Origin of the sequence: Flavobacterium muglaense (assembly GCF_014305155.1) — a bacterium.
Classification (GTDB): domain Bacteria; phylum Bacteroidota; class Bacteroidia; order Flavobacteriales; family Flavobacteriaceae; genus Flavobacterium; species Flavobacterium muglaense.
The window spans coordinates 1-47,922 of the sequence record NZ_JACRUK010000029.1 but is presented as its reverse complement, the minus strand read 5'-3'; the positions used below and the strand labels follow the sequence as shown (position 1 = coordinate 47,922).

Sequence of the window (47,922 nt, the reverse complement as noted above, 5' to 3'; positions counted from 1 at the left end):
TTCTTTGCATTTAAACAAGAAAAAGTAGCTCTAAATACCTCTGTTTTATTGGATTTGCAATTTTTCAGCAAGCCCTATTTAACCCTCCTTAACTAAAAAAAAACCGCAACTACAACTGATCCCTTCAAGACCAGTACTGCAATTGCGGTTTTAATTCTTAACAAACAATGTTTTATTACTCGATCACTATCGTTTTATTATCAACTCCCAAGCCTATTATCTTTAATGATTTCCACTGTCTTGGCAATAATCCTTTATTGTACTTCAAACCCTGATCTGTTTGTTCTACACCACCAAATCCATAAATTACCGCTTGTAACATTGCTCCTGCCCCAGTTGCAAAATAAGGATTGTTACTATTAGCCGACTCAGAGAATACGCCAAAAGGAGGACGACTATTCGGCATATATGATTTCACAAAATAACTATACGCTTTTTCCCTATCGCCCAATCGAGCATACAAAACAGATAAAACACCAGATGCCATCGCTGGACCATCTTTTGGATCAATCTTAGCGGCATAATATTCCAAATCTTTTTCAATTTGTTTTTTATTTGTAATTACGTGCAATGGGTAAGCTAATAAATTCACATCAGCTTGTTTGATCATTTGCCCGTTATATCCCCTATAATTTTGAGTTATTCCATTTTTAGAATGAATTACTAAATGTTCTGAAACATCAATCCATCTTGCATCAACAGGTTCTCCAAGAATTGTAGCGGCTTTAACTGTATTCTTTAAAGACTCAATTGCAGATGCATTGGTAAAAGCATTATCGTCTATATGTTGCGCATATTCATCCGCCCCAACAACATTTAGAATCGAATAACTACCGTCTTGATTTTTAATCACTCTGCTAACCCAGAAATCTGCTGTCTCTTTCAATACATTCCATTCTTTCTTTAACCAAGTTTTATCTTGCGTATAGGTATAGTAATTCCAAAATGCTATCGACACATCAGCTGTAATATGTTGTTCGAAAATACCTGTCAATGCCCATGTTGTGGTTGCTTCTTCTCCCGTGTCATCTGACTCCCAAGGAAACATCGCTCCTTTATATCCATAAACAGTTGCTTTTTGTTTTGCTTTCTGCAAACGATCAGATCGATAATCCAAGCATGATTTGGCCATATCTGGCTGTAAAGCTAAAAGTGTTGGATACATCCAAAGTTCAGCATCCCAAAAAATATGCCCATTATAACCCTGAGAAGTCAATCCCATCGGAGCAACGCTTTGCCTGGTTTCTGGACGAATAAATGAATACAAGTTGTACAAAGCAAAACGCACTCTTTGTTGTGCATCGAGATCTCCTTCAATTTGTATATCTCCTGTTTTCCACAATTCGGCCCAAGCGTTCTTATGTTTGTCTACTAATTTATCAATTCCTTCTTGCAAAGCATATATTGGTTGTCTTTCGGATTCATTTAAAGGATCGGTAAAATCCTTTGAAGTACAAATTCCACCTGCAATTGCAAAACGATATTTTTTTCCTTTTAAAAGTTTTTTCGAAAAACCTACTTCATTCCCCGTTTGCTTTAACGTTTCATTTTGTCCGTCGAACAAAAATGTAGTTGATGCGGATACAATATATTTACCAAATAAGGTTTTCGCAGTTGTACCAAAAACTGGCATCAAATATTGATTGTCTTTTAACACTCGAAACTGACTCTTGGCTTCTTTTAATTCATCAGGCACAACCATATAATTATTCGCTATTATTTCTACATCCTTTTTAGGAGTAATTTCTACAATAGCCATCGCTGAATATGGAATTGCTCTATTGGCCAAAATGGTATAATCAACAGAAACCAAATCTTTAAATGCAAACGAAGTAGTGCTCGTCCCTTCTTTCATTGAAACAACCTGACTCCAATTATCGATATTATCTGATTTTATTTCTTGGTTATTAACCGACAAATGAAGATTTAAAAATTCGATTCCCCTAACTATCCTACTGATACCATTTTCAGGACTACCTTCATAAACTCCATTTAAAATAATTTCTTTTGTTTTCAAGGGAGTGTCATCAGTAACAATCCCTATTTGACCATTGGCCATAGCCACGCCATAATAGTTTGCTCTTGAATTGGCATACAAATGCCATTCATCCGACTTGGTTTGTCCAAAAACAATTGGACTTACTAAAAGCAGTATTAAAAAAACCTTCTTATATAAAATCATGATATTTCATTTTAATATTCTCTCAAACTTAGATAATTAATTAGATATAATCTCAAAAGAGCTTACCGATAACGTTTTCGGGATTTCGAAAACGTTATCGATTTATAACAAAGTATTTAATTCAGTAAAAATCTTAATTTTATCCTAAATAAAGTAAAATCAACAAAAAAATGAATACAAAAATATATAAAATATTATTTTTTAGCATATTATTAATAGTATTAACATTCTATTCTTGCAGCAAAAAAACAGAAAATAACACTATAACTGTAGATTCTAATGTTAAAATAGCAGTAGACTCTACAAAAACCAACAAAGAACCGTACCGTCCACAATTTCATTTTACTCCAGAAAAAAAATGGATGAACGACCCTAATGGATTGGTTTATTACAAGGGACTTTACCATTTATTTTATCAATACTATCCAGATGATATTGTTTGGGGACCGATGCATTGGGGACATGCTACGAGTAAAGATTTAATTCATTGGGAACATCAAAAAATTGCTCTATTCCCTGATAAATTGGGACTCATTTTCTCAGGAAGTGCAGTAGTCGATATAAAAAACACTTCCGGTTTAGGCACAGCCGAAAATCCTCCTATGATTGCCATTTTTACTTACCATAATATGGACGGCGAAAAAGCAGGTCGAAAAGATTATCAAACACAAGGTCTAGCTTATAGTCTAGATGAAGGTGATACTTGGCTGAAGTACACAGGGAATCCAATTATAAAAAACAGTACTCAAAAAGATTTTAGAGACCCGAAAGCATTTTGGAACTCAGAAACTAATCTTTGGAACCTTGTTTTAGTAGCTGGGGATCATGCACAATTTTACACCTCTAAAAATTTAATAAACTGGGAATATCAAAGTGAATTTGGTAAAAACGTAGGAGCTCACGGAGGCGTATGGGAATGCCCTGATATCTTCAAATTAAAAGTTGGTAATTCTAATGAAGAAAAATGGGTATTACTAATTAGCATCAATCCTGGTGCGCCAAACGGTGGTTCAGGAACACAATATTTTGTAGGCGATTATGATGGCAAACGTTTTACAACCGATCAAAAAGACATTAAATGGATTGATAACGGCTCTGATAACTATGCTGGAGTGACCTACAACAATACTCCTGATGACAAACGAGTTTTTATAGGCTGGATGAGCAACTGGAGTTACGCAAGAGATACGCCAACTAAAAATTGGAGAAGCGCCATGACTTTACCAAGAGAACTCTCTCTTGACAAAGTAAACAACGATTATGTACTAAAAAACAAACCTGTACTACAGCTAGAAAAACAATTAAAGAATGAATATTCGAATGAATCAATGACTTTGACCGCAAATAAAAAAGCAGTTATTAATTATGATAATTTTAATCAATCTCAAGTACAATTAGCATCAGAAAATAAAGATTTAAAAATGGTTTTTTCAAATGATGCAAAAGACTCATTAATCATTGAGTACAATGCCAAACAAAAAGTATTTGCAATAGACCGCCGTCATTCTGGACTTGTAAACTTCGAACAAAGCTTTGGAAAAGAAATTCATAAAACCGCAGTCCCAAATATCGTTTCAAATACAGTTGACTTCCAAATCATCCTAGATTGGTCATCCATTGAAATCTTCCTAAACGGCGGTGTATACAGCTTTACAGAGCAAATATTCCCTAATAAACCCTATACCAAACTAACCATTTTATCTACTGAAGATCAAGAATTAAAAAACATCTCCATTCAATATATAAATGGAATTTGGAATGCACCTTAAAACAAGTAAATTTACTAATTCCTTAATCAATGGTTAAAAAACACCCTTTTTATTGCCGAAAAAGAAGGGGCGAACCCAAAAATTTCAAATGCACAAGTAAATAAGTTTATGAATCCAGTTTAAATGGGAAAAGGTCTCAAAACCTCACTAGTTATTACACCAATATTTATGAATTCTTATCGAAAAGAAAGAGATATTGCCTGATATTTTGAAAATACCAGTAATAGCAAACATATACTTGGTTTTGGTCTGACTAAGAATACAAAAATGTTTTAGGAGCTACTCCTTTGAATCTAGGAGCAACGGATAACTCCCTCTTTTTTTTGACACACAAAATATGTTATCTAAATCTGGTTTTATATCCTGCAAAACATAAAACAACTTCAAATTATCACTCCCATTTCGCCCCATTATCATGTAACTAAATTAATTTCAACAAAAAAACATCCCTAAACACTAAAACTGAGCAACTGTTAATTTTCAACTAACTGTTTGTTTGAAAACTCATTTACGATAAATAAATTGTAGATTTGTTTTCAAACAGACAGTTTTTTTTATCCTAAATAATCCTGAAATCCATTCATGAAAGAAGCTACTCTCAAACAAATTGCTACACAATTAGGCGTGTCTATAACGACTGTTTCTAAAGCATTGAAGGATTACCCAGATGTAAGTGAAAAAACTAAAAAAGCAATTGTAGACCTTGCAATTAAACTAAACTATACTCCAAATAGTTTTGCAGTAAACTTACGAACAAAAGAGTCCAGAATCATTGGTGTTATTGTCCCTACAGTTGATTACAACTTTTTTTCTAAGGTTTTCAAAGGTGTTTTAGCGGAAGCGGAAAAAAGAAAATACCAAGTTATTATTTTGCGTTCTAATGAAAAATTAGAGATAGAAAAAAAGCAAATCGAACTATTATTAAACAAACGAGTTGACGGAATAATAATGTCTCTTTCAAATGAAACAGGAGATTTCAATCACATAAAAAACATCATTTCAAACAATACACCTTTAGTTTTATTTGATAAAATTGCCAAACTGGTTGATTGCTCAAAAGTAGCTATTAATGATCGAAAAGCAGCTTATGATGCTGTGACCTTCTTAATCAAGAAAGGACATAAAAAAATTGCGCATTTTAGAGGATCCTATATGCCACAAAATGCCATCGATCGTTTTTTAGGATACAAAAAAGCACTTGAAGACCATCATATTATTTACGATCCTGCCTTAGTTTATTTGTGTGACAACAACACCGACTTTGAAGACGGATACTCAAATGCCAAAAAAGCAGTTCTAGACCACCCAGACCTTGATGCAATCTTTGCAGTGACTGATCTTGTTGCAGTAGGTGTTATTAAGTACCTCAATGACCAAAATATAAAAATGCCCGATACGATTGCTGTTTTTGGATTTTGTAATTCGTTTATGTCTGAGATCACAACGCCAAAACTGACAACAATAGATCAACCAGGATTTGGAATCGGAAATCGCGCTGCTGCTATTTTATTTGATGAAATCGATCTAAAAAAGAAAAACAAACCAGTAACCTTTCAATCCATTGAATTAGAAACTACCATAATAGAAAGAGATTCTGCATAATAGTTAATAAAAAAAGCCAATCTCTTCTGTTTTTATAGAAAAGGACAAGAATAATTCCACTTATCCAATAAATAAAAAGACTGTAGGCTACGGCGATACGTTTCAGCAAAAAAATGAATACCTTGGCTTAATCTAACACATAGATTCACTGCTACAAACCAGCAAAAAAACCAACATACTACCAGAAACCATGTCCATGAAAGACGTCACTCTTAAAGAAATTGCGAAAAAACTGGGGATATCAATAACTACAGTATCTAAAGCTTTGAAAAACTATCCTGATGTTAGTGAAAAAACAAAGGCAGCCGTCAATGAACTTTGCCAAAAGCTACACTACACTCCCAATAGTTTTGCTGTCAACTTAAGAACCAAGGAATCAAAAACCATCGGTTTGATCATTCCCGAAGTTATGCATCACTTTTTTTCGAATATTATTAATGCCATTATAGATGAAGCCGAAAAAAAAGGGTACCTCGTTATCATTTTACAATCAAATGAATCTTTAGAGTTAGAAAAAAATCAAATTGAATTACTGATCAATAAAAGAGTTGACGGCATACTATTATCGCTTTCAAAAGAATCAAACAATGATGCACACATTCAGGAAGTGATCAACCGAAAAATTCCCTTAGTAATGTTTGATCGAATAGCCAAACTTTCTAATTGTTCTAAAGTGATTATTGATGATCAAAAAGCAGCATTTGATGCTGTTCAACATCTAATAGACAAAGGCTGCAAAAAAATAGCTCATTTTAGAGGTCCTCTAAACCCCCAAATTTCTATTGATCGCTACATTGGCTATAAAAAAGCATTAGAAAAAAACAACATCACTTTTGACTCAAAATTAATTTATACCTGCGAAGACATTACCTTTCAAGAAGGCATCGATTATGCGAGACTAATGATCGAAGAACATCCAGATGTAGACGGAATATTTGCCATTACTGATCTTGTTGCCGTAGGTGCAATGTCTTATTTTAATGAGGTAAAGATTAAAGTCCCCGAACAAATAAAAATAATAGGTTTTAGTAATTGGTTTATGTCTCAGGTTGTAACCCCAAAACTCAGCACAGTAGAACAACCTAGCACGGAGATGGGACTCGCAGCATTTGCCCTTTTACTAGAAGAGATGAATTGCCATAGAGATAATCTTCCTTTCACACCAAGAACTGTAGTTTTACCCACAGAATTACTTGTAAGAGAATCTACTTAAAAGAGTATATTCCTTCCTGTCCCAATCCCATTAATAAATTCCGATTGCACGGTTATAAGCGAATACAAAAACACTAATTCTTTGAGTAAAAAACTAGCTAAACTAGAATATCTATCAAAAAAAAAGGCATGATTTCTGCCATGTTTTTAATGAAAAAAGACCTTTATTACCGTTATTAAATAATTAGTTAAACATCAAAAACAGGACGCTATTAAAATAAAAATCAATATCTTGGTAAATAAAATTTTTAGTTTTATTAACTCAAAGCAAGCCAACGATTAGATTACTCAACGTTAATCTTGACAAATTACATTGTTATTACACCCCAAAACCATTAGATCAGAAGTTCATGAAAGACATAACACTAAAAGAAATCGCTACAAAATTAGGAATATCGATTACCACGGTGTCTAAAGCCTTGAAGGATTACCCCGATGTGAGTGAAAAAACCAAAAAAGCGGTTACAGCGCTCGCTCAGGAGCTACATTACACACCAAATAGCTTTGCTGTAAACCTAAGAACTAAAGAGTCCAAAACGATAGGACTAATTATTCCTGAAGTGATGCACCATTTTTTTTCGAATGTGATTAATGCTATCATAGACGAAGCCGAAAAAAATGGTTACCTTGTTATCATATTACAATCTAATGAATCATTGTCTTTAGAGAAAAAACAAGTAGAACTACTGATTAACAAAAGAGTAGATGTTATCTTAATTTCTCTTTCGAATGAATCCAATAATGATGAACATATTCAAGAAATAATCAACAGAAACATACCGTTTGTTATGTTTGATAAAATTTCTAAATTATCAAAATGTTCCAAAGTTGTTATTGACGATCAAAAAGCAGCATTTAATGCGGTACAACATTTGATCGATAATGGATGTCGAAAAATTGCACATCTTCGTGGACCTTTGAACCCGCAAAACTCCATTGATCGCTACATTGGGTACAAAAAAGCATTAGAAAAAAACAACATTCCCTATGACTCAAAACTTGTCTATACTTGTGAAAACGTAACCTTTCAAGAAGGAATTGATTATGCGAAGCAAGTCATGGAGGAGCATCCAGATGTTGATGGAATATTTGCCATTACAGATCTAGTAGCCGTAGGGGTTTTATCTTATTTCAACGATCATCAAATCAAAGTGCCAGAACAGGTTAAAATAATAGGTTTTAGCAACTGGTTTATGTCACAAGTGCTTACTCCAAAACTAAGCACTGTAGATCAACCTAGTAATGAAATGGGAATTACCTCATTTAACTTATTGTTGGAAGAAATGAATTGCCATAAAAATGAAACGGAATTTACGCCTAGAACAGTAGAATTACAAACTAAGGTCATCATAAGAGAATCATCGATTAAAAAAGAATAAAATAATTATTGCTTTAAAAAATCAATATTGCGCTTTATACCAGCCAACTTACTTCTTTTAAGAGGCGAATCTTTAAACACTTTCCTAAAAGTTTCCTCGGTGATCTCCTCCCAATCTTTTTTAGAAAAAGAGAGCAGTTCAGGATTAGCTTGAAATAAAGGTTCTTTATGGGGCTTTGAAAATTTATTCCACGGGCATACGTCTTGACATATATCACAACCAAAAGCCCAATCACTAAAACTACCTTTCATTTCTTCAGGAATATTTTCTTTTAGTTCGATTGTAAAATAAGAGATACACTTGCTACCATCAACAATATAAGGCGCAACTATTGCTTCAGTAGGACAAGCGTCTAAACATGCAGTGCAACTCCCACAATGATCCGTTGTGGCATTGTCATACTCTAAATCTAAATCAATAATTAATTCGGCTATAAAGTAAAACGAACCTACTTTTTGAGTGAGTAGATTACTGTTTTTTCCGATCCATCCCAAGCCACTTTTGGCCGCCCAAGCTTTATCAAGAACAGGAGCCGAATCCACAAATGCCCTACCAGACACTTCGCCAATACTAGCTTGTATCGAATAAAGTAACTCCTTTAGTTTTTCTTTAATTACAAAATGATAGTCGGTTCCATAAGCATACTTAGAAACCTTATATGACTCTTGATTTTGCAACTCTTGCGGATAATAATTGAGCAATAAAGAAACAACGCTTTTAGCATCATCAACAAGCAAAGTAGGATTTAAACGTTTATCATAATTGTTTTCCATGTAGGACATTTGTCCATTATGGTTTTTATTGAGCCAAGACTCTAATCTAGGAGCTTCATGCTCAAGAAATCCGGCCTTGGATATACCGCATGATAGGAAACCCAAGCGCTTGGCTTCGGACTTGATAAAATTGGTATGTTGGCTTTTAGTACTGATAGTTTCTTATAACAACAAATCGTCTAGCCCTGATGGCAGCGACATCCTTTCCTTGCTTTCTTTAAGCAAGGAAAGATATAGCGTACAGCAGGAATAGCTTCATCAATTAAAACAATCCCCCTTGAATATTGGTTTTGATTTTACCCAAATGTTTGTAAGCTTTATCAGTAACCTCACGACCACGAGGGGTACGCATGATGAAACCTTCTTGAATTAAAAAGGGCTCATATACTTCCTCGACAGTTTCACTACTCTCGGATACAGCTGTAGCCAAAGTAGATAATCCTACCGGACCACCTTTGAATTTATCAATGATCGTATTCAAGATTTTATTATCCATTTCATCTAAACCGTGAGCGTCTACATTTAGGGCTTTTAGCGCATAACGAGCGATTTCCACATCGATTGTACCGTTTCCTTTTATTTGAGCAAAATCACGAACTCTACGCAACAAAGCGTTAGCAATACGAGGTGTTCCCCTGCTCCTTCCTGCAATTTCAATTGCAGCATCGAGTGAAATAGGCATTTTTAAAATAGACGAACTACGTTCAACAATAGTTGTCAAAAGTTCTTTAGTATAATATTGTAAGCGAGACGATATTCCAAATCGAGCTCTCATGGGTGCAGTTAGTAAACCAGAACGCGTTGTTGCACCAATTAAGGTAAATGGATTCAAATTAATCTGAACTGTACGCGCATTTGGACCGGATTCAATCATGATATCAATCTTAAAATCCTCCATAGCAGAGTATAAATACTCTTCTACAATGGGACTCAGTCTATGGATCTCATCAATAAATAATACATCTCTCTCCTCTAGATTAGTCAATAAACCGGCTAAATCACCTGGTTTGTCCAAAACCGGACCCGATGTGATTTTAATACCCACTTCTAGCTCATTGGCCAAAATATTAGCCAAAGTAGTCTTACCTAATCCCGGAGGACCGTGGAAAAGTGTATGATCTAAAGCTTCATTTCTTTGGTTAGCAGCTTGTACAAAAACCTTAAGATTTTCAAGCACCTGATCTTGTCCAGCAAAATCATCAAAAGACAGCGGCCTTAGTTTTTTCTCAAGATCAAATTCTTCCGAATTGTATCCGTTTGTTGTTGGATCTAGATTTTCATTCATAAAACAAAGATAAGACAAAGTATGAAGTAAAAAAAAATGCCTTTCAATTTAGAAAGGCATTTTTTATATAATATATTCTAGTGATGTAATACTTCTTCACCTGGTTTCATTGGAACCGTTTGTGGAACAAAATCTTCCTCATGACCTGGATTGCTATAATCGTAAGGCCATCTATGAACTTCTGGAATCTCTCCAGGCCAGTTACCATGAATGTGCTCTACAGGAGTAGTCCATTCTAAAGTATTAGATTTCCATGGGTTTTGAACTGCTTTCTTACCGTAGAAAATACTACTAAAGAAGTTGTAAAGGAAAACCAATTGAAAAGCTCCACCAATTAATGCAAATGTAGTTATAAGTACATTTACATTTTGTAAATCGTCAAACAATGGGAAATTCGTATTTGTATAATAACGTCTTGGCAAACCAGCTAATCCAATAAAGTGCATTGGAAAGAAAACACCGTAAGCACAAACTGCAGTTACCCAAAAGTGAACATATCCTAAATTTTTATTTAACATTCTACCGAACATTTTAGGGAACCAGTGATAGATACCAGCAAACATTCCGTAAAGTGCAGAAATACCCATTACTAAGTGAAAGTGAGCTACAACAAAGTACGTATCGTGAACATTAATATCTAATGTACTATCTCCTAAAATAATACCAGTCAAACCACCAGTAATAAAAGTAGAAACTAAACCAATTGAGAACAACATAGCTGGATTCAACTGTAAGTTACCTTTCCATAATGTTGTAATATAATTAAATGCTTTTACGGCAGATGGAATTGCAATCAACAAAGTTGTAAATGTAAACACAGAACCTAAGAATGGATTCATTCCCGAGATAAACATGTGGTGACCCCATACAATCGTTGATAAAAATGCAATTGCAATTATGGACATAATCATCGCTCTGTAACCAAAAATTGGTTTACGAGAGTTCGTAGCAATAATCTCAGATGTAATACCTAACGCAGGTAAAATTACAATATATACTTCAGGATGTCCTAAGAACCAGAATAAGTGCTCAAACAATACTGGTGAACCACCTTGATAATGTAAAACTTCTCCAGCGATATAAATATCTGACAAGAAGAAAGAAGTACCAAAACTTCTATCGAAAATCAATAACAAAGCTGCAGATAACAAAACAGGGAAAGAAACTACTCCAATAATAGCAGTCACAAAGAAAGCCCAAATTGTAAGAGGAAGTCTAGTCATAGACATCCCTTTTGTTCTAAGGTTAATTACAGTTACAATATAATTTAACGACCCCATTAAAGAAGAAGCAATAAATATAGCCATCGATGACAACCATAATGTCATTCCTAATCCTGAACCTGAAATTGCTTGTGGCAATGCACTTAATGGCGGATAAATTGTCCATCCAGAGTTAGCAGGACCTGACTCTACAAATAAAGAACAAATCATGATTACACTAGAAAGAAAGAACAACCAGTATGAAATCATATTCATAAAACCAGATGCCATATCTCGAGCTCCAATTTGGAGTGGAATTAATAAGTTACTAAAAGTTCCACTTAAAGCTGCGGTTAATACAAAGAAAACCATGATAGTACCATGTATTGTAACCAAAGACAAATAAATATCATTTGTCATAACTCCGTTTGGTGCCCATTTGTCTCCTAAAAGAATATTAAAGATCTTAAAAGATTCCTCTGGCCAAGCCAATTGCATTCTAAAAAGCATAGACATCCCTACACCAATAATTCCCATTACAATACCAGTAAGAAGGTATTGTTTAGCAATCATTTTGTGATCAATACTAAAAATATATTTAGTAATGAAAGTGTCTTTATGATGATGTTCGTGTTCGTGATCGTGTCCGTGATCGTGACCTTCTGCTGACATATAAGTTTACTTTAAATTTTCTTAATAATTATTTCATCGCTATTTTAACAACAGCTGCTGTATCTTTCGATTTTAAAGAATCTTTGTTCGTTCCACCTTCAACTGGTGCTGGAGCGTTCGCTTCTTTAACTTGTTGTACTAACAAGGCTTGTTCTGATAACCATTTTTTATAATCTTCTGGTGTATCAACAACAATCTTCATTTGCATATTATAATGTGATGAACCACAAATCTTATTACAAAGAAGTAAGTAATCGAATGAGTAAGGATCAAGAGCAGTTTCTCCTTTTGCCACTAACTCTACACTTTTCTTAGATCTTAAAGCATTGATATTCGCTACTTTTTCGATCATATAAGGCAACTCTCGATATTCCGCAGTAGTATAAATTGGCTCGAAAGCAAATTCAGTAACCATTCCAGGAACACAGTTCATTTGCGCTCTAAAATAAGGCATGTAAGCAGAGTGCAACACATCTTGAGATCTCATCTTGAAGTGAATCTTTTTTCCTTTTGGAATATGCAATTCAGATACAACAATATCATCTTGAGCATAAGGATCAGCAAGATCCACACCTAAAGTATTGATACCTTCAATATATCTAACATTAGCTTTACCCAATACATTATCCTCACCTGCTACTCTAGCAGTCCACTTAAATTGTTGAGCATACAACTCCACAACTACAGTATCCTCCTCGTCATCAATAAACATAATATTTGTCCAAGCATACAATCCATAAAGGATCAATCCAGCTAAAACAATTGCAGGAATAACACTCCAAATAGCTTCTAATTTATTGTTATCCGCAAAATACAATGCTTTTTGGTCTTTTTTACCTCTATATTTAAAAGCAAAATAGTGTAATAAAACCTGTGTTACGGCTTGAACAATAAAGATCAAAACCCATGTAATATTCATTAAGTTATCCACTTGAGCTCCATGTGCAGAAGCTGGTGTATGAAGCACTAAAGAACCCCATTTAAACAATCCATAAATAGAAAAAATATAAATGAATGCTAAAAAACCGAACATTAAATAACCCTGAACATTATTATCATCATCAGTAGCTACTTGCGAGCTATCTGAATTAGAACCTACTTGAGTAAGATCGAATATTTTAGTCAATTGCCATAAAGCAACAGCTAATAAAACTAAAACTATAATTACCAACAAACTTGTCATCTGTTTCTTTATTTAAATATTAATAATGAAAATGTTTACTCTCTTCGATGTAAGGATTTCTTTTTGGTAATAAAGGGGCTTTTGTTAATGCTGTAAAGACAACATAAATAAACAACCCTAAGAAGAAAAGAACAGAAGCAATTTCTGAAATTCCAATAAACCATTTATCTCCTACTGTACCTGGCATAATCATATTAAAAAAGTCAATATAATGTCCAGTTAAAATCACTACACCTGCCATAACAAGTACCCATGTAATTCTTTTGAAATCCGTATTTATTAAAATCAATAAAGGGAAAACAAAATTCATAACAACCGCACCAAAGAAAGGTAGGTTATACAATTGGATTCTTGTAATGAAATAAGTAATCTCTTCCGGAATATTTGCGTACCAAATCAACATAAACTGAGAGAACCAAAGGTAGGTCCAGAAAACACTGATACCAAACATAAATTTAGCTAAATCATGAATATGACTTGTATTTACATATTCCAAGTATCCTCTTGATTTTAAGTATAACGTAACCATTGCAATCATAGTAATACCACTTACAAAGAAACTAGCAAACACATACCAGCCAAATAAAGTACTTGACCAGTGCGGATCAATAGACATAATCCAATCCCATGACATGATTGACTCAGTAACTATAAAGAATACTAAAAATCCAGCAGTAATATTGAAATTCTTTTTGTAAAATGAATCATCTGTTGACTCATCTTGAGCCAAACAATTCTTTCTAGAATAGAATCTATAAACATTCCATCCTCCTAAAAATATAGCAGCTCTAACAATCCAAAAAGGAAAATTTAAGTATCCTGCTTTACCAGCTATTATTTTATCAAAATTAGGACTATTAGGATCTGTAACACCTTCAACTAACCAAGCAAAAAGATGATTAAAATGCAATCCACATAGAACTAGGATAATGAAGAAAATAACAGAACCAACAGGTAAATAAGCTGTAATCCCCTGCATTACTCTAAATAATACTGGTGACCAACCCGCTAATGCAACTTGTTGAATTGCATAGAAAGCTAAAACTCCCATTGAAAGTAACATGAAGAAAATACATGCAACGTATAAAGCTGCCCAAGGCTTGTTTTGCAACTGATGCAAAACATGAGTCAAGTGTTCTTCATGTTCTTTAACTTCGTTTGTTTCTTTAACTTCAGCATGAGAAGCACTTGCCGCATGAGCCTCATCAGCTGCTTCATGCTTAACTTCACCATGACCTCCATGTCCTTCAGCAGCGAGAATTTGCTCTACTTCCTGAATATCTTTAGGTGCATTTAAAAAACCATATCCAATTCCTAAAAGGCCAATAGCCATAAGAACGATAGAAAAAGTTTTTAATTTACTTGAAAATGTATACATATCTATTACGATCAGTTTGTTCAACAATTATAATTGGCTTTTTAGTTTTAAAACATAGTCTGCAACTAACCAACGCTCATGAGCACTTAATTGATTAGCATGCGAACCCATTGAATTTAAACCATAAGTTACAACATGAAAAATACTTCCTTCTGTGATAACTCTGTCAGCATAACTAGGTACCCCAAGAAATTTCTCTCTCTCCACTAATTTCCCTTTACCATTACCAGATGCACCATGACAACTAATACAATAAATTTCAAAAAGCTCTTTACCTTTATCAGAGTTTCTATCAAGTGAATCCAAAGGTGATTTTAAATTAGCTTTTGCTAACTCATAACCAGCTGTCGAATTCTCATATTCATAAGGTTCAAAACCTCTATTAATACTTCCATCTACTGGAAGCTGACCTTCTTTTCCATTTTTAAATGCTGCAGACTCTGAATATGTTTCATATCCTACAGATTCATACATATTTGGAAAATACTGGTAGTTTGGTGCGGAATTATTATGACAAGACGTTACTAGTAAAGTGATGCCAAATAATAGTGTTATTTTATATATCGTTTTCATATCTAAATTAATGCTTTTCTATTACTTTAACTTCAACTGCTCCTGTATTCTTGAAAAAAGAAACCAATTCTTCTTCATTGTTATTCACTGCAACTTCCATCAAGAAATGATCATCTGTAGTTCTTACGTCCGGATTCTCTGCTTCCTTAAATGGCCATAATTTACTTCTCATATAAAAAGTAACAACCATTAAGTGAGCTGCAAAAAACACAGTCATTTCAAACATAATTGGCACGAAAGCAGGCATATTTTGTATAAAACTAAAACTTGGTTTACCTCCTATATCCTGAGGCCAATCTTGAATCATTATATAATTCATCATTGTAGTTGCCACTGTTATACCAACACAACCGTACAGAAAAGCACAAATAGCTAATCTTGTTGGAGCTAGCCCCATCGCTTTATCCAAACCGTGAACTGGGAATGGAGTAAAAACTTCTTCTATATGATGATGAGCTGCTCTGGTTTGTTTAACCGCATCCATCAATATATCATCGTCATTATAAATGGCGTATATTACTTTATTACTCATGATGTGAATCTTTATTTGCTTCTCTTTCTCTTTTGTAATTATCTCCTGTTCCTTTTAATATTGTTTTCACCTCTGCTTGAGCAATCACTGGGAATGTTCTAGAATATAATAAAAATAATACGAAGAAGAAACCAATTGTTCCAATAAAAATACCAATATCAACAAATGTAGGAGAGAACATAGTCCATGAAGATGGTAAATAATCTCTATGTAATGATGTAACAATAATTACGAATCTTTCAAACCACATACCAATGTTTACTACAATAGATATGATAAACGAAAACATAATACTTGTTCTTAATTTCTTGAACCACATGAACTGAGGCGAAAACACATTACAAGTCATCATTGACCAATAAGCCCACCAGTAAGGTCCAGTAGCTCTATTCAAGAAAGCATATTGCTCATACTCTACTCCTGAATACCATGCGATAAATAACTCTGTAATATAGGCAACACCTACAATAGATCCTGTAATCATAATTACAATATTCATCAATTCGATGTGTTGTAAAGTAATATACGCTTCAAGGTTGGATACTTTTCTCATAATGATAAGCAAAGTGTTTACCATTGCAAAACCTGAGAATACAGCTCCAGCTACGAAATATGGCGGGAAAATTGTTGTATGCCATCCTGGAATTACAGAAGTAGCAAAGTCCATTGATACAATAGTATGTACCGAAAGTACAAGTGGTGTAGCTAAACCTGCAAGTACCAAAGATACTTCTTCAAAACGTTGCCAATCTTTAGCTCTTCCACTCCATCCAAAACTTAGAATAGAATAAACTCTTTTATTGAAAGGTGTAACAGCTCTATCTCTTAGCATAGCAAAATCAGGTAACAAACCAGTCCACCAGAAAACTAATGATACAGATAGGTAAGTTGAAATCGCGAATACATCCCATAATAATGGCGAGTTAAAGTTTACCCATAACGAACCAAATTGATTTGGTATTGGTAGTACCCAGTAAGCCAACCAAGGTCGACCCATGTGAATAATAGGAAATAAACCCGCTTGAATAACGGAGAAAATTGTCATTGCTTCTGCAGAACGGTTAATCGCCATTCTCCATCTTTGACGGAATAGTAAAAGAACTGCAGAGATCAATGTTCCTGCGTGACCAATACCTACCCACCAAACGAAGTTTGTGATATCCCATGCCCATCCAACAGTTTTATTTAATCCCCATGTCCCGATACCTGTAGATACGGTGTAAATTATACAACCCAATCCCCAAAGGAAGGCTGTTAATGCGATTGTAAACACAATCCACCAATGCTTGTTAGCTTTTCCTTCAACAGGTGCAGCTATGTCTACTGTTACGTCGTGATAAGTTTTATCACCTATAACTAAGGGTTTTCTAATGGTTGCTTCGTAGTGAGACGACATAATACTTTATATTGTTTCTTAATTAATAATTTTTTGTACTAGGTATTTCTAACTTTAACGTGATAGATAACATTTGGTTTAGTTCCCACATGCTCTAATAAATGATACATTCTATCATCAGCTGCTAATTTAGCAATTTGACTTTCTTTATCATTAACATCTCCAAAAGCCATTGCTCCAGTAGAACAAGCATTTGAACACGCAGTTTGAAATTCTCCGTCCACAATAGCTCTACCTTCTCTTTTTGCATTAAGAATTGTCGCCTGCGTCATTTGAATACACATTGAACATTTCTCCATTACACCACGAGAACGAACATTTACATCAGGATTTAAAACCATACGTCCTAAATCATCATTCATATGATAATCAAATTCATTGTTTTTGTTATACAAGAACCAGTTAAAACGACGTACTTTATAAGGACAGTTGTTTGCACAGTAACGTGTACCAACACATCTGTTATAAGCCATTTGATTTTGACCTTGGCGACCGTGTGAAGTTGCAGCAACTGGACATACAGTTTCACAAGGAGCATGATTACAATGCTGACACATTACAGGCTGAAAGGATACTTGTGGGTTATCACCCGCTTTTTCCATTTCATTGAAAGTAGATAATGAGCTAGACAATCCTGCAATATTTTCTTTTCTTTCATTATCACCTGCAAAAGTACTTTCAGAAGAATAATATCTATCGATACGCAACCAGTGCATATCACGACTTCTTCTAACTTCAGCTTTACCAACTACGGGTACATTATTTTCTGCATGACAAGCTATAACACAAGCTCCACATCCAGTACACGCATTCAAATCAATAGATAAATTGAAATGTTGACCAACTGAACGATCAAATTCATCCCACAAATCTACTGTTGTTGCAGCTACTTCTTCATGGTTTAAAGACACCATAGGAACTTCATTCCAAAACTTAGCATCTTTAGTATTAAAGATCTCCAAAGTAGTTTCTTTGATGATATCTCCTCTACCCATTAAAGTTTTTTGACCTTGAACACAAGCGAACTCATGATCTCCATTAGCTTTTACTAAACTAACCGATTGTACATCATTAAAACCTTTATACAAAGCATAAGCATTTAAACCTACTTGCATTTCTTCTTTCAAAGCCGCTTTGCGACCATAACCTAAAGCTAAACCAATAGTTCCAACAGCTTGACCTGGTTGAACAATTACCGGAACATTTTCAAGTTTCAAACCATCAGCAGTTGTTATAGTAGCATAACTACCATTCAATCCACCGTTAGCAACAATCTCATTAGACAATTCTAACTGTTTTGCATCAGCATTAGAAACAGTAACATAGTTATCCCAAGATACTCTCGTTATTGGATCTGGAAACTCTTGTAACCATGGGTTATTTGCTTGTTGTCCATCACCCATCCCTGTTTTAGTATACAAAACTAATTCGAGACCAGCAGGCGCTTTAGCAGCAGCTAATGCACTAGCAGCACCAGTATAATCTACTGAGCTTCCAGACAATGCTTGAGAAACCCCTACATAAACACCATCGTGTAAAACCTTATTCCAAGATGACCCTGAAGTAAAGGAAGCAGAATATCCTTTTAGATAATCGTAATATGTACCAGACATACCATTCAAAGACATTAAAACATCTTGAAATTGCTTAGTATCAAATAAAGGACGAATTGTAGGTTGTGTTAAACTATAAGTTCCTTTAGTCAAACTTAAATCTCCCCAAGATTCTAAATAGTGCGGTACTGGTGCAGCAATAGTAGCTAAAGCAGCAGTTTCATCTTCTTTCAAAGATAAAGCAACCGACATTTTTACTTTCTTAAGACCTTCAACAAAGGCAGCTGAATCAGCTAATGTATATACCGGATTAACCCCGCTCATAATCAAAGCATGAACACTACCCGCTTTCATATCTGCAATTAATTGAGCTACTTTTTCGTTAGATCCTTTTCTTATTTGTCTTGTACCAGAAGTAACAAATGCCAAACTTGACAAAGCTTGATTAATTGCTAAAACTAATAACTGAGCATTTTTATCTTGAATTCCAGATACTAAAACACCATTTGCACCAGCAGCCTTAAGCTGTTGAGCCGCTTTAGTTACTTCCGCTTTGAACTTAGCATCTAAATTAACAGCTACAGCAGCACCTGTAATTACATTATATATATGAACTAATGCTTGTTTTTGACTAGCAGTTGACATAGCCAAACGCTTATCAGCAGCAGCACCAGACAAAGTCATATTTGCTTCTAATTGAAAGTGACGAGACATTTTTCCAGCCTTAGGAATTCTTCCTTGAGCATATCCAGAATCATATCCACCACCTTGCCAATCTCCAAGGAAATCAGCTCCAACAGATACAATAAGTGATGCCTTTGAAAAATCATAATCAACTAACGCTCTTTCACCATAAACTGCTTCAAAAGCATCTAAAGCTTCAGATGAAGAAACCGCATCATAAACTACATGCTTAGCAGTAGGATTTAATCCGATAAAATCAGCAATTAATTTTTCAGTAGATGGACTTGCTAAAGTATTAGTTAACAATACTACCTGACCGCCTTTAGCTTTTGCTTCTACCAAACTCGCTTTAATCTCAGAGTTTACCGCTGACCACGCAGCTGATTTCCCATTAGACAAAGGTGCTTTCAAACGCATATTATCATATAATGACAATATAGACGCATGAATCCTAGCATTAGCAGCAAATTTAGCTCCTGCAATAGTATTATTATCTATTTTAATAGGACGCCCTTCACGTGTTTTAACAAGTAGATTTGCAAAATCAAAACCATCAAAAACAGATGTCGCATAATAATCAGCAACTCCAGGAATGATTTGTTCTGGTTGTAGTACATAAGGGATCGACTTGTTCACAGGACCTTCGCAAGCCGCAAGCGTTGCCGCTGCAGTACTAAATCCAACGTACTTTAAAAAGTCACGACGTGATGTTGAAGAAGATGCCATTGCATCACTATTTCCTAAAAAGTCTTCAGTAGGAATTTCTTCAACAAATTCGTTATTTCTAAGCGTCTCAACAATAGAACTACCTCCTAGTTCCTCAACACTTTTCCAGTATTTTTTGTTTGATGACATTGTATATAAATATTAAAATCTTAATAATTTGATTAATAGTGACATTTACCGCATTCTAAACCTCCCATTTGCGCCGCAGTCAATTTGTCTACACCGTATTTTTTAGAAAGTTCTTCGTGAATTTTAGTATAATAGTCGTTTCCTTCCATTTTTACATCGGTTTTTCTATGGCAATTAATACACCATCCCATTGTCAATGGAGCAAACTGTTTTTGAATCTCGTAAGTTTCAACTGGACCGTGACAAGTTTGACATTCAACACCAGCAACAGTTACGTGTTGAGAGTGATTAAAGTAAACAAAATCCGGTAAATTATGAATACGAACCCATTTAACTGGCTGCGTTTTACCTGTGTATGATTGTGTTGTTTTATCCCAACCTACGGCAGTATATAATTTTTGAATTTGCTCATCGTAGAACGCTTTGCTGTACTCAGGTGTAGCAGTTGTTTCAGCAACTTCAGCAATATTCTTATGACAGTTCATACAAACATTTAAAGAAGGAATACCTGCATTTTTACTAACTCTAGCAGCAGAGTGACAATACTTACAATTGATCTCATTGTCTCCAGCATGGATTCTATGAGAATAATGAATTGGTTGTATTGGCTCGTAGTTTTGATCTACCCCTACTTGCATCAAAAACCCATACACGAAGTAAGCACTAGCTAACAATAAGAAGATAGCAGTAACAAGCACTAAGAATTGATTTTTAACAAAAGCTTTCCAAATTGGAGTTGAAGCCGTTTTAGCCGCAACCTCAATACCATTAGATTTAGCAACTTTAGTTAAAACACTATTCACAAGGAATAACATAACAATTAGCATGAACATTACTAACGCTAAAGCTCCCAAAATAATGTTGTTAGAAACACCACTATCACTAGCAGCTCCAGCTACAGCAGTTCCAGGAACCGCAGCAGGCGCTTCAGCCTTAACCTCAGATGTGTAGGCGATGATATTATCTATATCTCCTTCAGACAATTGAGGAAAAGCAGTCATTACCGCTTTGTTGTTCTCATTAAATACCTTCACAGCCGCAGCGTCTCCAGATTTAATAAGATCAGAACTATTATGAACCCATTTGTAAATCCAAGCCATGTCATGCTTCTGAGCAATACCCCTTAAAGCAGGGCCTGTTGATTTAGCATCTAGCTTATGACAAGCCGCACAATTTGAATTGAAAAGCTCTTTACCCTTTGCCGGATCACCACCTTGAGTAGCTACTGGAGCATCGGTCGCCGCCGCCGCAGGTGCAGCGTCTTGCGCAAATGAAGTTAAGGAAAAAGCTAGCATTAACGCTAAGCTGTAAAATAATTTCCTTGAAGTCGAATTATGGTTACCCACCTTTTTCATAAAGTATAATGATTATCTACTAAAAATTGGCACAATTTTTTCTATAATGTCTTTACAGAAAAATGTCCCTTTTATTTTAAACTTCGACAAAAATACGACTTATGAACTATTCTCAAAACCTTAAAATAGTCTTAATTCCAATTTATATTAATTCTAAATAATATTTGTCTTTTACATTTGTTCAATAAATACTATTTTTGCCTAAAAACCATCACATTATGAGAATTTTAACACCTTCAAAAATCACTTTCCTTGCTTTAATAGTTTGTTTTTTAACACAAAAAACAAAAGCTCAAGACACTAATCTTAACATTAAACAGGATCCTAAATTTGAAGCATTACTAAACGAAAAACGCAAAATAAACACCCCACTAACTGTAAATGAGCGATATAAAATACAAGTGTTTAGTGGCGAAAGTGATAAAGCCAAGAAATCTTTGTATGATTGCAAACAAGAATTCAGTACTCTTGACGGAACCATCGTTTTCAACACACCCAACTACAAAGTATGGATTGGTAATTTTAGAACTCGAATAGAGGCCGAAAAGAATCTGGTGGAAATTAAGAAAAAATACTCGAATGCTTTTTTAATAAAACCGCAAAAATAAATCAGAAATCACTTTACAAAAAAGCAACTCTCAACCGAGTTGCTTTTTTATTTGGGGGTGCCCTCGTAAAAACTTCGGTCGCGCTCATATCTTTGCTTTGAATACAGATATATGAAATACTTAACTTTGAAATATTATTTGATAACAAAACAAAGCATACGCACGTCATTCATGACTTCTTTTTCAAACGAAATAAAATAATAATAGACTGCTCTTCGAAAGACTAATACCTACCATTAATTCCATTACCAATCCACTAAAAAGCCTTAAAACACGCAAGATCTAGCTAGCAAATAAAAAACGCCAGCCAAACTGACCTTTGCTTTTCATCAGAGGTTAATTCACCAACAGGGTCTTTACACTACAGAGACTTTTAACCCCACTTTAATCAGAACTAACAAATAACAAGTAAAGCACTCTTTATATCTAGTTCATTATACTCTTTAGACAATATTTACCAGAATACCTGCATTTTACTAACACTATTTTTATAACTCATTTACAAAATTCATCAAACATAACTCAAGTATAATTTATTTGCATCATTCAATAACGCCCGATGCTACTCAAACATAACACCACCGACCATTGTACCAAAATTATATTTCATATTTAGTCCTGCACTTCTTAGCACAAAAACTTCAATTGATCAACCATCTTACAACACTTACTTAAAAAACTCTCAAGACTTTGATATTTTACTCCTAAAACTCAGCGTCTAAAAACTACAAAATCATCCAATACAGCATTCTTAATCACTCCACTATTTTAATAATGTAACACTTAAGAAAAGCCCGAAACCCCAACATCTAATCAGAAAATCAATTCAAGACAGATTCTCCACATGAGCGACTTCCTCATACAATCTAAATCGGATAATAGAGCAATTTCACATTTACACTAAGTTGAAGACTCAAAAGAATGCTATCTCAGCCTTAAAAATATTCTTCACTTATTACCTACTCTATAGCAATAAGCAAATCATTATCGTTTGAATTTAAGGCTACATCATTATTCAAACTCCAATACACCTCATTACCCTTTATAAAAAAACCTTATAAATCTTACGAAACTTGATTCTAAATTAACTTCTAAGAACTTTTTCTAACGTGCGCTACAATGTAATATAAAACCAAAAAATGGCTACATACTGCTTTATACAATGTTTACAAAGTCTACCACAACAAAAAAAAAACTACTAGTTAACTATTTTTTATGGCAAGTGTAGCATCTCTTTTCAAAATCCTATGACCTGAAGTTCCCTTTTTTTCAAGAACTCATAAACACACCCCATTATCTTTTGAGCTTGTCCGCAATGAATAGTACAACAAAACATAAATCCAACTCATACATTTTCATTTTCTAACACTATTTTTAAAATCGAAATTCATACATTAACAACAGCAATGTTATGCATTACAAACTAAATATTTTTTTGTACATCAACGCTATTAAGAAAACGCTAAGCACTACATTTCTTACAGCAGTACAGTGTTTCAAAAAGCACTAGAACGGCTATAGAATATATATCCCATAGCCCTGATAGAAGTGGAAATCCTTTTGGGTTCGCCTTAGCGAACCCAAAAGATTGCAACGGATAGCAGGAAATAGCTCCAAAAAAGAATCGACTCATACGCTCCAAAAGATCACACCGACCTAAATATTAGTTCAGGCAAAACGATAGAAACATTACTATATCTAGACTGCGCTCGATTTAAAAAAAGTATAAAACAAAAAAAATCCCGATTGCTCGGGATTTTTAAATAAACTATATCGAAATTTTATTTCAACTTCTTTTTGATTGCTACTTCATGGTAAGCTTCAATAACGTCTCTTTCTTCAACATCATTGTAACCTTTCACTTGGATACCACAGTCGTAACCTTTGGCTACTTCTTTCACATCGTCTTTGAAACGTTTCAAGGCAATTAATTCCCCTTCATGAACCACAACACCCTCACGGATAATTCTGATTTTAGCATTACGAGCAATTTTACCATCCATAACCATACAACCCGCAATAGTTCCTACTTTAGAGATTTTAAACAATTCTCTAATCTCAGCAGTACCTAATACTTCTTCTTTCATCTCTGGCGCTAACATTCCTTCCATCGCATCTTTCAAGTCGTCGATAGCAGCGTAGATAATAGAGTAGTAACGGATATCGATTTCTTCTTTATCAGCTAATTGTCTTGCGTTTCCAGCAGGACGAACGTTAAATCCGATAATGATCGCATCAGAAGCAGAAGCCAACATAACGTCAGTCTCCGTAATTGCTCCAACACCTTTATGGATAATGTTAATTTGAATTTCTTCAGTAGATAATTTAGAGAACGAATCAGATAATGCTTCAACCGAACCATCAACATCTCCTTTAAGGATCACGTTCAATTCTTTAAATTGACCAAGAGCGATACGACGTCCAATTTCATCAAGTGTAATATGACGTTGTGTACGTACTGATTGCTCACGCATTAATTGAGAACGTTTTGCAGCAATTTGTTTTGCTTCTTTCTCATCTTGGAAGATGTTAAATTTATCTCCCGCAGTAGCTGCTCCGTCAAGTCCTAAAACAGATACTGGTGTAGATGGACCTGCTACTAAAACAGAATTCCCTCTTTCATCATGCATTGCTTTAATCTTACCGTGGTGTTTACCCGCAAGCATATAATCTCCAATTTTCAAAGTACCATGTTGTACTAAGATTGTAGATACATATCCTTTTCCTTTATCAAGGAAAGCTTCCACTACTGTTCCTTGAGCTGCTTTATCAGGATTAGATTTTAAATCTAAAACTTCCGCTTCAAGTAATACCTTTTCTAATAATTCTTTTACACCTGTTCCAATTTTAGCAGAGATATCATGAGATTGGAATTTTCCACCCCAGTCTTCTACAAGTAAATTCATACCAGCTAACTTCTCTTTAATTTTCTCAGGGTTTGCATTTTGCTTATCTACCTTATTGATTGCAAAGATAATTGGCACACCTGCTGCTTGAGCATGGCTAATTGCCTCTTTGGTTTGCGGCATGATATCATCATCCGCAGCAATTACAATAATAGCGATATCTGTTACTTGAGCTCCACGTGCACGCATCGCGGTAAACGCCTCGTGACCTGGTGTATCAAGGAATGCAATTTTTTGTCCGTTATCTAATGTTACTCCGTAGGCACCAATATGCTGTGTAATTCCTCCAGACTCTCCTGCAATAACGTTTTCTTTACGAATGTAATCTAGTAAAGAGGTTTTACCGTGATCGACGTGACCCATTACGGTAACGATTGGCGCTCTAAATACTAAATCTTCTTCTTTATCTTCTATTACTTCAATTGCTTCTTCAATGTCTACAGTAATGAATTCAACTTCATAACCAAACTCATCCGCAACAATTGTTAATGTTTCTGCATCTAAACGTTGATTCATGGTAACCATGATACCAAGTGACATACACGTACCAATTACTTTAGTAATAGGCACATCCATCATGATGGCAATTTCACCAACAGTAACAAATTCCGTAACCTTAATAGTTTTACTTCCTTCGTCTATTGCTCTTTGCTCTTCATCCGATTTTTGACGGTGTGTATCTCTTTTGTCTCTTCTATACTTAGCCGCTTTAGATTTACCACCTTTTTTACCTTGTAGCTTCTCTAAAGTCTCACGAATTTGGTTTTTAACTTCTTCTTCCGTAGGCTCCACTTTTGCGACAATAGCAGGCCTGTTCCCTTTTACGAAACCAGGTCTAGAACTTCTGTTGGCATTGTATCCACCACCTCCAGTATTAGGAGTAATCTTATTCGGATTTGGCGCACCAGGAACTCCAGGAGGTCTAGGTGTTCCAGGTTTTGGAGCTATTCTTTTACGCTTATTTTTATTAGCACCTGCAGCACCGGGCGCGCCTGGTTTGTTAGGTGTAATTTTTGGCTCTTCTTTTTTCTTTTTCGGTTTGTTGAATTGAGACAAGTCAATAGTTTGACCTGTTAACTTAGTACCAGATAATTTTTGGTACTGCGTCGTGATCGCTTCTTCCACCGGAGCTTCATCTGTTTTTGGAGCAGCTTTAACCTCTGGAACGACTGCCTTCGCAACCTTTTTCACAGCTTCTTTCTTCTCTTCTTTAACAGTTTCTTTAACTTCAACAGTAGGTTTTACTTCTTTTTTGTCTGAAACAAGATTTTCCTGTACTGGTTCTTTTTGAACTGGCTCTTTTTGAACTGGTTTTTCTTCAGGAACTGCTGCTTTTGGTGCTTCTGTCTTTACAACTTCTGCTTTTGGAGCAACCACTTTTTTAGGATTAAGGTCAATTTTTCCAACTTGAACAGGACCTGTAACTACAGCTCTCGCCTTAATTACTTCTTGTTGTTGTTTTAAAACTTCATCCTCATGTTTGCGTTTGTCTTCGATTTCTTTTTCTCGTTCCACGCGCAACGCTTCTTTCTCTTTTCTCTTCTCTTCTCCTACTTCTTTTGAAGCTTCCTTTTTCCCTCTGTCACCTGCAAATTGACCGCACAAGACATTGTACACATCATCAGAAATTTTTGTGTTTGGATTTGACTCAATAGCAATCCCTTTATCTTTTAGATAATCCACAGCTCTTTCCAAAGAAATGTTCAATTCCCTTAAAACTTTGTTTATTCTAATAATTCTCTCTTCAGACATAAAACCTTTTTATTATTACCTTTTTTGTTATTCCTCGATTTACTTCCAAATCGATATTTATCGAGTAAGGATTAATTGCAAACCGGCATGTTTATCGTTGAAGATTTATTGACTAACTATCAAATTCTTCTTTCAATATTCTCATTACATCTAGAATCGTTTCCTCTTCTAGGTCAGTTCTTCTTACCAAATCCTCTACGTCTTGTTTCAAGATACTTTTTGCAGTATCCAATCCAATTTTCGCAAATTCTTCGATTACCCATTCTTCTATTTCATCTGAAAACTCTGTTAATTCAACATCATCTTCATCAGCAGTTGCTCCAGCTACATCGCCTTCACGGATTACATCCAATTCATAACCAGTTAACAAACCAGCCAATCTAATATTGTGTCCACCTCTACCAATTGCTTTAGAAACTTCTTCTAATTTCAAAAACACTTCAGCTCTTTTCGTTTCTTCATTAATCTTAATGGAAGAAATTTTAGCAGGGCTTAATGCTCTTGTAATATATAATTGTACGTTACTTGTAAAATTAATAACGTCGATATTTTCATTTCCTAATTCACGAACAATACCGTGAATACGTGATCCTTTCATACCTACACAAGCACCAACTGGATCAATTCTATCATCGTAAGTTTCTACAGCTACTTTTGCTTTTTCACCTGGGATTCTCACAACGTTTTTCACCATAATCAAACCGTCAAAAACTTCTGGAATTTCTTGTTCAAATAATTTCTCTAAAAACTTCTCAGAAGTTCTAGACATAATGATTTGAGGTTTATTTCCTTTCAATTCAACGCTTTCAATTATTCCGCGAACATTATCTCCTTTACGGAAAAAGTCAGACTGAATTTGTTTTTCTTTTGGTAAAACAATTTCATTTCCTTCATCATCAACCAAAATTACAACTCTTGGTCTCACGTGATGCACTTCGGCAGTATATATCTCTCCAATTAAATCTTTAAATTGCTTGTACAGATTTGTATTGTCGTGTTCGTGTATTTTCGAAATAAGATTTTGGCGTAAAGCTAAAATAGCTCTTCTACCTAAATCTATTAATTTTACTTCTTCAGAAACTTCTTCGCCAATTTCAAAATCCGCTTCGATTCTTCTTGCTTCAGTCAAAGTAATTTCTTCGTTTTCAAAATCTAAATCTTCGTCCGCAACAATTACTCTTCTTCTCCAAATTTCCATATCTCCTTTATCAGGATTTATAATAATATCGAAATTATCGTCTGAACCGTATTTTTTCTTCAATGCATTTCTAAATACATCTTCCAAAATTGCCATAAGCGTTACACGATCAATAAGTTTATCATCTTTAAACTCTGAGAATGAATCGATTAATGCTAAATTTTCCATGCGAATTCTTTAATTAAAATGTTACTGTAACAATTGCTTCTTTTATGTCTCCATAAGGTATCTCAAGTCTTTTTTGAACTGTCTCTTTACCTTTTCCAATTTTCTTAGGCTCTCTTGCATTCCATGACAAAATTACAAAATCATCGTTAGCTTCCACCAATTCTGCCTCTATATTTTCTGTTGCTGTTTTTACAATCAGTGTTCTACCTACATTTTTCTTGTATTGTCTGATCAATTTTAAAGGAGAACCAACTCCTACTGACGCTACTTCCAGCGCGTAGTCTTGTTCCTCTCTGTCTAAATTTGCATCAATAAAACGACTTACATCAATACAATCCTGAAGTGCCACTCCATTATCTCCATCCAGGCCTACAATTACTTTAAAAGCATCTGTAACCACAAGATCTATCAAGAAAATAGAAGGCTTCTCTTCAAGGCCTTTTAACAACAACGTATTTACTTTTTCTTTAAATGTCATATTTTTTATAAAAAGAGGGGACATTTAGTCCCCTCATTATCTAGATTTTAATAAATAACGGTGCAAATATAGTGTTTTTTTTATAAACCAAAATAATTGATTGCTGTTAAATAATTTCTTATCTTTATTCAAGCCTTAAAATAAAGGATTTTCGTATACTTTAATCTCGGAATTATGAAACAAATTTTAGTCCCAACCGATTTTTCTGCACATGCAGAAAACGCTTTAAAAGTTGCCATCCAAATCGCAAAAAAAAATAATAGCACGATTCGCCTACTTCATCTGTTGGAAATTCCGCATCAAACAAATGACGCCATAAATAGCGCCACAGGAATTCCTGAAGTAATGCTCCATATTAAGAATGCAAACGACAGTCTGGCAAAAATAAAAGAAACATTTAAGGACGAAAATATCGAAATTAATGAATTTGTACGATTTGAAAGACCACACGAAGGCATCCTTTCTTATTCCAATAAAAATGCAATAGATCTAATCGTAATGGGATCTCACGGGATTTCAGGTATTGAAGAAATACTCATTGGTTCAAACACAGAGAAAGTAGTACGCCTATCAAACGCTCCAGTCTTAGTTATCAAAAAAGACACTACTCAACTCCATCCTGTAAACTTTGTTTTTGCCTCAGATTTTTCAAATGAGATCAAAAAACCATTTGAAAAGATGATTGAATTTACTCGTTTTTTTGACGCTAATTTGCATCTTGTTATGATTTGTACTCCAAACAGTTTTAAAACAACAGCTGTTTCAGAAAATATAATAAGCAACTTTCTAGCCGATTTTAATCTTAAAAATTACACTACCACAATCTACAATGATACCAATATCGAAAAAGGAATTTTAAATTTTGCAAAAAAAATAAATGCTGATTTAATTGGACTTTGTACACACGGGAGAACCGGATTATCCCACTTTTTCTCCGGAAGTATCAGCGAAGACTTAGTAAACCACGCTATAAAACCAGTAATCACCTTCAAAATATAATAAAAACAACTTCGATTTCGAATAAAAAAAATTTTTAATATAATCCATAAAAAAAAGCCTCTCAAAATAAATTGAGAGGCTTTCGTTGGTCCACAAGGACTCGAACCTTGAATGACTGCACCAAAAACAGTAGTGTTACCATTACACCATGGACCAGCTTAATTGCTGTAGCAGCATTGTTGCTTAGCGAGTGCAAATTTATAATAATATTTAGTTTGCGCAAACTTTTTTAGCGTTTTTATTAAAAAAAAATGCGCTTTTTTTTCAACCGCAACGACTATCATTCGAAAATTACTAAAAACCAATACTTTACAAAATACAAATACTTTCACAGAAAATTTTGTTAATGCCTCTAACCTTAAATAAAAAAACATTTTCTTTGTAACTTAATTTTTAACTAAAATTTATTACATGAATAAGGCGACATTCAATTTCAATAAATGGAATACAATACTAGGATGGATTACATTTGGAATCGCACTGATAACTTATACACTTACTGTAGAACCCACAATGAGTTTCTGGGATTGTGGTGAGTACATCGCTACAGCAGCTAAACTTGAAGTTGGACACCCTCCGGGAGCTCCATTGTTTCAAATGATAGGAGCGTTTTTCGCCATGTTTGCCTCAGACGACCAACATATTGCATTAATGGTTAATATGACCTCTGTGTTTTCAAGCGCATTTACTATTTTGTTTTTGTTTTGGTCATCGTCAATGATTTTAAAAAAACTAGTACTCCGAGTTTCAGACGACAGTACAAATGAGAACGAGACAGCTACCCTTAGTAAAAGCAACGCTATTGTAGTTTTAGGAAGTTCTTTTGTAGGCGCACTTGCTTACACTTATTCAGATAGTTTTTGGTTTAATGCTGTTGAAGCCGAGGTTTATGCTATGGCTTCTGTCTTGATTGCCTTGCTATTATGGTTAGGATTAAGATGGGAACAAGAAATGAATACCGTAAGGGGAGATCGATGGTTACTAATTATCGCTCTAGTTGTAGGGTTATCCTTTGGGGTACACTTCATGGCTTTACTTACTATTCCAGCAATTGGTTTTTTATATTTTTTCAAAAATTACAAAACAGTTACTATTAAAAATTTCATTATTGCCAATGTGGTAGTGATTTCTATATTATTATTTATTTTCAAATTACTTCTTCCTCTAACCATGGCTTTCTTTGGTAAAACCGAAATATTCATGGTGAACAGCTTAGGAATGCCTTTTAACTCTGGAAGTATATTTGTGACTCTAGCACTAATTGCTTTCTTTTACTTTGGCTTAAAATACACTCGCGCTAAAGGACTAGTACAATTCAATACATTGATTTTATGCGTCTTATTCATTCTAATTGGATTCTCAACCTGGATGATGCTTCCTATTAGAGCTAATGCCAATACGGTAATCAACGAAAACAAACCTTCTGATGCTGCCGAAGTTCTTGCCTACTACAACAGAGAACAATATGGCGTTAACCCCTTATTTTACGGACCTCAATACACAGAAGCTTTTTCGGACATCGATGAAGATAATCCTTACTTTGACAAAGCACCAAACTATGAGAGAGATTACAAAACAGGAAAATACGTTATTGTAAACAACTTCAAAAACGCTGAGCAAAATCGTGACGACAAGCAAAAAACGTTTTTACCTAGAATGTGGAGTACAGAGCATGCTGAAAACTACATGAATTTCACCAATGCGCCAGAATTCAAAATAAATCCAAACTATCAATACGAAAAAGACTTAGCGCAGTACGGAATTGACGCTAGTAAATTATCTGAGGAAGATTACAACAAGGCAATCGCTCAGTTGAAAAATGAGGTTGAAAAAACAGTCACCGAATTTAGACACGCTTACGCGCAAAAACAAATTGACAACGATGGTTACATTAAATTCTTAAAAAGCTACGGCGACTACCTAATCATTGAAAAACCTACAACGGTAGACAACTTAAGTTTTATGGTCGAATACCAATTTGGCTATATGTACTGGAGGTATTTGATGTGGAATTTTGTAGGACGTCAAAGTGACGAACAAGGTCGATACAACAACCAAGACGGAAACTGGATTAGTGGTATTAATTTTATCGATAATCTACATATAGGATCACAAGAAAACCTTCCTTCGGATGTTCTAAACAATAAAGGTCGTAATGTCTATTTCTTCCTTCCTTTTATCTTAGGCCTAATTGGCTTAATGTACCATGCTAGCAAGGACCTAAAAAGCTTCTATGTGTTACTAGCTCTATTTCTATTTACCGGTTTAGCACTAAAAATATACTTAAACGAACGCCCATTTGAACCTAGAGAACGTGATTATGCACTTGTAGGCTCATTCTATGTTTTTGCTATATGGATTGGTTTTGGAGTTTATTCTCTTTACGAAAGTCTACAAAAATACCTAGCTCCAAGAATAGCAGGACCTATTATCATTGCGGGTTCACTTCTTGCTGCGCCAGTTCTTATGGCTTCACAAAACTGGGATGACCACGATCGTTCTGGTAAATACACTGCTACAGCAATGGCAAAAGCGTACCTTAACTCATGTGATCCTAACGCCATACTATTCACAATCGGGGACAACGATACCTTCCCTCTTTGGTACGCCCAAGAGATTGAAAACATTAGAACAGACGTTAAAATTGTCAACACCAGCCTTTTTATGACGGATTGGTATATTGATCAAATGAAAACAAAAACATACGAATCTAACCCGCTACCTATCTCATTCACACATGATGAATACGTAGGAGACAAATTAGATTACGTAGCACATATTCCAAAAACAGAAAGCAGATGGGAAATAAAAGATTTTATCAACTTTATAAAAAACCCAAAATCAACTGTTGACATGCAAAACGGTCAAACGATTCATTTTTATCCAACAAATAAAATTCGAATTACAATTGACAAAAATAATATCATAAAAAATAAAGTTGTTGCTCCTAAATACTACGACTCTATTGTTCCCTATATTGATATTGACATTAAAGGAAATGCCTTGTACAAAAACCGTCTTATGATGCTAGATATCATTGCTAATAACGACTGGAAAAGACCTGTTTTCTTTAGCCCAGGAGCATTTGACGATGAAGATTACTTGTGGATGAAAAATTACCTTCAGCTTGACGGAATGATTTACAAACTTGTACCTATCAAAACCGCTGTACCAAAAGACGGAAGCCCACTAGACATGGGGCAAATTGACTCAGACAAAATGTTTACTAATGTCATGAAATGGGATTGGGGAAATAGCGAAAGTGATAAAATATACCATGATCCTGAAACTAGAAGAGAAAGCATTACTTACCGAACTAATCTTGCTCGATTGATGGATAAATTAATCGAAGAAGGCAAAAAAGACAAGGCTAAACAAGTTATTGAATTAGCCATGACAAAAATGCCATTAGAGAAATTTGGTTACTATTCTCTATTAGAACCATTCACAAGAGGATATTATCAAGTAGGCGAAAAAGCAAAAGCACATCAACTTCTTGAAACCCTTATCAATAAATACAAAGAGAATTTAAATTACTATGCTAAACTAGCTCCATCAGAGCAATCAAGCATAGCTATTGACATTATTACTGATCTTGAGCGCTACAGAGGACTACTGCAAGTCATGAATGAAAATGGCGATACTGCTTATTACAACAAAAACAAAACGGTGTTTAATACTTACATCTCGATGTTTGAACGTTTTGGTCGTAAAAAAGAATAAATTAAAACATACAATAACATGAAAAAAATGTAGCAATGTCTGATGATATTGCTACATTTTTTTTTAATTTTAATCAAAAACAACAGATGAAATTGTATTGGATAAAAACCAACTCTTTTATAAAAAAAATATTTTCAAAGTATACTTGGGACATTCCAAACAGTGCCAACAAAGTCTATCTTACGTTTGATGACGGACCAACTCCCGAAGTTACAGAATGGGTACTAGACGAACTTAAAAAGCGATCTGCAAAAGCCACTTTTTTCTGTATTGGAAAAAACATCGAAGAGAATCCGGCTTTATTTAAAAGAATACTAATCGAAGGCCACGCAATAGGCAACCATACCATGAATCATTTGAATGGATGGAGCACCAGCACCGAAAAATATATTGAAAACACCATGCTTTGTAATGAGTCGATATACAACCATACCAACCAGAAAACCTTATTATTTCGCCCGCCTTACGGCAAAATAAAAAATAATCAAGCACGCCTTTTACTAGCACAGGGATATAAGATAATAATGTGGGATGTTCTTAGTGCGGATTTTGACCAAACAATTTCGAAAGAAAAATGCTTAGACAATGTTATCAAAAACACCAGATCAGGAAGTATAATTGTATTTCACGATAGCATCAAAGCATCAAAAAATCTAAAACATACTTTACCTAAAGTTTTAGACTACATCGAAAAGCATCAGTTGTATTGTGATGTATTAGAATAAAAAAGACTTAAAGCTGTTCTTGTACAATACCAATGATTGTATTTGCATCAAGCTCACCAGATTGTCTCCAGATCATTTGTCCGTCTTTGTAAATCATTAAGGTAGGAAGTCCTTTAATCCTTAATGCTTCGGCTAATTCTTGATTTTTATCAACATCAATCTTAATGACTTTTGCTTTATCACCAAGAGCTGCCGCTACATCCCTAATAACTGGATGCATCGAAACAGATGATTCATTCCAATCTGTGTAAAAATCGATTAACACAGGTACATGTGCGCTTATAAGTTCTCCAAATTTTGACATAAAACCAAAAATTTAATTTTTAAATCTATTAAAAGATAGATAGTAATTTACAAATGTAGCATTTTTAACGAATTATGCCACATTCTTACCTTTTTTTAGTTCGATCACGGTAATTTCAGGCATAATTCCTACCCTTCCAGGATAAGCATGATACCCAAAACCTCTGTTGACATAAACATATCTACCCAAATTCTCATACAAACCAGCCCATTGTGCGTAAACATACTGTGCTAAACTCCATTTAAAATAACCCGGAATCTCAATTCCAAACTGCATACCATGGGTATGACCCGCTAACGTAAGATGGAAATTTTTATGATGATTTTTAATTTCATAATCCCAATGGCTTGGATCATGACTCATTAAAACTTTAAAATCATCTTGTGCTACAGCTTGAGACGCTTTTTCAATATCTCCTGCTTTTTTAAAATTATGACCCCAGTTTTCTACTCCTATCAAAGCTATTTTATCATTTCCTTTCTCGATATAAGTATGTTCATTTAAAAGTAATTTAAACCCTATTTGTCCGTATAAACTTTTTATAGCTTCAAAATTCTCCTCTTTAGCTTCCTTGGTTGGCCAAGTAACGTATTCTCCATAATCATGATTCCCAAGTACCGAATATTTTCCGTACTGATGTTTTTTTATTCGATTAAAAGCATCAATCCATGGATTCATTTCTTTGGCATGCGTATTAACGATATCTCCTGTAAAAAGGATCAAATCAGAGTTTTGTTCGTTAACAAGATCAATTGCATAGTTTATTTTTTCGGCGTTATCAAAACTTCCGCTATGCACATCTGATATCTGTGTAATCGTAAATCCATCGAAAGCATCGGGTAGATCTGGAAAAAAAATGCGCTGCTTTATTACCTTATAATTATACCTACCAACCGTAATACCATAAATAAGTGACGCAAAAGGAATTGCAGCAAGTCCTAACCCAATCTGACTGATAAAACGTCGTCTTGATCCCAAAAAATCTTGATCATTACTGGCTATAAAATAATTCACCGCTCCAGCTCCCATTCGAAAAATATCTTCCCCTAGAAGTAGCAATGTCAAAATAAGCTTAGGAACATAAACCACCAATAACAAGCCCATGGTAAACATAGTTTGCTTTGTTTGGCCCACTGAACTATCAAATCTGGTAAAGGAATACAAAATAAACAACAAGATAACCGCACTTATTACTTGATAAGTAACCAAAATCCATTTTAACTTCACTAAAGTTTTGAATGCTTGAAATGCGTAAACCTCTATAATTAGCAAAAAAACCAAAAGAAACAAGATGCGAAAAATCATTATTATATTTTTTTGACAAAATAACAAATTAAGAAAAGACTACGCATTGATATTAATCAATATTTAACTAAAAACAACAACTAATTATAATACCTATAAAAAAACCAGCACTGCTGCTGGCTTGATCATGTATCCATCATTTATAAAATACAAACATTAGATCGATATTACATTTAATCAAAACTAACTAATTCACAACTATATTCAAGTTTGGCGTGATGATATAATCACTTGAACTTGTACCTGTATAACGCTGTACATAAACTTCTATGTAATCATTAGTTGCAAGCTCTGTAGCAGCAATTAATGGTAAAACAACTATGTCGCTAGAAACCAAACCTCTACCGTAAATTTTATACTGTAAAATTGGACTACCGTTTTTAGCAATGTAAATAATGTAAGTACCCGGATTGTTTACCTGAAAAGAAACTGAACCGGTAACTTGAAAAAAGCGTTTCTTAAGCCCTAGGTATCTTAACCTATTATTTAATCCATCAGTTGAGAAACGAAACACATTGTTCGTAACTGAAGTTCCTAACAATTTCACTGTATTACTTGGATTTGAAGTATTAAAAGTGGTAGCAGCTCCAGATCCTACAGAGTAATCGAAGTTCATATCTCCGGCCGCTTCACTGTCATCCTCTCTAGGCACACCCGGACAACTAACCGTCCATTTATTATTAAAGTTATATCCTGAATAACTGCCAACTGTATACCCCTTGATATATAGACCAGTAGTCAACGTCCCTGTAAACACAACATCTTTAATTACACCATCACCCGAAATAACAGGATTAGACGAAACATCAATACCGATCTTTGTTCCAATTACTTCACTAAAACCACCCGTTTTTTCGACTAAACCAAATGTACCTTGAAAAGTTTCATACGTACCTGAGTTTGTACCAAACCACCCCATATTTGTGATCAATAATTTACTAATATCTTTGTATACAATCCCCGCATTATTACCTGCCAATTGTACAATACTTATAAAGACTAATTGAAACCCCTCAATCTTACCTACTGTTGCTGAATTAGCTATGATGGCATCCCTAAGGATAAGGTTTTGAGTCCCAACAGCTGTAATATTAAATACATTTCCTGCAGCGGCTACTAAAGTCACTACTCTAACAGACCCACCTGTACTACCTACGAATAAATCACCAGTCATTTTTACTAATTTATCCTCACCAGAATCTAAACCTGCGATGTAGGCATTATTTAATTCGATTGGTAAGTCTAATACAATTGTACCGTTAATTTCATACAATGTTTGAGAATCTAACAAATACTTAGTTCCTCCACCCGCTGCTTTCTCTGCAGCCAATACCGTTGCCAAAACATCGGTTGATTTAATACGTTTGAAATTTAATCTATCACTTGTTGCAGATGCACCCATTTTTGTCCAGGACGATATTGAACTATCATAATAATAAAAAGACTTCAAGTCAGTATCGTACAGCATCAAACCATTTGCAGGAGAAGCAATAGCCATACGCTGCGTAGTAGTCATCCTTGGCGTTAACATCCCTTGAGTGGTTGAAGACACATCCAAAACGGAACTAGCAGCCGGAGTCACTGTACCTATACCTACCTGAGCTACAGTGCTAAGCGCAAACAACATGAATGTCAAAAGGAAAAAAGACAATTCGAATTTAAAAAAAGTAGTTTTTTTCATGATGTTAAAATTTAGTATTCAACAAATATTTCTATCGTTTCAATAATTTAGTTATACAAACCTACAAATAAAATCGATTAAAAACATATTTAATCGATTAAATACATAATTTACTTGATTAAGACCTGTTTTTTATTGTTTTATAAGTTATGTACTACAATGAAAATAGCATTTCTTTTTTCTTGCGTAAAAATGAGCTACCTATTTCAAAATCATCAGGTTACAGAACTCTCATTGCACCTCTATTACCACCCAAGCATAAATACCGCCAAAGCAAACATTATTATCTTTTTAATATTGCACTTTTATATTCCTGTTCGTACAGAAAGAAGGCATTTGAACAAAAAACCATTTGCAGCCCTTAGTGGCGAAGAAAACACAATTGCCACTTTTAAAAATAATGAAGACATTCACCAATCGACTGCTTAAAGGGTATTTAATGTCCTTTATAATATGTAACTCGGGAACATCCTTGTCGTGTTCAAACAGCCAACTTTGGAATTATTTATGGGGTTTCGGCTTTTGGCTTATCAAACCAAACGAATCTTTCCTCTGCTGAAAGTGCTGAACGCAATACCCTATCAAAACCGACTTTGATTTCAAAATCGGTTTAAAAACTTGAAAAGCATACAACCCTACTAAAAAAAAATAGCAATAAAAAAGTGCATTCCAACACCCATTTGGATCAATTTTTACAAAAAATAATGACATACCTGAAGCAAATAAGAAGAAAGTAATGAACTTTAACTTCGGTATATTGTTTTTAGGAGCAGAACATCCCGTTTTCAAAACAACCTTCCCTCCTGCTCTTCGCTATATCTCTTGTTTTCGCTATCGCAAAACAAGAGGATACCGCTGCGATCAGGGCTAGGAATTACGAATGATTTTCATAGTTAGTTTTAAAAGTATAACCAAAAAAAACTACAGTAAAACTCAACACACCCAGTTTGTCTCGCTGAAAGCGTCCCACGCAAACCGCTTACAATACTAGAGATTCCTTCGGAATGACAAACTTTACGGATTAGCAGTATCTACAATTCAACACAACGTTACCACTTCTATAAAAAAAAACGCCAAACACACTATCCCTCTTACCCTCACAGTTTGTCTCGCTGAAAGCGTCCCACACAAACCGCTTACAAAACTAGAGATTCCTTCGGAATGACAAACTTTATGGATTAGCAGGATCTACAATCCAACACAACGTTACCACTTCTATAAAAAAAAACGCCAAACACACTATCCCTCTTACCCTCACCGTTTGTCTCGCTGAAAACGTCCCACGCAAACCGCTTACAATACTAGAGATTCCTTCGGAATGACAAACTTAATGGATTAACCGCATCAAAATCAATTCACTAAACCCTAATAATTCCACTACACCCGCGTGAGTGATAGGAGCTAGCTACCGAAGTAGCGCGGATAGGCACGACAGCAGCAAGGTAAAGGGGCGAATACGCACAAAGAGGAGTTGCCCCTTTATCTTGCTGGTGGCACGCCCAAATAATTAGACTTCCCTTAAAAAAAGCGAGGTTTTCAAAAAGGTTTGTTTATTTTTACGACAAAATTTTTTACTATGTCTGCTCAAAAACGTCTTTTTTTACTCGATGCCTACGCTTTAATATTTAGAGGCTATTATGCTTTTATCAAAAACCCGAGAATTAACTCTAAGGGGATGGACACTTCGGCCATTATGGGGTTTATGAATTCCTTGATGGATGTGATAAAGCGTGAGAAACCAGACCATCTTGCGGTGGCGTTTGACAAAGGCGGTAGTGCGTTGCGTAACGAATTGTTCCCTGAATATAAAGCCAATCGTGATGCCACACCCGAGGCGATAAAAATTGCGGTACCTTATATACAGGCACTTTTGAATGCGATGCATATTCCGATTATTGAAGTAGCAGGTTATGAAGCAGATGATTTGATTGGAACGATTGCAAAACAAGCAGAAAAGGAAAATTACAAAGTTTTTATGATGACGCCAGATAAGGATTTTGCCCAACTGGTATCCGAAAACATCTTTATGTACAAACCCGCTCGTATGGGTAACGGAATTGAAATCTGGGGAGTTCCTGAGGTTTTGGCGAAGTTTGAAATTGAAAGACCGGAGCAAGTGATTGATTTTCTTGGAATGATGGGTGATGCTGCAGATAACATCCCTGGACTTCCTGGTGTGGGTGAAGTAACGGCTAAGAAATTGTTGAAGGAATTTGGAACCATGGAAAACCTTTTGGCAAATACTGACAAGCTGAAAGGAAAAATGAAGGAGAAAATCGAGGAAAACAAGGAAAAAGGATTGTTGTCAAAAACCTTAGCCACAATTTTATTGGATTGTCCTGTTACTTTCAACGAGGCAGATTACGAACTTTCGACACCTGATGTCGAGAAAACGGATGAATTATTCAACGAATTGGAATTTAGAAGAATGGCGGAGCAGTTTGATGCTATTTTCCTCCCCCCAGCCCCCTCCGAAGGAGGGGGAGCCAAAATGGCTCCAGAACCTGACGCTAAATTATATAAAAAACCACAACCAAAGAACGAAGATCAATTTGACTTGTTCTCGGCTACTTTGCCTACCCACGATAGCGAAGTGGTGCACCAACAGTTTTACGGAACACTGGAAACCACTCCGCATTCGTACCAAATTGTTCAAGGCGATTTAGGGATTAAATTACTTTTACAAAATTTACAAAAACAAAGTACGGTTTGTTTTGATACCGAAACTACTGGACTGGATGCTTTGCATGCTGAATTAGTAGGTATCTCTTTCTCGTACGAAAAAGGAAAAGGATTTTACGTTCCGTTTCCAGAGAATCAAGAAGAGGCGAAAGCCCTGGCGGAAAAATTTAGTCCGTTTTTTGAAAATACTGAAATTGAAAAAATAGGTCAAAACATTAAATATGATTTGAAAATTCTGGCTAATTACGGGATTACCGTAGCTGGAAAATTGTTTGATACCATGATTGCGCATTATTTGATTAATCCAGATATGCGTCACAATATGGATGTTTTAAGTGAAACCTATTTAAAATATACGCCAAAATCAATTGAAGATTTGATTGGTAAAAAAGGAAAGAATCAAAAATCAATGCGTGATGTAGCTCTTGAAGAAGTGAAAGAATACGCTGCCGAAGATGCTGATGTAACGTTCCAACTGAAAGAACTTTTTGCAGTGGAACTGGAGAAAACAGCTACTCAAAAATTATTTGATGAGATTGAGATTCCGCTAGTGCCTGTATTGGCCGCAATGGAAACCGAAGGAATTAATCTTGATGTTCCTTTCTTGAACGCTATGTCAACCGAAATGGGTGCTGAGAGCGATGCGTTGGAACAAAAAATATATGAAACTGCTGGAGAGAAATTTAATTTGGCTTCGCCAAAACAACTCGGCGATGTTTTATTTGACAAATTAAAAATAGGTGGACCAAAACAAAAGAAAACCAAAACAGGGCAATACGCTACTGGAGAGGAAGTCTTGAGTTACCTTGCTAACGATAACGAAATTGTACGTGACATTCTAGAATGGCGCCAAATGGTAAAACTACAAAGCACCTATATTGATGCTTTGCCCAACCAAGTGGATGCAAAAACGGGTCGTGTACATACGGACTACATGCAAACTGTTGCTGCTACAGGACGTTTGAGTTCAAACAATCCCAACTTGCAGAACATCCCGGTTCGTACCGAAAGAGGGCGCTTGATCAGAAAAGCCTTTATTGCTCGTGATGAAAACTACACCTTAGTTTCTGCCGATTACTCTCAAATAGAATTGCGTGTGATTGCAGCACTTAGTGGAGAAGAAAATATGATTGCCGCTTTTAAAAACAACGAAGACATTCACAAATCGACTGCTTCAAAAGTATTTAATGTACCTCTGGAAGAAGTAACTCGTGAGCAACGTAGTCATGCTAAAACAGTCAACTTTGGGATTATATATGGGGTGTCGGCTTTTGGGCTTTCGAACCAAACGAATCTTTCCCGTTCTGAAAGTGCCGATTTGATTGAAGCTTATTACAAATCTTACCCACAATTGAAGTCTTATATCAGCGAACAAGTGGACTTTGCTCGTGATAATGGGTATGTGCAAACTGTTTTAGGAAGACGTCGTTACTTGAAAGACATCAACTCACAAAATGCCATCGTACGTGGTGGTGCGGAACGTAATGCAGTCAATGCTCCTATTCAAGGTTCAGCTGCCGACATTATCAAAATTGCGATGATTAACATTCACAACAAACTGAAATCCGAAAACTGGAAATCAAAAATGCTACTACAAGTACATGATGAACTTGTGTTTGACGTACATAATGATGAGTTAGAAAAAATTCAACCGATGATTAAACACGAAATGGAAACTGCTTTTGTTTTAGACGTACCATTAGTGGTTGACTTAGGAATGGGGAAAAACTGGTTGGAAGCGCATTAATTTCAAATCCATTCAAAACATAAAAAAACCACTCTTCAATAAAAGGAGTGGTTTTTTTACTATTTAGAAATTCTAATTAACTATTTCTGGTAGACTCTCTTTCTTTTAGAATGGTTTTAATAACGATAGTTTTAAAAGGTACATTTTCTTCTTTCGTTTCCAGACGATCAATAAGCAATTGCGCGGCCTTTTCGCCAATTTCTGGTGCATGTTGACTTACAGTGGTAACACTTGGAGTCAACCTTCTTGAAGCTAATATTCCATCTGCAAAACCAATAATTGATAATTCTTCAGGAATTTTAAAGCCATGTTTTAGTCCGTACTTTAATGCAGCAACGGTATCAGTCTCTTCCAAAGCAAAAATAGCATCTATAGGCTCTTTTGCAGGGATATTCAAAATAGCAGCATTTAAGTCTTCTTCAGAATTAGTTCTTAAAATTATCGTTTCGTTTACTGCTACACCGTTATTTTTTAACGCTTGCAAATAACCATCTGTGCGTAATTTACCAACACTAAGTTCATCTACTGATGAAAACAAGGCGATGTTTTTACAACCCAAATCAATTAACCGTTGTGTAGAATTAAGTGCCGAGTTGAAATCATCAACCACCACTTTATCGCATTCGACTCCCTCGGCAATACGGTCAAACATAACTATAGGAGTTCCATCATTAATAATTTCGGTAAAATGAGAATATTCTTGAAGCTTTTGAGCTTCCTCTGAAACTGACAAAATAAAACCATCAATAGTACCATTACTCAACATCTCTAGCGTACTTATTTCTTTTACGATAGACTCATTAGATATACACGTAATTACATTGTAGCCTTTCTCATCGGCCACTTTTTCAATTCCGCTAAATACTTTAGCAAAGAACGAGTTTAAGATATTTGGAATAATTACACCTATCGTTTTAGTCTTTCTATTCTTTAAATTCAGACCAATAACATTTGGTTTGTAATTTTTAAGTTTAGCGTATTCTTTAATTTTAACTTTCGTTTGATCACTAATTTCCGGACTATCATTAAGCGCTTTAGAAACTGTTGAAACAGAAACATTAAGCTCTTTTGCAATTTGTTTAAGAGTTGCTTTAACTTTCATAATTGGTTGTTTATTGTCAAGTTTAGTAATAAATAGAATAATAAGTAAAAGCGTTATTAACTTCGAACAAAAACAAAGTAACACTCCTTAAATAAAAGACCTTATTATGCTACCTAAAATAGAAGCTGAGGATGCAATATAAAAATTTTATTATTCATAACAAAAGTAATACAAAAATAGGATAGAACTATTATCTACCAATCCAAAAGATAAAAATAGAACAGGCTCCCAAATATCCAATTGATAATCAGTGTAAAAACAAGATAAAATTATTCTTTTAAGGTATTTGTATTTAAAATAATTAATTGTACTTTTGCATCCCCTTTAATGGGGATGGAATGTTTAATTAAAAAATTATTATGGACGCATTAAGCTACAAGACACAATCAGCAAGCAAAGCCACTGTTACAAAAGAGTGGATCGTTGTAGATGCTGAAGGTCATAACTTAGGACGTCTTGCTTCAAAAGTCGCTATGATTTTAAGAGGTAAGTACAAGCCAAGTTACACACCACACGTTGACTGTGGAGATAACGTAATCGTTATCAACTCAGAAAAAATCAACCTTACAGGTAAAAAAATGGATGACAAAATTTACATGCGTCACACAGGTTACCCAGGAGGACAAAGAACTTTAACTGCTAAAGTATTGCAATCGAAAAACCCTGCATTATTAGTAGAAAAAGCAGTAAAAGGTATGTTACCAAAAAACAAAATTGGTGCTGAACTTTTCAGAAATTTAAATGTTGTTGTTGGTTCAGAGCACAAACAAGGTGCACAAAAACCTAGAACAGTTAACCTAAACGATCTTAAGTAATGGGAGTTATTCACAAAATCGGTAGAAGAAAAACCGCTGTTGCACGTGTTTATGTTTCGGAAGGAACAGGAGTAATCACTGTAAACAAAAAAGAATTCGCAACTTACTTCCCAACAGCTACTTTACAGTACAAAGTTATGCAACCTATGTCTATGACAGAAAACGCTACAAACTTTGACGTAAAAGTAAATGTTTATGGAGGTGGTTCAACTGGTCAAGCAGAAGCTGTAAGAATGGCATTAGCACGTGCAATGTGCGAAGTTAACGCTGAAAACAGATTAGTTTTGAAGCCAGAAGGTTTATTGACAAGAGATCCAAGAATGGTTGAACGTAAGAAATTCGGTCAGAAGAAAGCTCGTAAGAAATTTCAATTCTCGAAACGTTAATATTGCCTGTCTTGTTCAAATCTGGACGAGACTTATTGAATTTATTATTGAATTTAAAACAATGTTGTTGTTGCCTACCGAGGTAGGAATTAGTTTAGCATCTAAATGAAGCCAATAGCCCATAGCATATTGCTAGAAGCAAAAGGAACATTGCTAATCAACAGAACGTAAACTAGTACAAAAAATGTCAAACAAAGTAGAAGTAAAAGAATTACTAGAAGCAGGTGTTCACTTCGGACACATGACTAGAAAATGGGATCCAAATATGGCTCCTTACATTTATATGGAGCGTAATGGTATACACATTATCAATCTATATAAAACTGCAGCAAAAATTGAAGAAGCTAACGAAGCTTTGAAAAAAATCGCTGCATCAGGTAGAAAAATATTATTTGTTGCTACCAAAAAGCAAGCAAAAGACATCGTTGCTGAAAAAGCAAAAGCTGCAAACATGCCTTACATCACTGAAAGATGGCCTGGTGGAATGCTAACTAACTTCGTAACTATCCGTAAAGCTGTTAAAAAAATGGCTACTATTGATAAAATGAAGAAAGATGGTACTTTCATGACACTTTCTAAGAAAGAGCGTTTACAAGTGGATCGTCTTCGTGCTAAATTAGAGAAAAATTTAGGTTCAATCTCTGACATGTCTAGATTACCAGCTGCATTATTTGTAGTAGACATCAAAGCTGAACACATCGCAATAAAAGAAGCTCAAAAATTAAACATTCCAGTTTTTGCAATGGTTGATACTAACTCTGATCCTCGTGAAGTAGAGTTCGTAATTCCATCAAATGATGATGCTTCTAAATCAATTGATAAAATTTTAACTTTAGTTACAGCTGCTATCACTGAAGGTCTTTCTGATAGAGGATCTGATAAAGATGCTGATGCATCTGAAAAAACTGCTCCAGCAGTAGCAACAGCTACTGAAGAAGTAGTAGCTCCAGCTGCTCCTGCAACTGAAGAAAAATAAAAACATAAATAAATTTGAAGATTGAAAGATTTAAAGATTACTTAAAGTGCCAATGTCAAATTAACACTATTTTTAATCTTTAAATTCTTCAATCTTTTAATCTTTTAAACAAATACAACATGGCAACAATAACTGCTGCAGACGTAAATAAATTAAGAACAGCTACTGGTGCAGGAATGATGGACTGCAAAAAAGCACTAGTTGAAGCAGAAGGAGATTTTGATTTAGCGATCGAAAACCTTCGTAAAAAAGGACAAAAAGTTGCTGCAAATCGTTCAGATAGAGAATCTACTGAAGGAGCTGCAATTGCTGTTGTTAACGCTGACAAAACTGCTGGTGTAGTAATCACTCTAAACTGTGAGACTGACTTCGTAGGAATGAACGAAAGTTTTGTAACTATGGCTACAGAATTAGCAAACTTAGCATTGAACTTTGACACTCTTGAAGCTTTCTTAGCTGCTGAGTACAAAGGAATCACTGTTGCTGAGAAATTAATCGAGCAAACTGGTGTTATCGGTGAGAAACTTGAAATCAGAACTTTTGAGAAATTAGAAGGTGCTTTCGTAGGATCTTATATCCACTCTGGAAACAAAATCGCTACTTTAGTAGCTTTATCTGCGACTCCTGCTGGTGCTGAAGAAGTTTCTAGAAACGTAGCTATGCAAGCTGCTGCAATGTCTCCTATCGCGTTAAACGAAGATGGAGTTGATGCTGCAACTATCGAAAAAGAAATTGAAATCGCTAAAGACTTACTTCGTCAAGAAGGAAAACCAGAAGCTATGTTAGATAACATCGCTAAAGGTAAATTAGCTCGTTTCTTTAAAGACAATACATTAGTAAACCAAGATTATATTAAAGATAACAAATTAAGCGTTGCTGCTTATGTTGCTTCTTTAGATAAAAACCTTGTAGTTACAGGATTTAAAAGAGCTGCTTTAGGTTAATCCTTGCACACTTTTAAAATATAAAAATCCCATTTCAAATTGCTTTGAAATGGGATTTTACTTTTAGCACTATTTAGACCCTCCAGCCCAATCTATTATCTTTTCTTTTGAATGTCCTTGCTAAAAACGATACTCCATTTTTAACATCACATATCTTGGTTGTAATCGATACTCCGTCTTTGAAATACTGATATCCGAAACACTATAGTTTTTAAACGTTTGGGTATTAAATAAATTATTCCCTGAAAGGAAAAAAGTGAGCTTATTCTCTTTTACCACATACCGCGCCTCTAGATCTAAAAAATAATATTTGTTACTGTCTTTATTCAGGTTTCCAAAAAAATAACGTTCTGATTGTAGTTGTACATTAAACGTATCACTAAACATAAACGACAAATCAAAAAAGATCATATTATCCGTAAACGCAATAGCCGTGCTAGTTTTTACTTGGTTGTAATTCCATTTTGAACCAATATGATAATTAAAAAAACCTTTGAATCCAGAGCGTAATTCAAAACCATAATCAGCACTAAAGTTTTTAACCTCGCGAAGATTAGAGTTATTTACGCTGTTTTTAAAATTGGTCTTGGTTGCCCCAAAGTTGACTTTTAAGTTGGATTTTATAGGTTTAAAATACCGGTCTACACTAGACGAAAGTGATAAAAACGCTCTGTCCTTAATAATTATTTTTCCAGACTGGGAAAAATTTTGAGATACGAACGAATTAGTACTATAAAAGTCATTGTTCTTTGCATACAGTAGAAAAGTATTCAAAAAAAACTTGTCGCCCCAATTCCCGTAAGAATAATTCAAAACAGCATTAGATGCATTCAATTGATTAAAGACCTCTAATCCCTTTGAAAAAGAGCGAAAACCAGTTTGCACATAGCCTGAATACAAATCCAAAATACTAGCGTTCGTCGTATTGTAGGAGTAAGAGGTCATGATTTTATTCTTCTCATCTATTATCCAGTCTACTCCTATTTTTGGAATTATAAAAAAAGGACTTTCGCTTCTGCTAACGTCAAAATTTTCTATCCAATTAAACAGTTGGTGAACATCTGATTGAGTAAGTATGGTAAAGTTATTGAACTTAAAACGGTACTTGATGGATGCATACAAATCGTTTGTACTGTACTTTAGACTATTCTGATAGCCATCAGGAGCCGATATATTATTTTGGTTATCAACTAATTCAAAACGAGTGTTTATATGGTCTAATCGAAACTTATTGCCTACCTTTAGTTCTAATAAATCTCCATTTTCTTTTTTGTCCAATAAATAACCTTCTACACCGGCAAATTCCATGCTGTTCTCCGTAAATTGTCTTGTATTATTTGCATTAGCTGCAAACAAATCTTGAAAGATGAACTGATTTACCGAGTAGCTTTGTGGTGTTTTTTCATTGATATATCTCCCGGAAAGCAGAAAAACTTTTTTATCTTTGAACTTGTTCGTAAATACTATTTTTTGATCAAAGAGTTGATTGTTTGTATTGAGGCGTTCATTAAGTACATTAGCATTAAATCCTAAATCACTGCTATTTTTTTCGTTGGACTTATTAAATTTCCCTGTATATTCGAGTGTTTTAGTTGTAGAAATATCGTAGGTTAAATCTAGTTTTCCAAATCCAGCGATCTTGGTTTTTCTACCCACAAAATCTTCTGTGTTCTGGAAACTAATTGCTGCAGCTGTGAAGGTTTCAAAGCTATTTCTAAAAAAATCATTTTCATCCGTATTTAAAAATCCCAATGCTTTTATTTTAGGGCTTGCTGAAAAATTGCAAATCCAATAAAACACAGGTATTTAGAGTTACTTTTTCTTGTTTAAATGCAAAG

General features: G+C 34.8%; 32 protein-coding genes, 1 tRNA gene and 1 pseudogene. 14 read left to right on the top strand and 20 right to left on the bottom strand.

Annotated elements, in window-relative coordinates; genetic code table 11:
- Positions 1 to 175: 175 nt before the first annotated feature.
- Positions 176 to 2,182, bottom strand: coding sequence for a glycoside hydrolase family 65 protein (locus tag H8R24_RS11890; protein WP_187019324.1), 2,007 nt, complete (start codon positions 2,180 to 2,182; stop codon positions 176 to 178).
- A 170-nt stretch (positions 2,183 to 2,352) separates the two neighbouring features.
- Between H8R24_RS11890 and H8R24_RS11885 the strand changes: the two genes are divergently transcribed.
- From H8R24_RS11885 to H8R24_RS11870, 4 genes are all read left to right on the top strand, one after another.
- The gene (locus H8R24_RS11885; protein ID WP_187019322.1) at positions 2,353 to 3,951 is read left to right on the top strand and encodes a glycoside hydrolase family 32 protein; all 1,599 of its coding nucleotides are present in this window, start codon (positions 2,353 to 2,355) and stop codon (positions 3,949 to 3,951) included.
- A gap of 582 nt (positions 3,952 to 4,533) precedes the next feature.
- Positions 4,534 to 5,553, top strand: coding sequence for a LacI family DNA-binding transcriptional regulator (locus tag H8R24_RS11880; RefSeq protein WP_187019320.1), 1,020 nt, complete (start codon positions 4,534 to 4,536; stop codon positions 5,551 to 5,553).
- A gap of 196 nt (positions 5,554 to 5,749) precedes the next feature.
- Complete coding sequence (locus H8R24_RS11875) at positions 5,750 to 6,766, top strand: LacI family DNA-binding transcriptional regulator (RefSeq protein WP_187019318.1); 1,017 nt, start codon at positions 5,750 to 5,752, stop codon at positions 6,764 to 6,766.
- A gap of 349 nt (positions 6,767 to 7,115) precedes the next feature.
- Entirely contained in the window at positions 7,116 to 8,144 is a 1,029-nt protein-coding gene (locus H8R24_RS11870; protein WP_187019316.1) for a LacI family DNA-binding transcriptional regulator, read from the top strand.
- A 5-nt stretch (positions 8,145 to 8,149) separates the two neighbouring features.
- Here H8R24_RS11870 and queG read toward each other — a convergent pair whose 3' ends face one another.
- The 10 genes from queG to H8R24_RS11820 all read right to left on the bottom strand — a co-directional run bounded on the left by queG (position 8,150) and on the right by H8R24_RS11820 (position 21,585).
- The gene (gene queG / locus H8R24_RS11865) at positions 8,150 to 9,073 is read right to left on the bottom strand and encodes a tRNA epoxyqueuosine(34) reductase QueG (protein WP_187019329.1); all 924 of its coding nucleotides are present in this window, start codon (positions 9,071 to 9,073) and stop codon (positions 8,150 to 8,152) included.
- 106 nt (positions 9,074 to 9,179) lie between these two features.
- Complete coding sequence (gene ruvB / locus H8R24_RS11860; protein WP_187019314.1) at positions 9,180 to 10,202, bottom strand: Holliday junction branch migration DNA helicase RuvB; 1,023 nt, start codon at positions 10,200 to 10,202, stop codon at positions 9,180 to 9,182.
- A 77-nt stretch (positions 10,203 to 10,279) separates the two neighbouring features.
- Positions 10,280 to 12,076 carry a cytochrome c oxidase subunit I gene (locus H8R24_RS11855; protein ID WP_187019312.1) on the bottom strand — a complete coding sequence of 599 codons (1,797 nt, stop codon included), beginning with the start codon at positions 12,074 to 12,076 and terminating at the stop codon, positions 10,280 to 10,282.
- Between the two features lie 28 nt (positions 12,077 to 12,104).
- Entirely contained in the window at positions 12,105 to 13,259 is a 1,155-nt protein-coding gene (locus H8R24_RS11850; protein ID WP_187019309.1) for a cytochrome c oxidase subunit II, read from the bottom strand.
- Between the two features lie 19 nt (positions 13,260 to 13,278).
- Positions 13,279 to 14,637 carry a cation-translocating P-type ATPase gene (locus H8R24_RS11845; RefSeq protein ID WP_187019307.1) on the bottom strand — a complete coding sequence of 453 codons (1,359 nt, stop codon included), beginning with the start codon at positions 14,635 to 14,637 and terminating at the stop codon, positions 13,279 to 13,281.
- Between the two features lie 27 nt (positions 14,638 to 14,664).
- Positions 14,665 to 15,210, bottom strand: a complete 546-nt coding sequence (locus H8R24_RS11840; RefSeq protein WP_187019304.1) for a c-type cytochrome — start codon at positions 15,208 to 15,210, stop codon at positions 14,665 to 14,667.
- A gap of 7 nt (positions 15,211 to 15,217) precedes the next feature.
- Positions 15,218 to 15,742, bottom strand: a complete 525-nt coding sequence (locus tag H8R24_RS11835; protein ID WP_187019302.1) for a DUF3341 domain-containing protein — start codon at positions 15,740 to 15,742, stop codon at positions 15,218 to 15,220.
- Entirely contained in the window at positions 15,735 to 17,138 is a 1,404-nt protein-coding gene (gene nrfD, locus H8R24_RS11830) for an NrfD/PsrC family molybdoenzyme membrane anchor subunit (RefSeq protein WP_187019300.1), read from the bottom strand. Before nrfD ends, H8R24_RS11835 begins: the two co-directional genes overlap by 8 nt.
- A 38-nt stretch (positions 17,139 to 17,176) precedes the next feature.
- Positions 17,177 to 20,230 (bottom strand): TAT-variant-translocated molybdopterin oxidoreductase, encoded by a 3,054-nt coding sequence (locus H8R24_RS11825; protein ID WP_187019298.1) that lies wholly within the window; start codon positions 20,228 to 20,230, stop codon positions 17,177 to 17,179.
- A gap of 32 nt (positions 20,231 to 20,262) precedes the next feature.
- Complete coding sequence (locus H8R24_RS11820; protein ID WP_187019297.1) at positions 20,263 to 21,585, bottom strand: c-type cytochrome; 1,323 nt, start codon at positions 21,583 to 21,585, stop codon at positions 20,263 to 20,265.
- Positions 21,586 to 21,803: 218 nt separating this feature from the next.
- Here H8R24_RS11820 and H8R24_RS11815 point away from each other — a divergent pair, with 218 nt between their 5' ends.
- On the top strand, positions 21,804 to 22,193 hold the full coding sequence (locus H8R24_RS11815; RefSeq protein ID WP_187019295.1) for an SPOR domain-containing protein: 390 nt from the start codon (positions 21,804 to 21,806) through the stop codon (positions 22,191 to 22,193).
- 1,781 nt (positions 22,194 to 23,974) lie between these two features.
- On the opposite strand, the gene infB is transcribed toward H8R24_RS11815, so the two are convergent.
- The 3 genes from infB to rimP all read right to left on the bottom strand — a co-directional run bounded on the left by infB (position 23,975) and on the right by rimP (position 28,695).
- A complete protein-coding gene (gene infB / locus H8R24_RS11810; protein WP_187019293.1) occupies positions 23,975 to 26,851 on the bottom strand; it encodes a translation initiation factor IF-2 in 2,877 nt (958 codons plus the stop codon).
- A gap of 112 nt (positions 26,852 to 26,963) precedes the next feature.
- Positions 26,964 to 28,217 carry a transcription termination factor NusA gene (gene nusA, locus H8R24_RS11805; RefSeq protein ID WP_187019291.1) on the bottom strand — a complete coding sequence of 418 codons (1,254 nt, stop codon included), beginning with the start codon at positions 28,215 to 28,217 and terminating at the stop codon, positions 26,964 to 26,966.
- A 13-nt stretch (positions 28,218 to 28,230) separates the two neighbouring features.
- The gene (gene rimP, locus H8R24_RS11800; protein ID WP_187019289.1) at positions 28,231 to 28,695 is read right to left on the bottom strand and encodes a ribosome assembly cofactor RimP; all 465 of its coding nucleotides are present in this window, start codon (positions 28,693 to 28,695) and stop codon (positions 28,231 to 28,233) included.
- Positions 28,696 to 28,869: 174 nt separating this feature from the next.
- Here rimP and H8R24_RS11795 point away from each other — a divergent pair, with 174 nt between their 5' ends.
- A complete protein-coding gene (locus tag H8R24_RS11795) occupies positions 28,870 to 29,694 on the top strand; it encodes a universal stress protein (protein WP_187019288.1) in 825 nt (274 codons plus the stop codon).
- Between the two features lie 85 nt (positions 29,695 to 29,779).
- Here H8R24_RS11795 and H8R24_RS11790 read toward each other — a convergent pair.
- A tRNA-Gln gene (locus H8R24_RS11790) sits at positions 29,780 to 29,850 on the bottom strand.
- Between the two features lie 255 nt (positions 29,851 to 30,105).
- Here H8R24_RS11790 and H8R24_RS11785 point away from each other — a divergent pair.
- Both H8R24_RS11785 and H8R24_RS11780 read left to right on the top strand, forming a co-directional pair.
- Positions 30,106 to 33,417 (top strand): glycosyltransferase family 117 protein, encoded by a 3,312-nt coding sequence (locus H8R24_RS11785; protein ID WP_187019286.1) that lies wholly within the window; start codon positions 30,106 to 30,108, stop codon positions 33,415 to 33,417.
- An 86-nt stretch (positions 33,418 to 33,503) separates the two neighbouring features.
- On the top strand, positions 33,504 to 34,142 hold the full coding sequence (locus H8R24_RS11780; RefSeq protein WP_187019327.1) for a polysaccharide deacetylase family protein: 639 nt from the start codon (positions 33,504 to 33,506) through the stop codon (positions 34,140 to 34,142).
- Between the two features lie 7 nt (positions 34,143 to 34,149).
- On the opposite strand, the gene H8R24_RS11775 is transcribed toward H8R24_RS11780, so the two are convergent.
- The 3 genes from H8R24_RS11775 to H8R24_RS11765 form a co-directional block, all read right to left on the bottom strand.
- Positions 34,150 to 34,446, bottom strand: a complete 297-nt coding sequence (locus H8R24_RS11775) for a thioredoxin family protein (RefSeq protein WP_187019284.1) — start codon at positions 34,444 to 34,446, stop codon at positions 34,150 to 34,152.
- 72 nt (positions 34,447 to 34,518) lie between these two features.
- A complete protein-coding gene (locus H8R24_RS11770; protein WP_187019282.1) occupies positions 34,519 to 35,751 on the bottom strand; it encodes a metallophosphoesterase in 1,233 nt (410 codons plus the stop codon).
- 187 nt (positions 35,752 to 35,938) lie between these two features.
- On the bottom strand, positions 35,939 to 37,432 hold the full coding sequence (locus H8R24_RS11765) for a hypothetical protein (RefSeq protein WP_187019281.1): 1,494 nt from the start codon (positions 37,430 to 37,432) through the stop codon (positions 35,939 to 35,941).
- A gap of 309 nt (positions 37,433 to 37,741) precedes the next feature.
- Here H8R24_RS11765 and H8R24_RS18190 point away from each other — a divergent pair.
- Positions 37,742 to 38,001: pseudogene (locus H8R24_RS18190) on the top strand (DNA polymerase); the annotation flags it as partial.
- A 1,007-nt stretch (positions 38,002 to 39,008) separates the two neighbouring features.
- Positions 39,009 to 41,861, top strand: coding sequence for a DNA polymerase I (polA, locus tag H8R24_RS11755; protein WP_187019277.1), 2,853 nt, complete (start codon positions 39,009 to 39,011; stop codon positions 41,859 to 41,861).
- A 76-nt stretch (positions 41,862 to 41,937) separates the two neighbouring features.
- On the opposite strand, the gene H8R24_RS11750 is transcribed toward polA, so the two are convergent.
- The gene (locus H8R24_RS11750) at positions 41,938 to 42,963 is read right to left on the bottom strand and encodes a LacI family DNA-binding transcriptional regulator (RefSeq protein WP_187019276.1); all 1,026 of its coding nucleotides are present in this window, start codon (positions 42,961 to 42,963) and stop codon (positions 41,938 to 41,940) included.
- 359 nt (positions 42,964 to 43,322) lie between these two features.
- On the opposite strand from H8R24_RS11750, the gene rplM reads away from it, so the two are divergent.
- The 4 genes from rplM (at position 43,323) to tsf (ending at position 46,084) form a co-directional block, all read left to right on the top strand.
- Positions 43,323 to 43,778 carry a 50S ribosomal protein L13 gene (rplM, locus tag H8R24_RS11745; RefSeq protein ID WP_187019274.1) on the top strand — a complete coding sequence of 152 codons (456 nt, stop codon included), beginning with the start codon at positions 43,323 to 43,325 and terminating at the stop codon, positions 43,776 to 43,778.
- Complete coding sequence (gene rpsI / locus H8R24_RS11740; RefSeq protein ID WP_132108702.1) at positions 43,778 to 44,164, top strand: 30S ribosomal protein S9; 387 nt, start codon at positions 43,778 to 43,780, stop codon at positions 44,162 to 44,164. The genes rplM and rpsI overlap by 1 nt, the downstream gene beginning before the upstream one ends.
- Positions 44,165 to 44,348: 184 nt before the next feature.
- The gene (rpsB, locus tag H8R24_RS11735; protein WP_187019272.1) at positions 44,349 to 45,140 is read left to right on the top strand and encodes a 30S ribosomal protein S2; all 792 of its coding nucleotides are present in this window, start codon (positions 44,349 to 44,351) and stop codon (positions 45,138 to 45,140) included.
- 119 nt (positions 45,141 to 45,259) lie between these two features.
- Positions 45,260 to 46,084, top strand: coding sequence for a translation elongation factor Ts (gene tsf, locus H8R24_RS11730; protein ID WP_187019268.1), 825 nt, complete (start codon positions 45,260 to 45,262; stop codon positions 46,082 to 46,084).
- 120 nt (positions 46,085 to 46,204) lie between these two features.
- Here tsf and H8R24_RS11725 read toward each other — a convergent pair whose 3' ends face one another.
- Positions 46,205 to 47,836, bottom strand: coding sequence for a TonB-dependent receptor (locus H8R24_RS11725; RefSeq protein WP_225876815.1), 1,632 nt, complete (start codon positions 47,834 to 47,836; stop codon positions 46,205 to 46,207).
- Positions 47,837 to 47,922 lie beyond the last annotated feature (86 nt).

Excerpts from the sequence above, each read along its gene's own strand:
- tsf (WP_187019268.1), top strand. The coding sequence starts at position 45,260 with ATGGCAACAATAACTGCTGCAGACGTAAATAAATTAAGAACAGCTACT.
- H8R24_RS11890 (WP_187019324.1), bottom strand. The coding sequence starts at position 2,182 with ATGATTTTATATAAGAAGGTTTTTTTAATACTGCTTTTAGTAAGTCCA.
- H8R24_RS11815 (WP_187019295.1), top strand. The coding sequence starts at position 21,804 with ATGAGAATTTTAACACCTTCAAAAATCACTTTCCTTGCTTTAATAGTT.
- H8R24_RS11875 (WP_187019318.1), top strand. The coding sequence starts at position 5,750 with ATGAAAGACGTCACTCTTAAAGAAATTGCGAAAAAACTGGGGATATCA.
- H8R24_RS11825 (WP_187019298.1), bottom strand. The coding sequence starts at position 20,230 with ATGTCATCAAACAAAAAATACTGGAAAAGTGTTGAGGAACTAGGAGGT.
- rplM (WP_187019274.1), top strand. The coding sequence starts at position 43,323 with ATGGACGCATTAAGCTACAAGACACAATCAGCAAGCAAAGCCACTGTT.
- H8R24_RS11855 (WP_187019312.1), bottom strand. The coding sequence starts at position 12,076 with ATGTCAGCAGAAGGTCACGATCACGGACACGATCACGAACACGAACAT.
- H8R24_RS11770 (WP_187019282.1), bottom strand. The coding sequence starts at position 35,751 with ATGATTTTTCGCATCTTGTTTCTTTTGGTTTTTTTGCTAATTATAGAG.
- infB (WP_187019293.1), bottom strand. The coding sequence starts at position 26,851 with ATGTCTGAAGAGAGAATTATTAGAATAAACAAAGTTTTAAGGGAATTG.
- rpsB (WP_187019272.1), top strand. The coding sequence starts at position 44,349 with ATGTCAAACAAAGTAGAAGTAAAAGAATTACTAGAAGCAGGTGTTCAC.
- nrfD (WP_187019300.1), bottom strand. The coding sequence starts at position 17,138 with ATGTCGTCTCACTACGAAGCAACCATTAGAAAACCCTTAGTTATAGGT.
- H8R24_RS11845 (WP_187019307.1), bottom strand. The coding sequence starts at position 14,637 with ATGTATACATTTTCAAGTAAATTAAAAACTTTTTCTATCGTTCTTATG.
- H8R24_RS11780 (WP_187019327.1), top strand. The coding sequence starts at position 33,504 with ATGAAATTGTATTGGATAAAAACCAACTCTTTTATAAAAAAAATATTT.
- rimP (WP_187019289.1), bottom strand. The coding sequence starts at position 28,695 with ATGACATTTAAAGAAAAAGTAAATACGTTGTTGTTAAAAGGCCTTGAA.
- H8R24_RS11885 (WP_187019322.1), top strand. The coding sequence starts at position 2,353 with ATGAATACAAAAATATATAAAATATTATTTTTTAGCATATTATTAATA.
- H8R24_RS11785 (WP_187019286.1), top strand. The coding sequence starts at position 30,106 with ATGAATAAGGCGACATTCAATTTCAATAAATGGAATACAATACTAGGA.
- nusA (WP_187019291.1), bottom strand. The coding sequence starts at position 28,217 with ATGGAAAATTTAGCATTAATCGATTCATTCTCAGAGTTTAAAGATGAT.
- H8R24_RS11880 (WP_187019320.1), top strand. The coding sequence starts at position 4,534 with ATGAAAGAAGCTACTCTCAAACAAATTGCTACACAATTAGGCGTGTCT.
- H8R24_RS11840 (WP_187019304.1), bottom strand. The coding sequence starts at position 15,210 with ATGAAAACGATATATAAAATAACACTATTATTTGGCATCACTTTACTA.
- H8R24_RS11870 (WP_187019316.1), top strand. The coding sequence starts at position 7,116 with ATGAAAGACATAACACTAAAAGAAATCGCTACAAAATTAGGAATATCG.
- polA (WP_187019277.1), top strand. The coding sequence starts at position 39,009 with ATGTCTGCTCAAAAACGTCTTTTTTTACTCGATGCCTACGCTTTAATA.
- H8R24_RS11850 (WP_187019309.1), bottom strand. The coding sequence starts at position 13,259 with ATGACAAGTTTGTTGGTAATTATAGTTTTAGTTTTATTAGCTGTTGCT.
- rpsI (WP_132108702.1), top strand. The coding sequence starts at position 43,778 with ATGGGAGTTATTCACAAAATCGGTAGAAGAAAAACCGCTGTTGCACGT.
- H8R24_RS11765 (WP_187019281.1), bottom strand. The coding sequence starts at position 37,432 with ATGAAAAAAACTACTTTTTTTAAATTCGAATTGTCTTTTTTCCTTTTG.
- H8R24_RS11820 (WP_187019297.1), bottom strand. The coding sequence starts at position 21,585 with ATGAAAAAGGTGGGTAACCATAATTCGACTTCAAGGAAATTATTTTAC.
- H8R24_RS11795 (WP_187019288.1), top strand. The coding sequence starts at position 28,870 with ATGAAACAAATTTTAGTCCCAACCGATTTTTCTGCACATGCAGAAAAC.
- H8R24_RS11835 (WP_187019302.1), bottom strand. The coding sequence starts at position 15,742 with ATGAGTAATAAAGTAATATACGCCATTTATAATGACGATGATATATTG.
- ruvB (WP_187019314.1), bottom strand. The coding sequence starts at position 10,202 with ATGAATGAAAATCTAGATCCAACAACAAACGGATACAATTCGGAAGAA.
- H8R24_RS11750 (WP_187019276.1), bottom strand. The coding sequence starts at position 42,963 with ATGAAAGTTAAAGCAACTCTTAAACAAATTGCAAAAGAGCTTAATGTT.
- H8R24_RS11775 (WP_187019284.1), bottom strand. The coding sequence starts at position 34,446 with ATGTCAAAATTTGGAGAACTTATAAGCGCACATGTACCTGTGTTAATC.